Genomic DNA, 54,087 nt, shown 5'->3' with positions numbered 1-54,087 from the left:
GCGGCGCAACGTCGCGATGATATCGGGTCCGAGCGCTTGCGTGTTCTGCCAGGTGAGGGTGTCAGGCCGATGCGTCGCCACATATTTGGTCGCGGGGTTGAAGGCATCCGCGATCGGATCTTTCTGATACGGCCAGTAGGCGGCGAAGATGTCGTAGGTTCTGCGGCCGAGCAGCAGGGCGAAAGGCTTGGAGAACAGTTCATCCATCGCCGCGGCCCCCGCCTCGTCAACGTAATGGAAGGTCCAGCCGCCGAACTTGAAGCCGCCGGCCGGATCCTCTTCCGGGCCGCCGGGTGCCTGCATGACGCCGTCAAGGCTGACGAATGTCGCAGAGATGATCTTTCTCATTCCAATGCTCCCGTTCTTCGATCCACGCCGTCGTGGCCGGACTTCAGCCCAAGGACGGGCGACGAGCCACCGGTCCGACAGGACATATGAAATTTTGGCAAACCACCATCATTTGCGAGGCCCGGGGTGGAGATCTTCCGACGAGAACCAGACATCGCCCGATATGGCGGTGGCGGTGTCGTCCGGTGCCCTGTCCTGGACCAGCCAGATCGAGCGGCTGCGCGCGGCCTGCTCGCGCGTCGGGATCCTCGACGCTGAGTCTGCGAGCGAGGCGCCGACACAGGGAATGAACCACGATCGCATGAACGGATCGCAGGCGAAGCCTTTTTGCGTGCGGATCACCATCACCGCCAGTGGGACGCGCTCGGCCGGGCGCCAGGGGAAGATCATGCGGCCGCCAGGTCGCAGCGCCTTCAGCCACCCTGCTGGTGGCGCTGCGACGCCAGCATTGACATAGATGATGTCGGATGGCGGCAGGGGCGTCGTCACCGCATCGCCATGGACGACCGTTGCATTGCCATATGCTTCGAGATTTTTGCGCGCCAGATCGGCCAGTTTTTCGTCGAGTTCGAAGCCGGTGACGGTGCCGCCTGGTAAAACCAGCCTGGCCAGCACGGCGGTGTAGTAGCCGGTGCCGGCGCCGATATGAGTGACGGCCTCACCAGGTTTAGGCGCAAGCTTTCCGATCCACATGGCGTGCAGGAAGGGCTCGCCATTGTTGATGCCCTTGTCGTCGTCGAGCGTCACCAGCACGTTCTGATAGATATGAGCCGGGTCGGCGCTCGGCGTCGTGACCTTGCCGTTGCCGGCGATGACCGTCCACGGCCCGGGACCAAGAAACGCTTCGCGTGGCACCTCGGCGAAAGCCGCTTCCAGGCGTGGGTCGGGCGAGCCGGCATTGGCGACCAGCAGCCGCGCGTAGAATTTCCTGATGTCTTCGATCCGGGCCATGCTGCGGGACAACATAGCGCGGATTGCCAATTTGTCGCGAGGCTACCCTCTGCGCAGAGGGTAGTCGATTTCCCGGCGAGGCGGAGCTTAGCCGATCCCGAACAGGGTGTCGTAGAGCAGCTTGAAGTTGAGCCCCAGGATGACTGCGGCGACCACCCAGGCAAGGGCGGCGACGCCGCGCGGAATGGCGAGATTGCCCATCTTCTTCTTGTCGGAGACGAATTGCACCAGCGGGACGACTGCGAAGGGCAACTGCATCGACAGGATCACCTGGCTGAATACCAGCAACTGGCCGGTGCCCTTTTCGCCATAGAGCGCGGTGACGACCACCACCGGGATGATGGCGAGGCCGCGCGTCAGCAGTCGGCGTGCCCAGTTGGGGATGCGCAGGCGCAGAAAGCCTTCCATGATGATCTGGCCAGCAAGCGTCGCCGTCACCGTGGAGTTGAGGCCGGAAGCCAGCAGCGCCACCGCGAACAGGATCGAGGCGATGCCGAGGCCGAGCAGCGGCGACAGCAGCTCGAAGGCTTGGCCGATCTCGGCAACGTCTTGATGGCCGGTGTTATGGAAGGCGACCGCCGACACGATGAGGATCGAGGCGTTGACGAACAGCGCCAGCATCAGGGCGATGGTCGAGTCCGTCGTTGCCCATTTGATGGCATCGCGCTTGCCCTTGTCGGTGCGCTCATAGGCACGGGTCTGCACGATCGAGGAGTGCAGATAGAGATTGTGCGGCATGACGGTGGCGCCGATGATGCCGATGGCGATGTAGAGCATCGCCGGATTGGTGACGATTTCCGACGACGGCACGAACATGGCATGCAGGATCGAGCCGGCCGGCGGGGCGGCGACGAAGATCTGGATGGCGAAGCAGCTGAAGATGATGATCAAAAGCGCGATGACGAAGGCTTCGAGATAGCGGAAGCCCTTGTTCATCAACAGCAGCACGAGGAAGGCATCGAGCGCCGTCAGCATGGCGCCGCCGATCAGCGGAATGCCGAACAGAAGTTGCAGCGCGATCGCCGTGCCGATGACTTCGGCCAGATCGCAGGCGATGATGGCCAGTTCGCAGGCGATCCACAGCACGAAATTGACTGGACGGGGATAGTAGGCGCGGCAGGCCTGGGCGAGGTCGCGGCCGGTGGCGATGCCGAGCCGTGCCGCCAGCGCCTGCAAAAGGATCGCCATCAGGTTGGACAGCATGATGATGAACAGCAGCGTGTAGCCGAACTGCGCGCCGCCGGCGAGATCCGTCGCCCAGTTGCCCGGGTCCATATAGCCGACCGAGACCATGTAGCCGGGACCCATGAAGGCGAACAGGCGACGGAACCAGACGCCCGAGTTCGGCACGGCGATGGAGGAATTGACTTCGCGCAGGCTGGGCTGCTCGTCCTCGTCGGGCCTGGCGAACCGCCATGAGGAACGGGAGGCTGTGGCTTCGGCTTCAGACATGAAGGAGGGCTTTCCGCGGGACTGGACGATGTTGCCTCAAGCTATGCCATGGCTCAACATTATGCAATATGCTATATTTCATTGTCGTTGCTTTTAGGCGGCTGGCGGTCATCGGGTGAAACGGCAATCGGAAGCGCTGGTTGCACCTGTGGCGGAATGCAAATAAACGGCCTGAAGAATCAGAGCCCGTGCTATGAAAGCGTGGACGGGTGATAGCCTCGGGAGGAGCGCGTATTGGCGCCGAAGAACAGACCAGTCCCGCGTGAGCCGCTGCTCGACGCCGAAATTCATTCGGAGGGATTCCGGCAGCAGCGCGAAGCGCGCCGCAGCGCGCTGGTCGAGGATTATGTTGAGCTGATCGCCGATCTGATCGAGGACGGCAACGAGGCGCGCCAGGTCGACATCGCCGCACGCCTTGGCGTCGCCCAGCCGACGGTGGCCAAGATGCTGACCAGGCTGTGCGCCGACGGGCTGGTGTCGCGAAAGCCCTATCGCGGCGTTTTCCTGACCGATGCCGGCCGCAAGGTCGCCGAGGAGAGCCGCATCCGCCACCAGACGGTGGAAGCCTTTTTGCGCTCGCTCGGTGTCAGCACCGAGACGGCGCGCATCGACGCCGAGGGCATCGAGCACCATGTCAGCGCCGAGACGCTGGAAGCCTTCCGCAAGGCCATGACAGCAGTGCGCTGAGCTTCCGCCTGGATTTCCCCAGCCACCGGAACCCTCGCACGCTGAGCACGTTGGGTCTGACATCCGCGCAAGGCGAGCGGCAAGGGAGGAAGCGATGGGCGTTGAACAGGCACCGACCGCAAAGGGCAAGCAGGCTGCCGAGGGACTGAAACAGGCGGCGGCCAGGGATGAGCGCAAGACCGAAGCGGAGACCGGCCATCCGTTGAAAAAGGGCGCGGCTCGTTTCGAGGAACGTTCGAAGAGCTCCGACGGCAAGAGCGCCGGCGCCAAGCAGGAAGATTAGACGTCTGTCAGGTTGACGTCAGCTGTTCTGGGCGAACGCCGTCTGCCGGAACGTGGTGGCGGCGCTTTCAACAAACCGTTCCCTCACTCGCGGACGTCCTGCACCCAGCTGCGCGGGTGGCCGTCGACGCGGAACTGGAAGATGAAATAGGGCGGAATGCAGGTGCCTTTGCCAGCTTTCGCTTCCGCCAGATCGTCATAGCCTGCGGTGCAGATGTAGTCCTCGCGGCAGGGATGCGCCTTGTCGCAGGCTCGTAGGCCGGCGGTCTTGGTAAATTCCTTCGTGCAGAATTTGTGGTCCTTGCCCGACGCGATGCAGTCGTTGAAGCCGGTCTTGGCCAGACGCCCGCACGTTGCTTCGTCGGGAAGCTTGTCGCAGCTTGCCTTGCGCAGCATGCCACCGGGAAAGCCGCCGGTCTTCTGCTGCGGATTGTCGTAGCGCTGGCGCGCGGCGCCATAGCCGGCGAGTTTGACCAGCGGCTTCTTGTCCTTCGCGGAGTCGATGGCGCAGGCCTTGGCGGTGGCCGGCGACAGGCGGCAATACTGGTCGCTGCCCCAGCTCGACATCTTGATCTCGCCGAACTCGACGGGGTCGCCGACCACCGTGCCTGCTTCGCTGACGCAGGTGCCGAAGCCTGGATGGAAGGCGCTTTCGTGGACACCGGCGCAGCGCAGGCCCGCACCGCAGCTCCAGTCCTTGAAACTTGCATCCTCGCCGCGATAGCAGATCGAGCCCCAGCCATTGTAGAGGTCGGTGCCCTTCAGCGCCTCGGCATATCTGGCGTCCGGACGGGCGGCGAAGCTGCGCGTAAAGTCTAGCTGACTGCCGGCGGCGAACTGCTCGACGATGGCGCGGCGGCGCGGCAGGTCGGCGAAGAACACGGCCGAGCCCGGCACGAAGACGGCGTTGCGGCGCGGCTCGCTCACCGGATCTGCGCCGGTGTAGTGGAAACCGGCAATGCCACGCGTCTGATGGCAGCCGGTGCAGCTCATCTCGTTGAGCCGCAAGTTGAAGCCGGCCACCGACTTGATGGTCGAGAGTGTGTTGCCCCTGGCGACATAGTTCTTCAGCGCCTTGTCGATGTCCGCGTCGTCGACCAGCCCGTAGACGATGTTGTTCTGCGACCGGCTGAGACCGCCGGGGGCGACGGAGACGGCGCTCCTGGCCAGGAACTTTTCGTCGATCACCAGCCGGCCATGGTCGAGGTCGTAGATGTTGCGGTCGGTGAGCAGCCATTTGGCGAAGGACGGCTTGTCGGCCAGCACAATGGCGCGGTCGATCTGGTTTTCCATCTTCGCTTCATAGAAGCTGGACGCAGCCGGATCCCATTTGAAGATCTTCAGGAGATATTCGGCATGGCCGCCGAAATCGCGCCGCGTCGAGGCCGACAGCCTGAGCACCTGCATGTTGAGTTCGAGCCGCATGATCTGCGACGAATTCAGCATGGTGCCTGACAGCGGCCCTTCGTCGGAGCGCAGCCAGGCGGCAAGCTGGTCGGGTGGCAGGTCTTTTTTTCCAGCTGCCAGCCAGCGCTGGGCAACATCGGCGCAGGACACGTCAGTGGCGCTTGGCAGGTCCTTCGAGGCGCGCGCTTGTGCCTGCCTGGGTTTGGCGTTGAACACCAGGCTCATGGTCAGCGGCAGGCGCGAGGAAATGCGCTGGCCCGCCTTTCCCTTCACAGGCTTTTCCGCGACCGAATAGTGGAAACGGTAGATCAGCCGGATTTCGCCGCATTCGGTGTGGCCGAGATAGCCGCGGTCCATGCGGTTGACGACGCCGGTCAGGTCCAGCGTCGAGCCGTCGTCATCGATGTATTTCGGATTGAATTTCTGGCTGGTGTCCTTCGACTTCGCCATGGCAGCAACATAGGGGTCGGGGCTGGTCTTCGGCTCGTCGGCTATCTGCCGCTTGACTGTGTCGCGCACCGTGGCCAGCGCCGGCACCGAAAACAGGCCGCGATTGTCGACCTCGCGGGTGAGGCCGAGTGCCGGGCCCAGCAGGCGGCTGATCGACAGGCCACCACGCTCCAGCGCCTGCAAGGTGGCGGGATCGGTGACGGCAACGCTGGAATCGAGCGTGGCGGCACGGGCGGACCCGATGCCGAAACAAGTCAATGCCGTCAGCAACAGCAGGAATTGGCCGATCGTCCGCAAGCGCCCCTCGCTTCCCAGAGAAACGGACATTAACGGTCTTCGATAGTCTCGGCCATGGGGACGATTGCAACGCCGAGCCGCTCGCCGCAACGAGCTTGGCCGCAAGGCGACCCGTATGGCCAAAAAGGCCATCGAAAAATGCTGTGACTTGGCGCAACCATTGGGATAATTGTTTGTTGCCCCGGAACAACGGGGAAGTTGCTGCACGAGGAGTTGCCATGCTCTGGAAGGGCCGTCGTCAGAGTGACAATATCGAGGACGACCGCAGCGACAGCGGCGGTGGCGGACTCGGCGGCGGCGGTGGCCAGTTCCGCATTCCGATCGGCGGCCGCACCGGTGGCGGCGGCAGCATCTTCCTCGTCATCCTGGTGGTGCTGGCCGGATGGTATTTCGGCTTCGATCCGTCGACGATCCTGGGTGGCGGCGACGGCGGCCTGCTGCCGGGCGGCGGCGGCCAGATCACCGACAACAGCGGACAGGACAACGGTGCCACACCGGCCAATGACGAGATGAAGCAGTTCGTGGCCACCGTGCTGGCCGAGACCGAGGACACCTGGTCCGGCATCTTCAAATCTCAGGGCCTAACCTACGAGGATCCGAAACTGGTGCTGTTTTCCGGCCAGGTCCGCTCGGCCTGCGGCTTCGCTTCCGCGGCGGCCGGACCGTTCTATTGTCCCGGCGACCACAAGGTCTATCTCGACATGACCTTCTTCCAGCAGCTCGACCAGCAGTTCGGCGCCTCGGGCGAATTCGCCCGCGCCTATGTGATTGCGCATGAGGTCGGCCACCACGTGCAGAACCTGACCGGCATCATGTCCAAGTTCAACCAGATGCGGCAAAGCATGGGCGAGGTCGAAGCCAACCAGATGTCGGTGCGAATCGAGCTTCAGGCCGACTGCTTTGCCGGCGTGTGGGCGCATTACACCGGGCAGAAAGGCATATTGGAGCAGGGCGACATCGAGAGCGCTCTGAACGCCGCCAAGCAGATCGGCGACGACACGCTGCAGAAGAAGACGCAAGGCTATGTTGTGCCGGAAAGCTTCAACCACGGCACCTCGCAGCAGCGGCAGACCTGGCTGGCGCGTGGTTACAAGAGCGGCAAGCTGTCGGAGTGCAACACGCTGAGTGGGCCGATCTGACAGACCGTTTTCGAGCTTCACCTGCCGGCGATGCTGCCGTCAGGGGGTGTCAGGATGAATAGAATCAGCCTGTTCCCACATTGTTCCTTGCGGCGGGCTCGCCTATAAGTGCGTCCGCCTGCGCCTGAGGGCGAGCAGAGGAGCTTGATCCTGCATGATCGACCCTAAAACCGCCAGACGGGGCCTTGCGCTCGTCTTCACCACGCTGCTGCTCGACATTATCGGCTTCGGCATGATCATGCCGGTGCTGCCGGCCTATCTCAGGGAATTGACCGGGGTCAGCATCAGCGGCGCGGCGATCGAAGGCGGCTGGCTGTTCTTCGTCTATGCGGCGATGCAGTTCGTCTTCGCGCCGATCATGGGCGGCTTGAGCGACCGGTTCGGGCGGCGGCCGATCCTGCTCGCATCGGTGCTGACCTTCTCCATCGACAATCTGATCTGCGCGGTCGCCTGGTCCTACCCGATGCTGTTCATCGGGCGTGTGCTGGCCGGCATTTCAGGCGCCAGCTATTCGACGACTTCAGCCTTCATCGCCGATATTTCGAATAATGAGAACCGGGCAAAGAATTTCGGCTTGCTCGGTATCGCGTTTGGCGTCGGCTTCGTCATCGGGCCGGTTCTCGGCGGGCTGCTCGGTACGTTCGGGCCGCGCGTGCCGTTCTATTTCGCCGCCGGGCTCGCCTTCGTGAATTTCCTCATTGCGTTGTTTTTCCTCCCGGAAACGCTCGATGACAAGCATCGCCGCCGCTTCGAGTGGAAACGCGCCAACCCGGTCGGCACGCTGCTCCAGATGCGCCAATATCAAGGCATCGGCTGGATCGGGCTTGTCTTCTTCCTGATGACGCTCGGGCACATGATGTATCCGGCGGTCTGGTCGTTCGTCTCCAGCTATCGCTATGGCTGGAGCGAGCAGCAGATCGGCTTCTCGCTCGGCGCCTTCGGCCTGTGCGGTGCGATCGTCATGGCGACGGTGCTGCCGCGCGTGATCCCGAGGCTTGGCGAGTGGAAGACGGCGGTCATCGGCCTGACATTCACGGCAGCCAGCGCCTTCGGCTATGCCTTCGCGTCGCAAGGCTGGATGATCTATGCGGTGATCGTCGTCGGCTGTCTGGAAGCGCTGGCCGATCCACCGCTGAGGAGCCTCGCCGCCGCCAAAGTGCCGCCATCGGCGCAAGGCGAATTGCAGGGGGCGATGACCTCGATCTTCTCGATCACCTCGATCATCACGCCGCTGCTCTATACGGCGATCTCAGCGCCGCCCGCCCGGATGCCGATCAGGTCGCACGGCTGATCGGCACCGCCGTCGATCTCGGCCTGACCAGCTTCGATCATGCCGACATCTATGGGAACTACGAGGTGGAAGCGGCCTTCGGTGCGGGATTGGCGCGCTGGGAAGGCAAGCGCGACAGCATCGAGCTGATCTCGAAATGCGATATCATGCTGAAGTCGCCAAACCGGCCGGACAACCGGCTGAAGCACTACGATACCGGTGGCGGCCATATTGTTGCGTCGGTGGAGCGGTCGCTTGCCAATCTCGGCACCGACTATATCGACCTGTTGCTGCTGCACCGGCCCGACCCGCTGACGGATGCCGACGAGACGGCGGCAGCTCTTGCCAAGCTGGTCACATCTGGCAAGGTGAGGGCGGTCGGCGTCTCCAACTTCACGCCGTCGCAGTTCGATCTGCTGGCCTCACGGTTGCCGTTCGCCCTCGCCACCAACCAGATCGAAATGTCGGTGCTGAAAACGGCCGCATTGACCGACGGCAGCCTGGACCACGCGCAGCGCCTTGCCTATGCGCCGATGATCTGGTCGCCGCTCGGGGGCGGCTCGCTGTTCACCGGCAAGGAGGGGCGCGAGGCGCGGGTGCGGGCAGCGCTTGCTGCGGTGGCCGCCGAGATCGGAGCCGGCGATCTGGCTGCCGTCGCGATCGCCTGGCTATTGCGCCATCCGGCCCGATTGGTGCCGGTGCTGGGTTCGATGAAGCCGGAACGGCTGGCCGCCATGGTCAAGGCGTTGGAGATCAGCCTCGACCGCCAGCAATGGTTCGCCATCCTGGAAGCCAGCGAAGGCCGGCCGGTGGCGTAGGACGAGATACTAGAGTCTTTGTTTGACGCAATTCCCGGACGGAAAACCGTTTCACACTTTTCCCGGGATTGCTCTAGGTTTCGATCCATTCGCCGGGGATATCCAGCGTCTTTGCCAGCATGGCACTGGTCTGCGGCGATGGTTTGCGACGATTGGATTCGAGGTCGGACAGGAAACCCTGGCTGACACCAATAGCAGTCGCCAAATCGGCTTGGGTCAGGTTGCGCCAATTGCGCAGCGCCTTGAGCCGGCTCGAGCCCCGCAGGATATCCATGGTCACGGCAGCGGGCAGGGGCTTTTCCGTTTTGAGCTCGGCCTTCCGTTCATCGTAGATCGCCACATCCGCAGCATCCATGGCTTCTTCAGCGGCATGCAGCAATGCCTCGTAGTCGGCCCTCGGGATGACGACCAGTTCTTCGCCGGTTGAGGTCTTGATGATTTGCGGGGCGTTCATGATGATGTCCTGTCCTATGGCCTGCTATAGGTCGTCGTTTCACGCTTGCGATGTAGATCGCGAGAATCGTGGTGCGGTCTTCGTCGAATATGACGCGGTAGCGGCCGATACGCAGTCTATAACCGTTCCGGCCGGCAAGACGCTTTACATCTCCACGACCGCTGACGGCGTAAGTGATCAAACCTTCGGAAACCTGCTCGCGGACATCCGCCTGCAGGTTATCGAGATCGCGAGCCGCCGATACTGAAAGGATGATCGTCTTCACAACAAATAATATCGCACATTTATCGCTTTGCGTTAAGCGATATTATAGCTAACAGCCGATCCTCAAAGGATCAGGCCCGTTCGGCCAGCAATTCCTCGCCGCGCTTTTCGCGGATCAAATTGACGAAGCGGCGGAACAGGTAGTGCGAATCCTGCGGGCCGGGGGAGGCTTCGGGGTGATGCTGGACCGAGAACACCGGCCGGCCGGTCAGCGTGATGCCGCAGTTCGAACCATCGAACAGCGAGACGTGGGTTTCCTCGACGCCCGATGGCAGCGAGTCGGCATCGACGGCAAAGCCGTGGTTCATCGAGACGATCTCGACCTTGCCGGTGGTGTGGTCCTTGACCGGATGGTTGGCGCCGTGATGGCCCTGGTGCATCTTGGCGGTCTTGCCGCCCAGCGCCAGTGCCAGCATCTGGTGGCCGAGGCAGATGCCGAACACCGGGATGTCGGTCTTCAACAGATCCCGGATGACCGGCACGGCATAGTCACCGGTGGCTTCCGGGTCGCCGGGGCCATTGGAGAGAAAAATGCCGTCCGGCTGCATGGCAAGGATTTGTTCGGCGCCGGTCTTGGCCGGCACCACCGTGACCTTGGCGCCGAGGCCGGCGAGCAGGCGCAAGATGTTGCGTTTGACGCCATAATCGATGGCGACGACGTGCATTGTCGGTTCGGTCTGCTCGCCAAAGCCTTCGTTCCACACCCAGGGCGTCTCGCGCCAGACCGAGGACTGGCCCGACGTGACTTCCTTGGCGAGGTCAAGCCCGATCAGCCCCGACCATGCGGCGGCGCGGCGCTTCAGATCGTCGAGGTCGAACACGCCATCGGGCGCATGCGCGATGACGGCGTTGGGCATGCCCCTTTCACGGATCAGCGCGGTCAGCGCGCGGGTGTCGATGCCCGACAGGGCGACGATGCCGCGCTTCTTCAGCCATTGGTCGAGACCAGCGCCGGCGCGGTAGTTGGACGGGTCGGTGACATCGGCCTTGAACACGGCGCCAACGGCGCCGGCGCGGGCGGCCGGATTGAGATCCTCGATGTCCTCGTCATTGGTGCCGATGTTGCCGATATGCGGGAAGGTGAAGGTGACGATCTGGCCGGCATAGGAAGGGTCAGTGAGGATTTCCTGGTAGCCGGTCAGCGCCGTGTTGAAGCAGACTTCGGCGACGGCGGAGCCGGTGGCGCCGAGGCCGCGACCTTCGATGACGGTGCCGTCGGCCAGCACCAGAAGGGCGGTCGGCTTTTCAGTGGTCCAGGCGGGCGTCGAGGCGGCGGTCATCTCGGCCATGGCGGCACTCCTATCGGGCTGCCCGCTGCAACCGGCCCGGCGGGCCATCTGCGCGGCAAACGGCGCGAAGCGGCGATTTTCGCGGCCTCCACGCAGTCAAATTTCCGTTCATGCAAGGCCCAGTACATAGGGGAAGGGGGCAGAGCGGTCAATGATCATGCGAAATGCCGCCATGTTTTATTTCGCCTAGCAAAATCAGTGGCTTGCCCCGGCATATCAGGGTTTGCCTTGGCTCGCCCCCGGCGCTATTGTCCGCGCCGATCGAAGGAGAATGCATCATGCGCGGCAAAATCGCCGAATCCCTGAAGAGCGCGATGAAGGCGCAGGACAAGCACCGGCTGCCGACATTGCGGCTGATCCAAGCCGCCATTCACGATCGCGACATCGCCAATCGCGGTTCGGGGAAGGAGCCGGCCAGCGACGAGGAGATCCTGCAGATCCTGGCCAAGATGGTGAAGCAGCGCGAGGAATCCGCCAAAGCGTTCGACGACGGCAAACGGCCGGAGCTCGCCGCGCAGGAGCGCGGCGAGATGGAGATCATCCGCACCTTCCTGCCGACACAATTGGACGATGCGGCGGTAACAGCGGCGGCGCGTGAGGCGATCGCGGCGACGGGTGCGGCCAGCCAGAAGGACATGGGCAAGGTGATTGCCGCACTGAAGCAGAAATATGCCGGCCAGATGGATTTCGGCAAGGCGAGCGGCATCGTCAAGGGTCTGCTGCAGTAGGGTGCTGCTCATCTCGTCGCTTGGGTGGCCGACCGCCCGCTCCCGGAACCCAGATTCGTCCGGAATCGAAGTCCAGGAGTGGAACTCGGATACCGCCGAGATGTTTATCCGTCATGCAACTGGAGAGATGTCATGACTGAGAACGAAACCCGCTATGAAACCGGTGCGACGAAATATCCGGCAAAGACCGATGCCGACGCTTCCGATGAATTCTCCCAGGATGCGGCCGCCAACAAGAAGCCCGCCGGCGGCATCGGGCTCACCCGCCGGGTGGGCGAAGTGGAAGACCGAACCCGCCAGTCGGACGGACAAAACCCGCCAAGGCAAGGCACGCCGAGCGCCGCAACCGAAAAGACGTCCGGGGCCGGCCCCGCTATCGCGGAGCGTTCAAAGGACGCCAAGGCTCCGAAGAGCGGCCGCCAGCCTGGAGCGTATGTCAAGAAGTGATCGCTGGACGGGACCCGAGAGGTCCACTTGCGCCTTTCGCGACTGGTTGGTCGGTATCTGTCCGGGCCTCCTCGGCTACAATGCACGGCGCAATGCCGGCGCTTCCTGCTGGATATGATCCCACAGCCGGTTGGCGATCGGCCCATGCGGCCGGTCGCGGCGCCGCGCCACCACCAGTTCGTCGGTGCGGCCCGGCAGATGGCGGCCGGCAATGGATTGCAGGCGCCCGTCATGCAGTTCTTCCTCGATCAGGAAGCGGGGCAGGTGGCCCCAGCCAAGGCCCTGCAGGATTATCTCCTTCTTCATGCCCTGGTCGGCGACGAGGCATTGCGGCGCGCCTTCGATCAGCGAATAGTTTTGTTGTGGCGAATGGCGGGCGCTGTCGCGCATGACGCATTGGGTGAGTGCCTGCATCTGGTCCAGGGTGATCGGCTGCTCGATACGCTCGGGCAGAAAGCCCGGCGCCACCACGGGAATGAAGGACACCTTGCACAGATCGACCCATTCCACCCGCGCATCGCCCTTGTCGACCCAGTGCAGGATCAGATCGGCTTCGTCGTCGAAGAGACGCTCCCATGGGCCGCCGACCGCTTCGAAATGCAGATGCAGGCGCGTGCCGGGGCACTGTGCGAAGAACCGCCCGAGCATGCCCAGCACATGCGGGCGCGGGCACAGGTCGCCTATCACCACGTGGATCTCACTTTCTTCACCCATCGCCAACTGGGCGGCATGGACGCGCAAACCGTCCAGCTCGCGCAGCAGCGATAGCGCTCGGCGGTGGAACGACAGCCCTGCCTCGGTTGCACGCACGCGATAGCCGCTGCGGTCCAGGAGGCAAAGGTCGAGCTGTCGCTCCAGCTTGGCGACGGCAGCGAACACCGCCGGATGCGAGCGATGCAGCACGGCCGCCGCAGGCTGAAAGCCTCCGGTGCGAATCACCGCATCGAAGCATTGAAGGTCGTGGAGGGTAAATTCGGCCATGTCGGTTTTTATTACAGAGATTGTCCTGTCTTTGTAATATCAACAAAATTGTCCCTCGGCTACGTTTGGCCTCATTCAAAACGTTCCAGAAGGAATCTTCATCATGAATGAGCTGAATTTCGTCATAACGGGAGACGGCACGCGCATCGCCTACCGCTTCGACGGCGAGGCAAGCAAGCCGGTGCTGGTGCTATCGAATTCCATCGGCACCACGCTGCACATGTGGGACAGGCAGGTTGGCGAGTTGTCGAAGCATTTCCGTATCCTGCGCTACGATTTTCGCGGCCATGGCGGATCGAGCGTTCCTGTCGGCGCCTACTCGCTCGACCGGCTTGGCCGCGACGTCATCGAACTGCTCGACGCGCTCGACCTGCAACGCGTACATTTCCTTGGCCTGTCGCTTGGCGGGTTCGTCGCGCAGTGGCTCGGCATCCACGCGCCCGAGCGGATCGACCGGCTGATCCTGAGCAACACCTCGTCTCATCTCTCGCCGGCAAGCTATTTCGACGAGCGGATTGCCGCGGTGCGGCAGGCACCGGACATGTCGGAAACCGCCGAGACGTTCCTGAGCAACTGGTTCCCCGCGTCGATGGTTGCCGCCAACGAGCCCGTGGTCGAAGAGTTTCGCACCATGCTGCTGGCTATCGACCGGCAAGGCCTGGCGGGCCTGTTCGCGGCGGTTCGCGACGCCGATCTTCGCCGTACCGTAGCACTGATACCGCGACCGACGCTGGTGATCGCCGGTCGGCACGACACGGTGACAGCAGCCAGCCACGGCGAGATGATTGCCGCGGCGGTGCCCGGCGCGAAGCTGGTCGTGCTGCCCGCGGTCCATCTGTCGAACATTGAGTATCCGGCAGAGTTCATCCAGGCTGTGGTCGATTTCCTGCGCTGAGCTGGAGCGCGACGGAAAGGCGTCCGGCGCCAGTCCGGTGGTCGCCGAACGTTCGAAGGAGGCCATGGTTCAGAAGAGGGGCGGCGGCCTCGGTCAACGTGAGCGCCTAAGCCGAACCGAGCCCATCTGGCGAAAAGCGTCTTCAACGCTTTTCGGAACGATCCCGTCACCTTGCCATTATCAGCACGAGGGCAGGCTCGGACCCGACCTTAGAGGTGGCCGGTGACTTTCGAGCGCCAACACGAACACGCCGGAGGAAGCGATGACTGGACGCAAAACCCACGATCAACAAATTCGCATCATTGAAGAGCGGGAAAACACAAAGAACGCCGGCAAGGATTTCGATTCAGAGGCGGATCTGAAACGATCAGCGGCGGAACGCGAAGCGCTGCGCAAGGGATCGGACATGAGAACCGACACACCGGACCTCGTCGATCCGGACGACCGCAACATCCTTCGCGGCAAAAATCAGGAAAGCGTCCATCACAAAAACCGTCCTGACGACTAGATGAGCACCGATCCTGGAACATTTGTCATAGATTGGAGGCAGCCCATGGCACGCGGGAGCAAGAAACACATCGGAGCAGGTTCGCAGGGAAAGGGTTCTGGCACAGGCGCCATGACCGTAACGCCAAAGGACAAGCTCGAAGAAAACAAGGTTCTGTCCAATCGCGACAAGGCACAGCATTCCAAAGAACGCGGTTTGGACTCCAGGCAGGTCGCGACAGAGCAGCATCAGGATCATGCCGCCAACCGTTTACGGGACTGACGCCCTGCTGGACGCCAGCCTCGGCGCGCCGCTCGGAGGCCGTCAGAGTCGTTGCCGTCGCTATTTGACGCCGAGGCTCTCGGGCCAGAGCGCCTGGATTTCCTTCGGCAGCGCATCGCGCACCTTGGCCGACTGGCCCAGATCAATATGCCGTGCAAGAACTCGGAACACCGAGCGTGCCGCCTCCTCGGGATCGACGGGGCGGATCGATTTCAATTCCTCGCCGATGTGCTGCGAGAAGTTTTCAAGGGAGCGCGTTTTGTCCGGCTCGGCTGCGGGCCGGTAGTGGTCGTAATAGGCGCCGCGCACCAGGATCGGCAGTTCCGCCCCAAGTTTGGCCGCAAGCCCGATCTGCAGCCTGTCCCTTACGGTCCGTAAGACCGCGCCCAATATGTGCCATGCAATCCGCCGATCCGGACCATGATCGTCCATGATCTCGTCGAGCCAAATGTTGGTCGTCTGCAGCGTCCTGTCAAAAACATCCAAACCGGTAGCGCTCATCATCGCCTCCTCATCAAATTCATGTCTGGTTTCGAATCGATGCTTGGGGACAATCGTTTCGCTATCTGTCTACAAAATTGGCTCGGTCTGTGATCCGGCTCTGCTCCGGGATCACGGAACCGCTCTTGGTTGCGCTGGAACCCCTTCCGAAGCAGTTCGTTCCTTGGGTGGGCGGCTTTGAGGAGTTGATTGGGTGGGGGGAGCGCGTCCCGCAACAGGTTTTTTGCGATGCCTGCAAGGAAGACAAAAACCGATGAAGGCGAGAACCGGCAGCAACTCCTGCAGATGATGACCACGGAGCATTTGGTGCTGGGGACCGCCAGGGCGGCGACGATTCAGGAGGCGAATCAGCGCGCAAATTTGTTCCTGACTTCGGTATCCAGCGCCACGATCGCCCTTGCCTTCGTCGCCCAGGTGACAAGGATGGGGCTTCCTTTCATGCTGTTCAGCCTGATCCTGTTGCCATGCCTCTACTTCATCGGGCTGGTGACATTCGTCAGGGCTGTACAGGTGGCCATCGAAGACATGGTCCACGCCCGCGGCATGGCACGCATCAGGCACTACTACACCGAGCTTACTCCCTCGATGGCGCGCTATCTGGTTCACTCCACTCATGACAACCAAACGGCTCTGCTGGCCGATGTCGGCCTCAAGCCAAGGCCCTGGCAAGCGTTCGCCGGAACCGCAGGAATGGTGAATGTCGTCAACGGTGCCATCGCCGGTGTCTTTGCCGGCGTGATGCTCAAGGTTGTCATTGGCTCGACAGTCAGTCTTGCCGTGACTGTTGGCATTCTAGCCTTTGCGGTGAGCAATTGGTGCCTCTGGCAACATCACACGCGCAGTTGGGCAAGCGCGGAGCACAAGCTGAAGGTGCTGTTTCCGAACCTGCCGGACAGCGACGGCGAGGCGCGGATCGGATAACCCGTTCGAGAGGGACTGCAGAAGCACCAACTCGCTAGGCGGAAACCTCAAGCACGATCTTGCCACGCACATGCTCATTTTCCAGCCGTTCTTTCGCTTTGGCGACCTCTCCAAGAGGGTAGGTGGCTAGCACGAAGGGGGTGACCTTGCCGGCGTCGATGAGGCGGCCGATCTCGGCAAGGTGCGCCGCATTCGGCTCGGCCAGATAGGAGACGCCACGCGCCCGACGCAAGTTTGCCTTTTCCTGCGACGGTTGGGAAAGAGTGGAAACGAGCGTCCCGCCTGGCTTGAGCACATCCCAGGAACGGTCCTGCGTGTCGCCCGCGATAAGGTCGAACACCAGGTCGACCGCATTGACGACCTCTTCGAAACGCTGATTCTTGTAGTCGACCGTCTGATCGGCGCCAAGCTCACGCACGAAAACGACGTCCTCGGCGGAAACGGTTGTCGCGACGAACGCGCCCGCGGCCTTGGCCAGTTGGATCGCCAGATGACCGACGCCGCCGGCGCCGCCATGGATGAGAACCCGTTGCCCGGATTTGAGGCCGCCATGGTCGAAAAGGCCCTGCCATGCAGTGATGCCGGCAAGCGGCACCGCCGCGGCTTCGACATGGCTTAGACGATCCGGTTTCGCAGCCGCCTCCGTCGCCTTGACCACGACATATTCGGCATTGCCGCCCCGGTCATGACCAAGCATCGCAAATAACGGGTCGCCCTTCTTCAACGTATGCGCCCGCGTACCGCATATTTCCACCGTGCCGGACACGTCGCGCCCGAGCGTGATCGGCAGGGTTTCGCTCACCGACCCTTCGCGGGTCTTGTAGTCGATCGGATTGACGCTTGCGGCGCGGACCCTGAGCACAACCTCGTCGTCAAGCGGCTGAGGCGAGGGGACTTGATCGATCGAAAGGACCTCAGGTCCGCCAAAAGCGTGGATGCGGACTGCTTTCATGTCGGCATACCTCCTATTGTTTGGCTGTCGGCGACGGTGTCTGCATGTCGTCAGCGGCTGTGCAGCCCAGGTTGCGGAGGCAGCCACACCGGCTTCCCAGCCGGGCAACGCCGCCGCAAGGACGGCATCCTGCTAGGCCGTAGACTGCGTCGGCGGGTTCTGATTCATATGGCGGCAAGGCTGCAACCAGACTTGCTGGCCTTCTAACTGGGTAGCAGGCCGTTGGTTCCAACCACCACAATCGGCTGAACGTGGTGCCGGAAATTCTTTCCTCGGCCAGAGCATTCAGCCAGTCTTGATCCATCCGGCCTTATGCACACAGCTGTTTCGAGTTGCGACATCGAGGAGGAGAGGCGGGGCACCGGAGCTACCGGTGCGCTGGCCTGGAGATCGGATTGAAATCATTGATGGTGGGTCGCAGGGCTGCCGATCAATGCGGTTCGCACGCCGAACATAAAGCGGCGCGGCGGTGCGATGCGGACTTCAAGACGCTTCGCAGATCGGCAGCGGCTGCGGCGGCGGTGCCGGGTGATCCTTCCTGTATTGGGCGATGATCGGCTCGAGGGTCTTTCGCGGCCAGAATTTAGGTGTGCCGATTTCCTTCAGGCAGGACGCGTTCCAGTAGGCGCCCGGCTGTGAATGGTTGGCTGCGACCGCGGCGATGTCGCGCGATTCCGGGTAGATATAGAGCGTCGTCGGATTGTCCTTGACCATCGGGATAATCTGCTGCGCATCCGCCGGCGACCAGCTGGTGCAGCCATTGCTGCGGCCGCCGGCATAGTCGACCAGTTTGCCGAACGGCACGAAGCCGTCATGGTCGGCATGCGAACTTTTCGGGTTTTTGCGCAGGCATAGGCCGTGCAGCACCTGGGCGGCATGGCCGCCGATCACCCGCTGCCTGGCGTTCGCGGCCTCGCCTTCGCCGTCGAACTGGATGAAGGTGCGCTGGAAAACCGCGTCCTGTTTCGCAGCGGTGCGGTAATAGCCCTTGAACGAGGTTTTTGCCTCGCGGGTGATATAGCCGCCGCCGGCCGTCAACGACGAATCCATCGCATTGCCGAAATTCTTCGCGCACCGCTTGCTGTTCGAAAAATCGACAACGCCTTTCAAATTCCGGCCGCTGCCATGACCCGACGAAATCGCGCGAAACGACTGGCTGGCTTCGCAGATGACGTAATAGCGGCGCCCCAGAACGCCATCGCCCAGATCGCTGGGGCGCGTCGCATCCATGGCGAAGTAGCAGGGGTTCTTGACTGCACCTTGCGCGACCTTCTTCCGGTAAAGCGCGCGGGCTCGTTCGAGGACAATTTGTGAGATCTGGCCGTCGCTGTTGCCGATGTGAGCCTGCAGCCAGGCCGGAACGTCAGATGGTGCGGCAAAGGATCGAGCCGACATCGTCAAGGCAATGGCGGCGACGAGGAGGCTGAGGATCGGGACGATACCCAGAGGGACGAATCTCAACCGCACCGGATCAACTCCTGCCAAAGCCGTTTCCTTGCGGTGTTGCCGCCGGGAATCGATCATAAAGGGTCTCGCATTATCAGGCGAAACACATCTTGTTTAGCGCACCCTTTGTTAACGCGTGCCCTCCGCAAGTCCGCACGAAGAGCCATGAAGGAGATCGACGCGCGCAAATGCTCCTACGCCGGGATGCTGGCTCGAGGCTTGCAGCGGGCTCCCCGCATCTTTGAATGTCTGCGATTTTCGATACGCAGGGATTGAGCTATCATCTGATTCTGGCGCAGCCCACGCCTCCTCCCTCCGCCGGGAAAGCATCGTTCATGCAGGGCACTCTCATCACCGAACCGACTGTTCGAGCGCCAGGCATAAGGAGGGATTGCGGAAACTGCTCGCACCAGGAGGTTTTGCAATGAAGCTGTCCGCGCCCGTTTACCATCTGAAGCGTCAAGCCAAGCTGTTGTCCCGCGAGGCCAAAATTCCGCTCCACGAAGCGCTTGATCGTGTTGCAGCACAGGAAGGCTTCGCCAGCTGGAGTCTGCTTGCAGCCAAGGCAGCCGAGGCGGCGCCTGCCGGCATACTGTTTGCGCAACTTGCGCCCGGCGATCTTGTTCTGGTGGGTGCACGACCCGGCCACGGCAAGACGCTGATGTGCCTCGAACTCGCGGTCGAAGCCATGAAATCAGGCCATCGCGGTGTGTTCTTCACGCTGGAGTATACGCAGCGGGATGTGCTGGGCCGGTTTCGCGCCATCGGGGCGGACCCTGCACGGTTCAACGACCGGTTCGTGTTCGACAATTCCGACGCCATCAGCGCCGACTACATCGTCAGAACGCTGGCGGCGGCGGCGCGCGGTACGCTGGTGGTCATAGACTATCTGCAACTGCTCGATCAGAAGCGGGAAAACCCGGACCTGATGGCGCAAGTCCGCACGCTGAAGGCCTTTGCCCGCGACAGGGGATTGATCCTCGTTTTCATCTCGCAGATCGATCGCTCATACGATCCGGCGAGGAAGCCGGTTCCCGATATCAGCGACGTGCGGTTACCAAACCCTCTGGACCTGTCGCTGTTCGACAAGACCTGCTTCCTGAACAAGGGCGAAATCCGGTTCCACGCGGCAGGCTGACGATCCGGTCAGCCAGCCTTCATTGGGCCGCTGCCGGTAGATTCAGAGGCTGTGCAACCGATGCCGAACTGTGCTGCGCGCGCAATGCTTCGGCCGCCTGGCGAACCACTTCGGATATAAGCAGCAGCTGTTTGGCGATCGGGCTTGTCTTGCGCCAGATCATGCCGATCGTCCGCGATGGTTGGGGATTGGCGAAGTGGGCGATAGAGACTGCCGCGGAGCGCGTCTCCACCGGCACGGCCATTTCGGGGATCAAGGTGACGCCGACGCCGGCGCCGACCATCTGCACCAGGGTCGACAGCGAGCTGCCGTCCAGCAACTCGCGCGGCCGTGCCGAATGCATGTTGCAGAACGACAGCGCCTGATCGCGAAAACAATGGCCCTCCTCGAGCAGGAGCAGCCGCATCTCGCGCAGCATTTCGCGGTTGGGCACCGGCTTTCCCTCATCCTCGCCGGGCCGGACCAGCACGAAGTTCTCGGCAAACAGCACGATTTCCGTCAGCGAGGGTTCCGACACCGGCAAGGCAACGATGGCCGCATCGAGCCGGCCGTCGGCCAGTTCCTGGATCAGCTTCTGCGTCTGCGTTTCGCGCACGTGGATATCGAGCCCGTCATGCATGCGGGCGAGGTTGCCGATGATGGCAGGCAGAAGATAGGGTGCGATCGTCGGGATCACGCCGATGCGCAACCGTCCCACCAGCCGGTCGCGCGAGGCGCGGGCCAGATCCGTCAGCTCGTCCACCGAGCGCAGGATGTCGCGGACGCGCAAGGCGAATTCCTCGCCGAAATTGGTCAGCCGGACCTGGCGTGGGCCTCTTTGGAAAAGCGCCGTGCCAAGCGTTTCCTCCAACTCCCGGATCTGCACCGAGATGGCGGGCTGCGAGATGGCGCAGGCATCCGCCGCGCGTCCGAAATGGTTGTGCCGCGCCAGTGCCTCGAAATAACGCAACTGCTTCAGCGTCAGGTTTGTCATAATGTCATCTTATCGCTGTAATCAGGAAATCCAACTTAAATTAATCAGACGGCTTTGCTATACGAGTCGCAACGAAGATGAGGAGCAGCCGGGACCGCCTGGTGAGGCGCATGCCCGCAGCAACAGGACATCCAACATATTCGGTCGCGTATCGGGCATATGGTCATCGCGCCAGCCATGAAACGGACCGCCTCCAGGGACATTTCTATGTCCCTGTCACCCAGCAGTTGAACAGCTCAACACAGCCACGATCGGAGAAGAACATGGACGCACAGACCGATGATCCCAGCGCCGGCAAATGCCCCGTTGCACACGGATCCTCCAGCAGGAGCAACCGTGACTGGTGGCCCAACCAACTCGATCTTGGCGTTCTCCATCAGCAATCGAACCTTTCGGATCCGATGGGCGAAGAGTTCGACTATGCCGAGGAATTCAAGTCGCTCGATCTCGATGCGGTGATCAAGGACCTGCACCAGGTGATGACGGATTCGCAGGATTGGTGGCCGGCCGACTTCGGCCATTACGGGCCGCTGTTCATCCGCATGGCCTGGCACAGTGCCGGCACCTACCGCATCGGCGATGGCCGTGGTGGCGCCGGGGCAGGCCAGCAGCGTTTCGCACCGCTCAACAGCTGGCCGGACAATGCCAATCTCGACAAGGCGCGCCGGCTGCTGTGGCCGGTCAAGCAGAAATATGGCCGCAAGATTTCCTGGGCCGACCTTCTGATCCTCACCGGCAACGTCGCGCTGGAATCGATGGGTTTCAAGACCTTCGGCTTCGCCGGCGGCCGCGCTGACGTCTGGGAGCCCGAGCAGGACGTCGACTGGGGTTCGGAAACCAAGTGGCTCGACGACAAGCGCTATTCCGGCGACCGTGAACTTCGCGGCCATCTCGGCGCCGTGCAGATGGGGCTGATCTACGTCAATCCGGAAGGGCCGAACGGCACGCCGGATCCGCTGGCCTCGGCCCGCGACATTCGCGAGACCTTCGCCCGCATGGCCATGAATGACGAGGAGACCGTGGCGCTGATCGCCGGTGGTCACACCTTCGGCAAGACGCACGGTGCCGGCGATGCGTCGTTGGTTGGCGCGGAGCCAGAGGGCTCGATCATCGAGGCGCAAGGCCTCGGCTGGTCGAGCAAGCATGCTTCCGGCATTGCCGGCGACGCCATCACCTCGGGCCTCGAAGTGACCTGGACCACGACGCCGACCAAGTGGAGCAATAATTTCTTCGACAATCTGTTCGGCTTCGACTGGGAACTGACCAAGAGCCCGGCCGGCGCCCATCAGTGGACGCCAAGGGGTGGCGCCGGGGCCGGCACCGTTCCGGATGCGCACGATCCGTCAAAGCGCCGCGCGCCGGCGATGCTGACCACCGATCTCGCGCTGCGGGTAGATCCTGCCTACGAAAAGGTGTCGCGGCGCTTCCACGAGCATCCGGAGCAATTCGCCGACGCCTTCGCCCGCGCCTGGTACAAGCTGACCCATCGCGACATGGGTCCGGTCGCCCGCTATCTCGGCCCGCTCGTGCCGAAGGAAGAGCTGATCTGGCAGGATCCGATCCCGGCCATCGACCACGAGCTGGTCAGCGAGCAGGACATCGCCTCGCTGAAGGCGAAGATCCTGGCATCGGGCCTTTCAGTCTCCGAATTGGTCTCGACTGCGTGGGCCTCGGCCTCGACGTTCCGCAATTCCGACAAGCGCGGTGGCGCCAACGGGGCACGTATCCGACTGGCGCCGCAGAAGGATTGGGACGTCAACCAGCCGGCGGAACTGTCGAAGGTGCTTGCCAAGCTCGAAGCCATTCAGAAGGAGTTCAACGCGGGCAGCAAGAAAGTCTCTCTTGCCGACCTGATTGTGCTTGGCGGCGTTGCCGCGGTCGAGAAAGCCGCGAAGGACGGAGGCCATGAGGTGAAGGTGCCGTTCACGCCAGGCCGCATGGACGCCTCGCAGGAGCAAACGGACGTGCATTCCTTTGCCGCGCTCGAGCCAAAGGTCGACGGCTTCCGCAATTACGTCAGGGGCAAGCAGCCGATGTCGGTCGAGGCCATGCTGGTCGACCGGGCGCAGTTGCTGGCGTTGACCGCGCCGGAATTGACGGTGCTGGTCGGCGGTCTGCGCGTGCTCGGCGCCAATACCGGCGGATCGAAGCACGGCGTGTTCACCGACAGGCCGGGCACTTTGACCAACGACTTCTTCGTCAATCTGCTCAGCATGAACACGGTCTGGGATCCGGCCGCCGGCTCTGTTCCGGGTTCGGAAGAGGTGTACGAGGCGCGCGACCGCAAGACCAAGGCGGTCAGGTGGACCGGCACCCGTGCCGATCTGATCTTCGGCTCGCACGCCCAGTTGCGTGCGCTTGCCGAGGTCTATGGCTCCGCGGATGCAAGCCAGAAATTCGCCAGGGATTTCGTGGCGGCATGGACAAAGGTGATGAACGCCGACCGCTTCGACATCGCCTGACTTCGCATAAGGGTACTCCCGCGCGCCTGCGCCGGAGCTCCAGTCCTCCCAAGGACATAAGATCGGGGCCGCGTTTCCAGCGATGGAAACGCGGCCTTGTCGTAAGAGGCTGCTCCTTGGTGGACCGTGCCTTGCCGGGCAATGCTGCTATTTATCGGCGTAGCGTCTCCGCCGATGCACCATGATCGAAATCGTCAAACCCGCGCTTGAACATCTGCCATCCTACAAGGTGGCGCTCGAGCGCGGCTGGTCACCGGACAATGTGCGGCTGATGGAAGCGACGCGCGAGCAGCTCGCGGCCATCGAAAAGGATCCCGTGGCCTTTCTTGCCGACCTCGACAATCCCCAGGCCAAGGGCGGCCCGATCAGCTTGCCCGACGGCAAAAAAGTGCCGCGCCTGCCGGGCTTCCGCCGCTGGATCTGGGATGGCGAGGCGTCGGGCTCGATCGGCTTTCGCTGGCAGAAGGGCACGGCGGGACTGCCGCCGCATGTGCTCGGCCATATCGGCTATTCGGTGGTGCCGTGGAAGCGGCGGCGCGGCTACGCCACCGAGGCGCTGCGGCTGATGCTGGACGAGGCGAGGGCGGTCGGCCTGGCTCACGTCGAGATCACCGCCAAGCCGGGCAATCCGGCCTCGCACAAGGTGATCCTGGCCAATGGCGGCAAGCTCGTCGAACGCTTCTTCGAGGACGCCGCCTATGGCGGGGCGGAAAGCTTGCGGTTCCGGATCGAGCTGTAGGATGTGTCTCAACCATGCTCATCGGCGCACAGCGCATGATCCGACAGCGCGCGGATGACGTAGCAGTCGCCGACCGTCTGGCCATTGCAGCACGTGGCGATGCGTTCGAGCTCGGCCTCGAGTCGCTTCAACTGGGCAATCTTTTCCCGCACCGAGATCAGTTGCTCCTCGGCGATCTTGTCGGCGTGGCCGCAGGGCTGCTCGGGGTGGCCGCTCAAGTCGATCAGGGAGCGGATGTCGTCGACGGCGAAGCCGAGGTCGCGGGCGTGGCGGATGAAGGCCAACCGCTCCAGCTCCTGCCTGGAATAGCGGCGCTGGTTGCCTTCCGAACGCTCGGGCGCGGCGACAAGGCCCATCTGCTCATAATAGCGGATTGTCGGCACCTTGACCCCGGTGCGACGCGAGAGATCACCGATCGAAAACATGAAATTTTCCCTTGAAGCTCTAGTGACTAGAGCAATTATAGTGCCTGACATCAGCATTCAAGACCCATGCGGCGACGCCGCGCGGGCAAGACAGGCAGGTAATGTGATGACGACGCCGCTCAAGCAGGAAACGATCGGGCAGACACGGTTCAAGATCGGCGGCATGGACTGCGCCTCTTGCGCGGCCAAGATCGATACGGCGGTGCGTCGTCTCGACGGCGTCGCCGATGTCTCGGTTTCGGTGACCGGCGCCAGCATGACGGTCAGCCACAGCGGTTGGCTCAACGACGACAAGGTGCTGCGGCAGGTGGCGCGGCTGGGCTACGGCATCGTCAAGGCGGAAGGCGGGGCCGATGGGCGTGCTTCAGTGGCCAAGGATCATGATCATGCTGATCATGATCACAGCGATGCGGCGCCGGGGCAGGCGTGGTGGCGCTCCCGCCGTGCCGTGCTGACGCTGGCCTGCGCGGCAGCGCTTCTCGCCGCCTACGGCATCGGCCATCTTCTTCCTGCGGCCGAGCGCTGGGTCTTCCTTGCCGCCCTGCTGGTCGGCCTAGTGCCGATCGCACGGCGAGCGCTGATGGCGGCATTGGCCGGCACGCCGTTCTCGATCGAGATGCTGATGACCATCGCGGCGATAGGCGCCGTGATGATCGGGGCTACGGAAGAAGCCGCCGCCGTGGTGGTGCTGTTCCTGATCGGTGAACTTCTGGAAGGTGTCGCAGCCGGCCGGGCGCGGGCGAGCATCCAGGGACTTGCCGATCTGGTGCCGAAGACGGCCTTGGTCGAACGCGCGAGCGGCACATCGGAAGTTCCTGCCGAACAGCTCGGCGTCGGCGACATCATCCTGGTGCGGCCGGGCGACCGCATTCCGGCCGATGGCGAGATCATCGAGGGGTCGAGCGAAATCGACGAGGCGCCGGTGACCGGCGAGAGCACGCCCAAGCGCAAGGGCACTGGAGAGCCCGTCTTCGCCGGTACCGTCAGCACCGACGGCGTGCTCAGGGTTCGCGTGACGGCTGCCGCGTCTGACAACACCATCGCCCGAATCGTGCGGCTTGTGGAGGAGGCGCAGGAAGCCAAGGCTCCGACTGAACGCTTCATCGACCGCTTCTCAAGATACTACACCCCGGCGGTGCTGGCGGTCGGCGCGCTGGTTGCCCTGTTGCCGCCGCTGCTCATTGGCGGCGACTGGAACGAATGGATCTACAAGGGCCTGGCGATCCTGCTGATCGGCTGCCCCTGCGCGCTGGTCATCTCGACGCCGGCGGCAATCGCCGCGGGCCTTGCGGCCGGGGCGCGGCGTGGCCTGTTGATGAAAGGTGGTGCGGTGCTGGAAGGGTTTCGCCGGATCACGGCGGTGGCCTTCGACAAGACCGGCACGCTGACAGCGGGCAGGCCCGTGGTGACCGACATCATGGCCTATGGCCGCAATGAACGCACCGTGCTGGCGCTGGCGGCAGCGCTCGAGCAGGGTTCCAGCCATCCGCTGGCCATGGCGATCCTCGACAGGGCCAAGGCTGATGGTGCGCCGGTGCCGCCGGCTCTGGCGGCGAAGGCGATCTCGGGCAAAGGTGTCGAGGGCAGCGTCGGTGGCGTCGCCGTCTTCCTCGGCTCCGGTCCGGCGGCGGGCGAACGCGCCGACATGACGCAAGTGCAGCGCCTTGCCGTCGACAGCCTCAACGGGCAGGGCAAGACCGTCTCGGTGCTGGTCGCCGACGGCGTGGTGGCAGGGCTGATCGCCATGCGTGACGAGCCGCGACCGGATGCGGCGGTCGGCATTGCGGCGCTGAAGGCCGAAGGCATCCGCACGATCATGCTGACCGGCGACAATCGCCGCACGGCGCAAGCCATTGCCGCTTCGCTCGGCATCGAGGCGCGGGCGGAGCTGTTGCCTCAGGACAAGCAGCGCATCATCGGCGAATTGCAGCGCGAAGGGCTGAAGGTCGCCAAGGTCGGCGATGGCATCAACGACGCACCGGCGCTCGCCGCCGCCGACATCGGTATCGCCATGGGCGGCGGCACCGATGTAGCGCTGGAGACCTCGGATGCGGCAATCCTGCATGGCCGCATCACGGACGTCGTGCGGATGGTGAGGCTGTCGCGGGCGGTGATGGCCAATATCAGCCAAAACATCAGTGTGGCGCTCGGGCTGAAAGCGGTGTTCCTGGTCACCACCATTCTAGGCATCACCGGCCTGTGGCCGGCGATCCTGGCCGACACCGGCGCCACCGTGCTGGTCACCGCCAACGCCATGCGCCTGCTGCGCTGGCGCGGGTGAAGTGTTTTGGTTGATCCGATCTTTTCGGAAAACCGGCGGCCACTTTTCCGGATCGTGGTCTATTCCGCCGGAGCCGTCAGCGGCGGCGTGGCGTTGCTGCGCCCTTCCCAGACATAAGATGCCAGTGCGACCGCGACGGCGACCAGCATGGCGATGGCGCCCAGCAGCGGCAGGCTACGGTAGCCATAGCCGCTGTTCAGCATCGCGGCGCCCAACGACGCGGCCAGCGCGATGCCGACATTGAAGCCGGACGGAATGAGCGACGAGGCGAGGTTCGAGGCGTCCGCCGTCCAGGCCAGGATGCGGGTCTGGATCGGTGTGCCGATGGCGAAGTTGAGGCCGCCCCAGACGACGATCGCCACAACCATCGGCAGGGGATAGGGGCTGACGGCGTAGATGACGGCCAGCGTCATCGCCTGCAGGGCCAGCATGGTGATCAATGACGGCATCAGCTTCCAGTCGGAGAGCTTGCCGCCGAGGAAGACTCCCAGGGTGGCACCGACGCCGTTGAGCAGCAGCACCCACGGCACCAGGTTCTCGTCGAGCCCGGTGACCTCCAGCAGTGTCGGGGTGATGTAGGTGAACAGGCCGAACTGGCCGATCATCAGCATCAACATCAGGATCAGCGAGGTCCAGACCTGCTGGCGGGCCAGCACACGGACCTCGCGGGCAAAACCGGCGGGCCTGACCGACGATCCGGTGGTGCGCGGCAACAGGGCTGCCATGGCAAGCGTTGCCGCCACGCCGAGCGCGCACATCACCCAGAAGGTGGCACGCCAGCCCCAGATGTTGCCGATCGCGGTGCCGGCCGGCACGCCGATGACGTTGGAGACGGTGAGGCCGGACAGGATGACGGCGACAGCCATGCCGCGCTGGTCCTCGCGCACGAGACCGACGGCGACGACCATGGCGACGCCGAAATAGGCGCCATGCGCGACCGCCACGGCAATGCGCAACAGTAGCATCGAGGTGAAGTCGGGCGCCAGCGCGCAAGCCGCCTGGCCGATGGTGAAGGCGATGGCGAGGCCGAGCAGCAGGCTTTTGCGTGACAGCGACTTGGTGGCGAGCGCCAGCAGCGGGCCGCCGATGGCGATGCCGCCGGCATAGCCGGAGACGAGGTAGCCGGCCGAGGGGACCGAAACGCCAAGACCTTGCGCCACCTGCGGCAGCACGCCGGCAATCACGAATTCGGTGGTGCCGAAGGCAAAAGCGGCAATGAACAGGGCTATAAGCGGAAGCGACATGGCAAGGCCTTAGCTGGAACGGCCTCAAACCACGGATGGGCTTTGCGGGCAATGAAGAAATTTTTGTCGCGAGTTTAGGTTTTCTTCAGTGAGCGAGGCGGTGAAGCGCCAATCTCCCTCCTTGTGGGGGAGATTGGCTGCTTCTCAGCTCGCCTTCAACCGCGACCCAGTGAGCAGACCGCGCTCTTCGAGCACCGGATAAGCCATCGAGGCCAGCAGCGAATTGATCTGCTTCAGGTCGCGGATGGTATCGAGATGAATCGAACTGGTCTCGACGCTTTTGGCGGTGCCGTCGCGCAGCCGCACGAAATGGCTGGCGCTGGTTTCCTTCTCGCGGTCACGCAGCTGGTCCTTTTCCAGCACCAACTGGCGGGCAGTCTCGGGATCGCGCGACACCAGCACATTGAAGGCAAGCCGCGCATTGGCCAGCACCGAGCCATGGAAGGCGCACAGCTCGGCCCAGCCCTCGTCGGTGAATTCCAACCCGCGCTCGAATTTCTTCTTCACATGCACCAGCATGTTGCGCACGATGATGTCGCCGACCTGCTCGAGCTTGACGCAGGCGCCGATCAGTTCCTGGCAGCGCAGCGCTTCGTCCTCGGTCAGCGGGTTCCTGGTCAACTTGGCGAGGTAGAGCTTGATCGCGGCGTGCTTGCGGTCGACGCGGTCGTCGAGTGCGGCCAGCGCCTTGATCTTGTCGGCATCGGCACTTTCATAGAGTTCGATGATGCGCTTGAGCATGATCTCGATCGTCTCGCAGACCCGCACCACCTCGCGGGTGGCATTGGCCAGCGCCTGGCTCGGCACGTCGAGCGCGCTTTCGTTGAGCGCGGACAGTTCGACGACGTCAAGCGAGGCGGCCGGCACCGGCTTGGTGCCAAGTGCGACGATCTTCTCCGAAGCGCGGTAGACGAACCCTGCCAGCGGCAGGCCGGCGAGCAGGATCAGCACGTTGAACAGGATGTGGGCATTGACGATCTGGTCCGCCGCCGTCGAACCGAGAAAGGCGAAGTGCGGCCTGAAGATCATGACCAGGATCAGCATGACAAGCGAGCCAAGCCCGCGCATCAGGAGGTTGCCGATCGGCACGACGCGCACTTCGGGGCTCGACGAGCGGGTCAGCATCGGCGCGATGATCGAGGAGCCGAGGTTGACGCCAAGGATGAGAACGACGCCGAGTTCGGGCGTGATCAGGCCGCGGCCTGCCAGCGTCGCCATCAACAGCACCGCCGCGATGCTCGATTGGAACAGCCAGGTGATCAGCGCCGCCAGCAGATAGGCGGTGATGGAATCGGTCGAGAAGTAGTTGATGATGACCGGCATGAGCTGGCTGTTGCGCAGCGGCTCAGACGCCTGGCCGATCATCTCCAGCGACAGGATCAAAAGGCCGATGCCGACCAGAATGCGGCCGGTCTGGCGCCAGTCGCGCCGCTCGGTGGCCATGAACATGACCGTGCCGGTGATCAGGCACAGCGGCACCAGCAAGGTGAGGTCGAAGGTCAGCAGCTTGACCACCAGCGCAGAGCCGATCTCGGCGCCGCGCACTGCCAATTGGCCCGCGGCGCCCGAGACGATGCCAGAGCCGGCGAAGGAGCCGACCAGCAGCGTGACGGCTGTGGAACTCTGCAGGGCGATGGCAAGGCCGGTGCCGGCCAGCACCGCCATGATCGGATTGCGCATGGTGGCGCGCAGGCGGTGGCGCAGCACGTCGCCATAGGCGCGTTCAACGCCGGTCTTCACCATGCGGGTGGCAAACAGCATCAGCGCCACGGCGCCGGCCAGATGCAGAAGGACGACGGACCCGCTCATTTCGCCCCCCGCATGCAAACAGGATGCGCGTCCTGTTTGGCGTGGCGATCAGAAGGGAAAACGAGGGTACGAATCATGTTCATGGCGGTGACTTATAATAACTCGAATATTTTAGCCGGATAATAAAATCTTGTCGATTTCAAGGGCCGTTGCAGCGCGACGGGCGGTGTCGGAAAATGGACGGACGCGCAAATGGTTGCATTGCGGGGCGGGCTCGAAGCAACGGATAGGCAGAGTTAGCAGCGCGACCGGCTCCTGCCTTTGCGATTATGTTCAGCTCTATTGGGTAAATAAAGGAAATCATTACACAATTGTAATGCAGGCGTTCAGCTTCGGTTCATCGGTGGCCCGCTATTCCTCTGGCATCGACAACCAAGGAGACTTCTTTTGAAACGCATTGTCCTTTCCGCACTCGCTTTCTCGATGCTGGCCGCTACGTCGCTCACCGGCCAAGCCGCACCGCTGAATGCACCGAACGCTCCGCAGTCGAATTACAGCCAGGTCGACTGGCAAAAGCCCACCAACAGGGATGTCAAGAAGCGCTTCATCCAGAAGCGCGTCATCCATAAGAAGGTCATCGTGAAGCGCAACAACTGGCGCAACGGCCATAAATATTCAGGCTGGAGACAGCACCAGCCGATCCGCGACTACGGCCGCTACGGCCTGCATCGTCCCGGCCGCGGCCAGGAATGGATCCGCGTCGGCAACGACTATGTGTTGGTCGGTGTGCTCTCCGGCGTCATTTTCGGCGTGCTTGCCGCGCATTAAGCGGTCCCCAGGCGGATATTGGAAAGAGGCGGCCCGCAACGGCCGCCTCTTTTGCCTGTGGAAACCGGGTATGGCCCGCATTAAGGGTCGTCGGATTTCATGGGTATGATTATATAATCGGGAAACGAGTTCCCCGATGCGCTTTCCACCCGCCTTCCTCGACGAGATACGCGACCGCGTGCCGATTTCATCGGTTATCGGCCAGCGCGTTGCGTGGGACAGGAAGAAAACCAACGCGCCGCGCGGCGACTATTGGGCCTGTTGTCCGTTCCACGGCGAGAAGAGCCCCTCCTTCCACTGCGAGGACAAAAAGGGCCGCTACCATTGTTTCGGTTGCTCGGTCTCGGGCGATCATTTCAAGTTCCTCACCGAACTCGACGGGATGAGCTTTCCCGAGGCGGTTGAGAAGATCGCCGACATGGCCGGTGTGCCGATGCCGGTTCGCGATGCGCAGGAGGAGCGGCGCGAAAAGGAACGCGCCAGCCTGACCGACGTCATGGAGATGGCGACCGCCTTCTTCCAGGAACGGCTACAGGGGCCGGAAGGCGCCAAAGCCCGCGCCTATCTCAGAGACCGCGGGCTGACGCCGGCGACGCAGCAATCGTTCCGGCTCGGTTTTGCGCCCGACAGCCGCAATGCGCTGAAGGAGCATCTCGCCGCCAAGGGCGTGCCCAAGGCCGACATCGAGGCTTGTGGACTGGTGCGCCACGGCGACGACATCCCGGTTTCCTATGACTGGTTCCGCGACCGCATCATGTTCCCGATTCCGGATTCCCGGGGCAAGATCATCGCGTTCGGCGGCCGTGCGCTGCAGCCGGACGCGCTGGCCAAATACATGAACTCGCCTGACACCGAACTCTTCCACAAGGGCAATGTGCTCTATAATTTCGCCCGCGCCCGCAAGGCCTTGGCCAAGGGCGGCACGGTCATCGCCGTCGAAGGCTATATGGACGTCATCGCACTGGCGCAGGCCGGCTTCGAGAACGTCGTGGCGCCGCTCGGCACCGCGCTTACCGAGAACCAGCTCGAACTGCTCTGGCGCATGGCGCCGGAGCCGATGCTGTGCTTCGACGGCGACAAGGCCGGGCTGAAGGCAGCGTGGCGGGCCGCCGACATGGCGCTGCCGTCTGTGCAGGCCGGGCGCTCGGCGCGCTTCGCGCTGCTGCCGGAAGGCAAGGATCCCGATGATCTGGTCAAGGCCGAAGGACCGGATGCGTTTCGTCGCGTTCTGGCCGAGGCGCGGCCGCTGGTCGACCTTTTATGGATGCGTGAGACGGCGGGCGGAGTCTTCGATACGCCGGAGCGGCGGGCCGAGCTCGAGAAGACGCTGCGCGAACTGACCAGCCGCATCCGCGACGAAAGCCTGCGCTACCACTACCAGCAGGAGATGCGAGAGCGTGTGCTGAGCTTCTTCGGCTCGCAGCGCGGCACCAGGCAAAGTCGGCAAGACTGGAAACAGGGCCAAGGCAAGACGGCCGCGCCCGGCGGGCAGTTCGCCAAGGCCGGCAGCGGCCGCATGGCGATCACCGAAAGCCTCGGCCAGTCGGCTTTGGTCAAACGCGGCGGCGAAGGGATGTCGGTGCGCGAGGCGACGATCATCGTCGCATTGGTCAACCATCCGGCGCTGATCGACGAGAATTTCGCTCATATCGAGTTCCTCGATCTCGCCAACTCCGATCTGAGGCGGCTGCATGGAGCGATTCTCGACGCGATGGCGCACGACATGGCCAATGACCGGCAGGCGGTGATTGCGACGATCGAACGCGCCGGCTGCGCCGAGATCTGGGAGCGGGCCGTCGGGCTGATCCGGCGGATGCGGCAATGGCCGGCGCTGGAGACCGCCGCCCTTGAAGATGCCCGCGATGCTTTCAGCCAGGCGCTGCACTTGCAGCGCAGCGCGCGCACCTTACATAAGGAACTGAAACAGGCGGAAGCGGCGCTCGCCACCGATCCCACAGATGAAAACTACCAGCACCTGATCGAAATTCAGGCGCAATTCCAGGATGTGCAGGCCACGGAAGCGCTGATCGAAGGGTTTGGCGTCTCCTCGGGCAGGGCTGGGCGAGCTTAGTTGGAAGCGAGTGAATTGAGAAAGCGTCGTTGCGCGTCCAAATGGCGCGTAACGGGCTAAGTCGGGTAATTGATTCGCTTTTTTCATGCGAATCATGCGAGAGGCGCTTGACCTTCTGGCAGATTGGCGGAATCAGGACGATTCGAAACGTTAACCCGAACCCGCGTCACGGGAAAACAAGCGATGTGAGGTACTGGTCACTGGACAGGCAGCCCGCCTGCCACAGATATCAGGGTTAATCTGGACTTAATGCATGTCGCCCAAAAGGGGAAACCCGATTTGGGCAACGACATACACCAAACGAAACGAGTTGATGCAGTTACTGGCCCGGTGAAGCGCGTTTCATAAGCGAGCGCATCCGATTTGACTGGTCCGACAGCTTACGCGGCTTTGAAGTTCGGCCGCTAGGAGAAGATAAAGACTATGGCGACAAAGGAAAAGGAAGAGGTCGAAACCGAACGCGAAGGCGCCACCGATGGCCCTCTGCTCGACCTTTCCGATGATGCTGTCAAGAAGATGATCAAGGCCGCTAAGAAGCGCGGCTATGTCACCATGGACGAGCTGAATTCGGTGCTGCCCTCAGAGGAAGTGACCTCCGAGCAGATCGAGGACACGATGGCGATGCTGTCCGACATGGGCATCAACGTGGTCGAGGACGACGAGCAGGGCGAGGAGCCCGAGGCCGCCGACACCGCGGCCGATGCCGAGGAAGACGCCAACGAGCTGGCTGAGCAGACCGGCACCGCGGTCGCCGCCACCACCACCAAGAAAGAACCGACAGATCGCACCGACGATCCGGTGCGCATGTATCTGCGCGAGATGGGCTCGGTCGAGCTGTTGTCGCGCGAGGGCGAAATTGCCATTGCCAAGCGCATCGAGGCCGGCCGTGAGACGATGATCGCGGGTCTGTGCGAAAGCCCGCTGACCTTCCAGGCCATCATCATCTGGCGCGACGAACTCAACGAATCCAAGATCCTGCTGCGCGAGATCATCGATCTCGAAGCCACCTATGCCGGCCCCGAGGCCAAGCAGGCGCCGGTGGTTGAGCGCGTCGAGGAAGCCAAGGTCGAGGACAAGCCGCGCCGTTCGCGCGACGACGAAGACGACATCACCAATGTCGGCGCCGATACGCGTGGGCTGACGGATGACGACGACGAAGACGAGGACGAAGCCAGCCTGTCGCTGGCCGCGATGGAAGCGGAACTCCGCCCGCAGGTGATGGAGACGCTCGACGTTATCGCCGACACCTACAAAAAGCTGCGCAAGCTGCAGGACCAGCAGGTCGAGAACCGTCTGGCCGCCTCCGGCACGCTGTCGCCCAGCCAGGACCGCCGGCTGAAGGAGCTCAAGGACCAGCTGATCAAGGCGGTGAAGTCGCTGTCGCTCAACACGGCGCGCATCGAGGCGCTGGTCGAGCAGCTCTACGACATCAACAAGCGCCTGGTGCAGAACGAAGGCAAGCTGCTCAGGCTGGCCGAAAGCTATGGCGTGCGCCGCGAAGAGTTCCTGAAGGAATATCAGGGTTCCGAGCTCGACCCGAACTGGACGCGCTCGATCGGCAATCTGACATCGCGCGGCTGGAAGGAATTCACCAAGAACGAGAAGGATGCGATCAAGGACCTGCGCGCCGAGATCCAGAACCTCGCCACCGAAACGGCGATCTCGATCCTGGAATTCCGCAAGATCGTCAACCAGGTGCAGAAGGGCGAGCGCGAAGCGGCGATCGCCAAGAAGGAAATGGTCGAGGCCAACCTGCGCCTCGTCATCTCCATCGCCAAGAAGTACACCAATCGCGGCCTGCAGTTCCTCGACCTGATCCAGGAAGGCAATATCGGCCTGATGAAGGCGGTCGATAAGTTCGAATACCGCCGCGGCTACAAGTTCTCGACCTACGCGACATGGTGGATCCGGCAGGCGATCACGCGTTCGATCGCCGATCAGGCGCGTACCATCCGCATTCCGGTGCATATGATCGAGACGATCAACAAGATCGTGCGCACCTCGCGCCAGATGCTGCACGAGATCGGCCGCGAGCCGACGCCGGAGGAACTGGCCGAAAAGCTTGCCATGCCGCTCGAAAAGGTGCGCAAGGTCTTGAAGATCGCCAAGGAGCCGATCTCGCTCGAAACGCCGGTCGGCGACGAGGAGGATTCGCATCTGGGCGATTTCATCGAGGACAAGATGGCGATCCTGCCGATCGACGCGGCGATCCAGGCCAATCTGCGCGAGACCACCACGCGCGTGCTGGCCTCGCTAACGCCGCGCGAGGAGCGTGTGCTCAGAATGCGCTTCGGTATCGGCATGAACACCGACCACACGCTGGAAGAAGTCGGCCAGCAGTTCTCTGTTACCCGCGAGCGCATTCGTCAGATCGAAGCCAAGGCGCTGCGCAAGCTCAAGCACCCGAGCAGGTCGCGCAAGCTGCGCAGCTTCCTGGATAGCTGAGACTTACCGATGCAAAGAGTTCAAGGGCGCCGATGGCGCCCTTTTTTGTTGTGGGACGCACTCTTGCGGGCGAGGCCCTTCGGGAGGATAATTTCGGTGTCGGATGCATTTTCTGGGCGACAACCCGGATGCCCGCCCCGGCGAAGCCGCCGTGCTCCGTGGCCCCGGAGGGAGGTGTGCCATGACAAGCTACATCGTGCTGATGAACTGGACGGAGCAAGGTGCCAGGAACGTACGCGAGTCACCGAAGCGGCTCGACGCCGCCAGGAGGCAACTGGGAGACATGGGCGGATCGTTCAAGGGGTTCTACCTGACCATGGGCGAATACGATATGGTGGCTGTGGTCGAAGCCCCCGACGACGCGGTGCTGGCGCGCTTCTCGCTGATGCTGGCGGCAGCGGGCAATGTCAGGACGCGGACGCTGAAGGCCTTTCCCGAATTAGCCTACCGCGAGATCATCACCTCGCTCGGGTGAAGGAATCGGCAGGGTTTCTCGAAGTCGCTGGTTGGTGCCGGCCTGGTGGCGCTTTGCCGCAAGACGGGGCGCTTCGCCGTGATAGAATGCGGCCGGGGAGATCGCGATGAAGAAGGTTTCGATATTGGTCGCCAGCTTTGCCGCTTTGTCGTCGCTGCCGTTTTCCGCCGGCGCCGGCGCGCAAAAACCGGTCGGCATGGCCAATCCGGCGCCCGTCCATTGTGGCGAGATCGGCGGGCGCCTGGTGATCAGGAAGGACAAGGCCGGTAATGAATATGGATTCTGCGGCTTGCCCAATGGGCGCCTTTGCGAGGAGTGGGCGCTGTTTCGCGACAACAAGTGCGTCGGGCCGAAGGCTGCCATGCGCCGCAAGTGACACACCTGCCATCATAGGGTGAGATCATGTCCGAACCGCATTCCCATTCGCATCTGTGGCCCGGCGTGCCACTCGCGCTTGGCTCGGCCGCCCTGTTCGGGGCGACGCCGCCGCTCAGCAAGCTGCTGCTCAATGGCGTCAATCCCTTCATGCTGGCCGGGCTGCTCTATCTCGGTGCCGGTCTCGGGCTGGCTCTGTACCGCCTGCTTCGGGGCAGGCAGGCCGCGGCCGGGGAGGCGCAACTGACCGCTGGGGATATTCCCTGGCTGGCGCTGGCGATCGGCATGGGCGGCATCATCGCGCCGGTGCTGCTGATGTTCGGCTTGACCCTCAACACGGCGTCCAGTTCGGCGCTGCTGCTCAACCTGGAAGGGCTGGCGACGATGGCGATCGCCTGGCTCGTCTATCGCGAGAATGTCGACCGGCGCCTGCTTTTCGGCGCGTTCGCCATTCTGGCGGGCGCCGTTCTTCTGTCGTGGCAAGGTGAGGGCGTAGCCTTCAACCGTGGCGCCCTGCTGGTGGCAGGAGCTTGTCTGGCCTGGGGGATCGACAACAATTTCACGCGCAGGATCTCCGCCACCGATCCGGTGGTGATCGCCATGCTCAAAGGGCTGGTGGCGGGTGTCGTCAATGTCGGGCTGGCGCTTGCCGGCGGGGCCTTGTTTCCCCGGGCGTCGGTCATTGCAGCGACCGCGGCAGTCGGTTTCTTCGGCATTGGGGTCAGCCTGGTGATGTTCATCGTGGCGCTGCGTCATCTGGGTACCGCCCGGACAGGGGCCTATTACTCGCTCGCTCCCTTCATCGGCGCGCTGCTGGCAATCGCCATCCTGGGTGACGCCGTCACGCTCAAGCTTGCGGCCGCCGGACTTCTGATGGGTGTTGGCCTGTGGCTGCATCTGTCGGAGCGCCATGAGCATGAGCACGACCATGAGGAACTGGAGCATGAGCACAGCCATGTGCATGACGAACACCACCAGCACCATCATGACGGGCCGGTAAGCGAGCCGCATTCTCATTGGCACCGGCATGCCCCAATGCGACACCGGCATCCGCATTATCCCGACCTGCACCACAGGCATGGCCACGGATAAATGCTGACCGTCTGGTACAACACGCGCTGCCCGGTCTGCGATGCCGGCATAAGCAGGCAGAAGCGGCGGCTGATCGAAGCGGTCAAGGCCGGGCGGATCGAGTTCCGAGACATCAATTTTGAACCGGCAGCGCTTGCCGGGCATGGCGCGTCGCTTGAGGATATCCGCCGCCGGCTGCACGCCACCGACGCGGCGGGCAGGCTGCTGGTCGGCGCCGACGTTGCCATCGCCGTGTGGAAGGTCACGCCGGGCGAGGGCTGGCTGGCGATGGTGTTCGGCAATCCGGTTGTCTTGCCGCTGACACGCTTTGCCTATGATCGTTTCGCCGACCTTCTCTATGCCTGGAACCGGCGCAAGGGTCGCTGGTAGCGCTTCGTGATTAATGACCAGAAGCGCAAAGGTCCGGAGGACATCTCCGGACCTTTTTTCGTGCGAGTTATCGGCTGGCCGGCTCGCAGAGCGCGCCGACGATGCGGCGTACCACCGGCAGCACCAGCAGCAGCGTCGGAAACGCCACCAGCCAGGACAGCCCCCAGGCGGTCAGCCAGATGGACGGCAGCTCGGGGTGGAAGCCAAGGCTTTTCAACGTCGAGATGAACGAGACGATGAAGGTCATCAACAGCGACAGCACCAGCGGGCTAAGAACAGCGGCATAGCGCGCAGGAAGCTTCCTGCGCTGATGTCTTGCAGTCATTTTGAGAGTTTCCCTGAAGTGTCCGGTCCGTCGCATTGGCATCCATTCGCCGGTGACCGGCTGAATTGCCCGGAAGGACCGGGGTTGGATGCGTTGCTTGACGTCAGACGCTTACGGAGCAGCCGAGGCGCTCGCGGGCCTTCTAGCGGTACGTTCCGGTGAAAGCAAGCCTCTGGCGCCGCATTCAGATACATCGTAAGATATATCTTGACTCTCTCGATTGGCTCGCATAATTAAGATATATCGTAAGATACAGCTCAAGGAGCAATCAATGCACAAACATTTTGGGAACAATCATTTCGGCGAGCGCATGTTCATGCACATGGCCGGCAAATTCGGCGGCAAATTTGGTGGCAGAGGGGGCGGCGGTTTTGGCCCGTTCGGGCATGGCGGTCGCGGTGGCGGGCGGGGCGGCCCGGGCGACATGTTCCGCGCCGGGCGCATGCTGGCCGACGGCGACCTCAAGCTGATCACGCTGTCGCTGCTGGCCGAGGCCCCGCGCCACGGCTACGACATCATCAAGGCCTTGGAAGAGCGCACCAGCGGCATCTACAGCCCGAGCCCGGGCGTGGTCTACCCGACGCTGACCTTCCTGGAAGAGGCCGGCTATGCCGCCTCCGCCGCCGACGGCAACAAGAAGGTGTTTTCGATCACCGAAGCTGGCCAGGCGCATCTCGCCGATAACCGCGAGATGATCGACGGCGTGCTCGACCATCTCGAGCGCTTCGGCCGCAAAATGGCGAAGGCGCGCGACTGGTTCGGCTGGAACGACGAGAGCGATGAGGGCGGGCGTCGTGGCGGCCGGGGTAGCGGCGGGGATCGTTCGGAAGCGCGCGACGAATTCCGCGCAGTCCGCCACCGGTTGCGCGCGGCTCTGGGCGACTTCGTCGACGCCCCGGCCGACAAGCAGGCCGAGGCGATCGCCATCCTCGAAGCCGCCGCCGAGGCTCTGGAAGCGCTGTCGCACAAGTAAGCTCGTCCAGCCGACCGGACGCAGCCCTTGCCCGCTGGGCCAAGGACCGATAGTGAAATTCATCCCGCGTCACTCTACATGGTGCGGGATGAATGCTGTTGGAGGAAGCCCGATGTCTTTTCTGAAGCGTCTTTTCGGCGGTGGCGCCAGCGGAGCCGAAACGGCTGGGCCAACGAGCGCAGCGCCGGCCAAGCAGGTCGAGCACAAGGGCTTCCTGATCAGCGCCATGCCCTACAAGGCGGATGGCCAATACCAGACCTGCGGCGTCGTCTCCAAGGAGATCGACGGTGTGGTGAAGGAACACAAATTCATCCGTGCCGACCGTTTCGCCGGGCTCGACGACGCCGTCGACATCTCGATCAAGAAGGGCATCCAATTGGTCGACGAGCAGGGCGACCGGATTTTTGGGTAGATCACCGCCAGCAGGTCACTGCCTAACCATGCAGGCCTTTGCGCCACGATGGACCTCTCGGTCCGGGTTGACGTACGACCGCCGGCGGATCAACTCGTCCTGGCGGGATCGATCGTCATCAGGCGGGTCCTGGCCTCGATCAGATGCCTTCTCGCGGCCCTTATCCGGCCGCACAATGCCAAGTTAAGAGCGACGCCGCCTTCCTCGTCCAGCAAGTCATTCGCGCGCTTCAGAGAGCGCTCGGCTCTCCTTATACGCAGTCTGGCGTTGGCCGCTTCGATGCTGTGAATGTCAATCATTGTGCCGCGTCCTTTGCGGTTCCGGTCCCTTCATGGACTAAACCGCCGCGGATCCTATTGGTTCCGGCGCTGAGACTATGGCTGCGGTTTCGGCTATTTCGTTGTGGTGTTGAATTCACGGTTTGCCGCATAATCGATAACGAAGGTGCCCTCGGGAGCGCGAACGCCCTGCCTCACATTTGAGATGGTCACCGTCGTGGTAAGTCCCTTCTCGTCGGTGAGGCTCCATCTGCGCAGATCGAGCGATTTTCTGTCGAACACCATGGAGATGTTCGAATTGCCGAAAGCCGATCTGTCGGCCAGCTTGACGGTAATCTGAGCGCCGTCTTCTCTGATGCTTTTGACGCGACTGCCGGAGAAGTCGACCTTGTTGTCGAGCAGCAGCTTAAGCGGCGTCTTCGAGAGAGCATAAAGCCGCGATGTCTTCAGTCTTGTGTTGTAAACCATCAGGGATTTGCCATCCGCGATCACGCTGACCCCAGATTGGCCTGCATAGTTGAACCGGATCTTGCCTGGGCGTTGGAGAAAAAACCTGCCGTGTTTTCTTTCCGCTTTCGGGCCTGATTGCACGAAATCCCCTGACATGGATTTCACCGATGAGAAGTGATCGGCAATCGTCTTTGCTTCAACCGGCGCGGCCGGAGCCCCGGCATTCACCGCGGCAACGCCGATAACGGCACACAAGAAACCCAGCAGCTTTTTGATCCGATAGGCCATTCGATTAACCCCCAGCAGACGCGTGATCGAAGGAGATCACGCGTTGAGATCAGTAGCCGTTCGGGCACCGCGCGACGTAAACCCGGCCGTACCGATCGCGATATCTGCACTGGCCGGCTTCGCTGGCGTGGCCGATGACGGCCCCTGCTATCGCACCAACCGCACCGCCAACAACCGCCCCTTCCACAGGGTCTCCGGCCACCGCGGCGCCTACGGCCGCGCCACCCAAGCCGCCGACGGCGGCGCCTTGTTCGGTACGGGAGCACGCCGAGAGCGGAATGAGCAGGCTCAAAATGAGCAGCGTATTTTTCATTGGTTCTCTCCTGGGGCTACTATTAGCCAAAGCTTAAATGCTCAAGAGAGCTTTTCGATCCATCGACCGTTGCCTGCCATTCAAGCCTGGCCGTGGCGGAGCCACGCGCCTTCGGCTCAAATGCCTGCGATCGCCAAAAGCCAGGCCAGGATGTCGAGCAGCAGAAACAGCAGCGCAATCTGCAGCGCCACCCGCAGCCGCTGGATAATTCGCCAGTTGCCGGCCATGTCCGCCTTGATGCGAAGGGCAAGCGCGCGGCGCATGGCCGACATCGTCGTCGGCCTGTCGCCGTCGACATATTGATCAAGCAGCTCTTCCGGATCGAAGCGGAATGTATATTGGTGGTAGGGCCAAAGCATGAAGACGATCAACCCGCCGATGCCGAACAGCAGGGCCACCGCGGTCCAGTCCCAGAGCCCAAGCCCATTGGAAAGGGCCGCACCGCCGAGCAATGAGTTTGCGAATGCGGTGGCAAAGACAAGGCTGCCGGCGCGGGTGCTCATGTTCTCCACAAGGGTCTGCTGTTGCGTGAGACCTCTCACCGCCTCCTGATAAATGAATGCAAGACGCGGATCGTCGTCGGCAACAGCGCTTGCGGCAATTCTGTTGCTTTCGCTTCCACTCGGATGTTCCGCCATCAGGGTGTCCTCTCTGGCGTGGACTGGATGCGCGAGCTCAGTCGAGATCCCACGGTGCAAATGTTGTCCGTGGACTGCCCCGCGCAAGGGGGGGAACGGATGAAACAGGGGACAGGATCCGTGGCGAACCGAACGGGCCAGGCTGATTGCGCGCCTGGCCAGCAAGGTTTGGGAAATCGACCCGGGCTAAGCCGGCTGCAACTCCCTGCGCGGCAGTGGCGGGAACGCGATGGCGATGCCGACCGCGCCGAGCCCGATAAGAGCCGAGCCGATGAACAGCCAGGAATAGTTGGCGTAGGCGTCGAACACCATGCCGCCGGCAAGCGGTCCCAGCGCCATGCCGAGGCTGGACAGCATGGTGGCGGCGCCGAACACGGTGCCGAGGATGCGCTGGCCGAAATATTCGCGCGCCAGCACCGCATAGAGCGGCATGACACCGCCATAGGTGGCACCGAAGATAACGGCCAGCATGTAGAACTGCTCAAGCTGGCTGATCGACAGATAGGCGGCAATGACGATCGCCTGGATCGCCAGGCCCGCGATCAGCACCGGCTTGACGCCCAGCCTGTCGGCCAGCACGCCGTAGAAGAGCCGGCCGCCGAGGCCTGCCAGGCCTTCGACACTGTAGATCGAGACCGCTGCCATGGGGGCGACGCCGCACAGCATGGCATAGCTGACCATGTGGAAGATCGGCCCGGAATGCGCCGCGCAGCAGGCAAAGAAGGTCAGCCCCAGCACGATGAATTGCGGCGAGCGCAGCGCCTGGCCGACCGTCAGGCCGGCACCTTCGGCAACCGGCGCGGAGCCGGTGTCGACTAAGACGGGCTTCGGCGGCTGGCGCACCAGCAGCACCGCCGGCAACAGCAGCACCCAGGCGGTAATGCCGATGTCGAACATGGCGGTGCGCCAATCATAGGCGGAGATCAACCAGCGGGCGAAGGGTGAGATCGTCATCGGCGCCACGCCCATGCCGGCCGAGACCAACGAGACGGCAAGGCTGCGGTTGGTGTCGAACCAGCCTGTGGTCAGCGCGATCATCGGCGCGAAAAAGGCGCTTGCCGCGAGACCGACCAGCACGCCATAGGTGACCTGGAAGCTCAGCAGCGAACCGGCGCGGCTGGCCAGCACCAGCGCCAGCCCGAGCAGCACCGCGCCGATCATCACGACGATGCGGGCGCCAAAACGGTCCGATATCGCGCCCCAGGCGAAGCCACCAAGGCCCATCACCAGGAAGTTGAGCGTCATGGCGCTGGAAATGCCGGCGCGCGACCAGTTGGTGTCGATCGCCATCGGCTCGAGGAAGATCGCCAGCGAAAACATCGTCCCGATGGCGACACAGGACATCAGCGCGCCAGCGGCGACGATGACCCAACGATAGGAAAGGCTCATTCAAATCTCCCATGCCTAAGGGCAGCGCTGCGCGCTGCTTGCACCCGAAGGACGCCGGCACCGGGTTCGATCCTACAATCCGGTTGCATTTTTTATCCAGTTTGACGTGACGCCGTTTTCAGTAGCTCAGATCGGCAGTTCCGACGTGTATTTGATCGTCTGGCTGGGGACGTCGGTCTTGACGTTCTGCACGCCCTTGATGCGGCTCAGATGCTCCGACTGGAAGCGGCGGTAATCGTCGATGCCGGCCGCCACCACACGCACCATGGCGTCGCAATCGCCGAGCATCAGGTAGCACTCCATCACCTGCGGCAGCTTGGCGACTTCGGTGGCGAAATGCTCGATCGTGTCCTCGTCCTGCGTTTTCAACCAGATGCGGGTGAAGAAGGTCAGGCCCTTGCCGATGCTGGCGGGGTTGAGCACGGCGACGTAGCGGTCGATGACACCGGCCTCCTCCAGCAGCTTCACGCGACGCAGGCAAGGCGATGGCGACAGCCCGACCTCATTGGCCAGATCGTTGTTGGCCATGCGGCCGTCGCGCTGCAGCGCCCGCAGGATCCGCTTGTCGATCTCATCAAGTTTCATGGCTCTGGATTCCATCTATTTATGGCTTTGTAGCGCCAAATGCCAAATTCTGATGAAACACAACAATCTTCGCAACCAAATTGTGAGCCGGTGCCGCTATGTTTGCGGCCGACATCACAAGAGTCCAGAAGCAACCCGGGAGCGGCGGCCGCGAGGCGCGCCAGGGGAGACGCATGAGCATTTCACAGGCAGTCGAGGCGGCGGGCAATGGTTCGGGCGAGTTCCGCCGTGGCGTGGCGTCCTGCGCGCCGGTGCTGTTCGGCACCATCCCCTATGCGCTGGTGCTTGGCGCCCAGGCCACGCAGAAAGGCTTAAGCACGGTCGAACTGTCTGCCATGACAGGGCTGAACTTCGCCGGCGGCTCGGAATTCGCGGCGATCCAGTTGTGGACGTCGCCGCCGCACGTCGTGCTCATCGTCGCCATCACCTTCCTGGTCAACAGCCGTCACCTGCTGATGGGTGCGGCACTGGCGCCGTTCTTGCGCCACCTGCCACGACGCAAGGTGTTTCCGGCGCTTTTCTTTATGTGCGATGAAAGCTGGGCGCTGGGCCTGGCCGATGCCAAGCAGCGCACCGCTGCCGGCATCACGCCGGCCTTCAGCCCGCGCTACTATATGGGCGCGGCGCTGGCGATGTATCTCACCTGGGTGGTCTTCACCACGTTGGGCGCTTTGCTCGGTCCGATGCTCGGCGACGTCGGGGCCTATGGTTTCGACATGGCGTTCCCGGCTGTCTTCCTGGTGCTGATGCGCGGCATGTGGACGGACATCGCGGCGGCGCGGCCCTGGCTGGTCAGCCTGATCGTTGCAGCACTGGTCTATCTCTTCGTCCCCGGTGCCTGGTATGTCGCCGCGGGCGCCATGTCGGGTCTGGTCGCGGCCTGGCTGATGGCGGGTGATGCATGATCGACGCAATGACCTTTTTCACCATCGTGCTGATGGCCGGCGTCACTTATCTGACGCGCATCGGCGGCTATGTCGTGCTGCGCAACCGCACACTCAGCACGCGTGCAACGGCGGTCATGGAAGCCGCGCCTGGTTGCGTGCTGATCTCTGTCATCGCACCGGCCTTCGTGTCGAAGTCCCCGGCGGATATTCTGGCGCTGGCTGTTACTCTGGTAGCCGCCACGCGGCTTTCCATGCTGCCGACCGTGCTGATCGGAGTCAGCGCCGCTGGTCTGCTGAGGCACCTCATCGGCTAGAACGAAAAAGGCAGGCGCGCACGCCTGCCTTTCGAAGCGGACAAATTTTGGCTCTTTACGCGGCAGCCGCGACACCCTGGCTGGCGGCCACCACGGCATCGACCTTGGCGGTCGCCTTGGCGAGCGCTGCGGTCACCGCGTCAGGACCCATGCCGACGCCTTCGATGCGGATGACATCGACGTCGGTCATGCCGAGGAAGCCGAGCACGCCGCGCAGGTAGGGAATGGCGTGATCGAACTGCACGGCCGCACCTTCGGAGTAGATGCCGCCCGAAGCCAGCACGATATAGACCTTCTTGCCGGTGACGAGACCCTTGGGGCCGTTCTCGCCATAGGCAAAGCTCTTGCCGGAACGAGAGATGTGATCGACCCAGGACTTCAGTGTCGAGGAGATGTTGAAGTTGATGAAGCCTGTGGCCAGGATCACCGTGTCGGCGGCAAACAGCTCGTCGAGCACCACATCGGAGACGCCGACGACTTCAGCCTGGCGCGCAGTGCGGGCTTCCGCCGGCACGTAGATGCCGCTGGCGTAGTCGGCATCGATATGCGGCAGCGGGTTGGCGACGAGGTCGCGCACGACGAGCGTGTTCGACGGATCGGCGGCGACGAGCTTTTCAGCGAATTCGGTAGCGATGCGGGTCGAATGCGAGGCGGCGCCCCGCGGGCTTGAGGTGACAAGAAGAATGGACATTTTGGGCTCTCCAGCGGTTGGAATGATTTGTCCCACCAGATATGGGGCTTTCGATCCATTCAATAAACTGGTATATTTTCTATACGATCCATCTATAAGTTAGATATAGTGATGCAGCCCAACCCGACGCTCGATCAACTTCAGATCTTTGTGACAGTCGCCGAAGCCGGCAGCTTCTCGGCCGCCGGCCGCAAGCTCAACCGGGCACAGTCCGTGATCAGCTACGGCATCGCCAATCTCGAGGCGCAGCTGGGGCTGAAACTGTTCGAGCGCGAGGGCACGCGCGAGCCGCAATTGACCGAGATCGGCCGGGCGATGCTGGAGGATGCGCGCCGCATGATCGGCGTGCTGCAGCGCATCCGCTCGCGCGTCGACGGCCACCACCAGGGGCTCGAGGCCGAAGTCGCGCTGTCGGTCGATGCGGCGCTGCCGTCGCCGGTGCTGGTGCGGGTGTTGAAGGCATTCGAGGTGCAGTTTCCGACCGTGATGCTGCGCCTGCATATCGGCACGCTCGGCCTGATCCCCGATCATGTCGTCAGCGGGCAGGCCGACCTTGGCATTGGCGGCCTGCTGGGCGATGTCGATGTGCATCTCGCGCGCATCGGCTTCATGTCGATCGTGCTGGCCGCCGCGCCCAGCCATCCGCTGGCCCTGCTGCCGAAGCCGGTGGCGATCGAGGATGCGCGCGAACACACGCAGCTTGTCGTCACCGACCAGTCGGAGCGTACCAAGGGGCGCGACTTCGGAGTCTTCGCCTACCGTACCTGGCGGCTGACGGATGTGCGCACCAAGCATATGCTGATGCGCGAGGGGCTGGGCTGGGGCGGGCTGCCGCGCTGGCTGATAGCAGACGACCTGGCGAGTGGCCGGCTGGTCGAAATCGACCTCGAATCCTTCAGGGAGGTGAGTTCGCCGCTGTTTGCCATGCACCGCAACGATCGCAGCCCTAAGCCAGCGGCCGCCTGGCTGATCGACCAGTTCAAGCGCCAACTCGGCTGCTTCAACGAGTTCGAACCGGGCGAGGTGCCTGAGGAAGAGACAGGCCATCGATCAGTGCTATGAGCACCGCGCGGTAGTCCTGAACTGACGCACCGGCCTCGATGGCCAGGGCGGCACGATCGAAGGCGGAGCCGAGCAGTGCGGTCAGCGCGTCGGCCGGCAATCTCGTCATCGTTTGCGCCCGCATCGCCGCGACCAGCCCTTCGCGCAGCGAGCGGTTGCCATGGCGGTTGTCGATCGCGTCCATGGCGGCGCGGCCAAGCACGGCCGGGCCGTCGAGCAGCAGCAGGCGCGTGCGGCCTGGCGTGCGCATGGCGGTGAGATAGGCGTCGGAACCGGCAATCAGTGCGTCGCGGGCATTGAGTGATGGCGCCGAGGCGCGCTCGATCTCCTCGGCGACCGCTGCCGCCTCCTGGTCGACCACGGCGGCAAACAGCGCCTGCTTGTCGGCGAAGTGATGGTAAAGCGCGCCGCGCGTGACGCCGGCGGCAGCGGCGATCTCCGGCGTGCCGGTCTCGGCATAGGATTTTTCCGTAAACAGCTTTCGCGCCGCGGCAATCAGGTCGGCGCGCGTCGCCTCGGTACGGTCACGGTTGGAACGACGCGCGGAATCGCGTTGCATACATGCAGCCTGTATGTTAATTCAATTTACATGCAGACTGTATGTTAATTGACGGGAGAAGGAAAGATGAAGACGACGAGCTATTACCCGGTGCTGATGACCGGCGACGTCGCCGGCACGACGGCGTTCTATGTCGAGCATTTCGGCTTCCAGCCGCTGTTTGAAAGCGACTGGTATGTGCATCTGCAATCGGTGGACAACAAACGCGTCAATCTCGGCATCGTCCAGGGCGACCACGAGACCATCCCGAAGGAGGGGCGGGGCCGCACATCGGGCCTGCTGATCAATTTCGAGGTTCGCGACCCGGACGCGGTCTATGAGCGGATCCTTGCCGCCGGCCTGCCGATCCTCCGATCCTTGCGCGACGAGCCCTTCGGCCAGCGCCATTTCATCACCAAAGACCCCAATGGCGTGCTGATCGACGTCATCAAGCCGATTCCGCCGAGCGAGGCGTTTCTAGCACAGTACGCCGAGGGGGCTGGGGAACGGTGACCGTCCTCAGCCCGCCCTTGCCACCGGCGTCACCGTCACCTGGCTGACGCCGGTGCGGCGCACCACGGTGCATTGTGTCTCGCGGCCGATGCGCTCGGCGTCGAGCACGCGCACCAGGTCGTCGACGCCGGTGACCGGGCGGCCGTCTATTGCGGCGATGATGTCGCCCTCCTTCAAGCCGGCCTTGGCCGCCGGGCCGTCCTTCTCGACGCTGCGCAGGCGAACCGCCGTGCTGGTCGAGACTTGCGACAACAGGGCAGCGCGTCGCGGCAGATTGACGGTGTCGGCCGAGACGCCGATGAAGGCGCGGCGCACGCGGCCGAAGCGGATGATCTCCGAAATGACGAAATTGGCGGTGTTGGAGGCAACCGCGAAGGCGATGCCTTGCGCGCCATGGATCATGGCGGTGTTGACGCCGATGACCTCGCCGGCCGACGACACCAGCGGTCCGCCGGAATTGCCGGGATTGAGCGCTGCGTCGGTCTGGATAACGTCGTCGATCAGTCGGCCGGTGGAGGCGCGCATCGAGCGGCCGAGCGCAGAGACGACGCCCGAGGTGACGGTCCATTCGAAGCCCAGAGGATTGCCGATTGCAATGGCGATCTGGCCGCGCCGCAGCCGCTTGGAATCGCCCAACGGTGCGATATCGGCAAAGCTGCCGTCGGCGCGCACCAGCGCGATGTCGGTGTCGGGATCGCGGCCAAGCACGCGGCCTTCGCGAGAAGCACCGTCCGGCATCGACACGCGCACCGTCCTGGCGTCGCCGACGACGTGGAAATTGGTGACGACCAGCCCGTCCGGCGCGATGACGAAGCCGGAGCCATGGCCGCCCTGACCGCCAACGCGCTCGATGCGGCAGACGGCCGGACCGATGCGGTCGACGGCGTCGGCAACCGTCGTCGAATAGGCGTCGAGCAGCGTATCATCGGTTTGGAATTTGGCGACGGCGAGGGCCATGGGAGGGCTCCGTGTGTTCAGGCTTGATCGTGACTATATGTGCGGAGCGGCTGGAACCGCAGCGACCTGACCAGATGGCCAGTCAAACCGGCAACTAGCCGTCAGGCGAGTACCCGCGGACGCGCTGTCGAGCGATATCTGGGGCATGGATGAACCCAGGAGACCATTATGAGCGATTTCAATCTGAGCGCGTTTTCGCAAGCCGTCGCCGATCTCGCCGCCAAGGCCGCGCCGGCAACGGCTGGCTTCGCCACGCATCATCACCGCACGGCAAGCGCCTTCCACTGGCGCGACGGCTATTTCGTCACCGCTGAAGAGGCTGTCGAGGCCGGCGAGGAGATCGAACTGGTGTTGGCTTCGGGGGAAACGGTGAAGGCCGAGCTGGTTGGCCGCGACCCTTCTACCGGTGTTGCCCTGCTGAAGCCGGCGGAGGCCGTCAGCGCCGCGCCGTTGGCCAAGGCCGATGCGGTGCGGCCGGGCAACATCGCCATTGCCATCGGCAGCAGTGACGGTTCCGCTTTGGCTGTTTCAGGCTCGGTGGGCGAAGTCGGCCCGGCCTGGCGCTCGATGCGCGGCGGCACCATCGACCGGCGCATCAATCTTGCCGTCGGCGCCGGCGGCCGTTTCGAGGGCGGCCCGGTTCTCGACGCCAAGGGTGCGCTGATCGGCATGCTGTTGTTCGGACCGCGCCACCGGGCGCTGGTCATGCCTTACGAGACGATCGAGCGGGCGGTCGCGACCTTGCGCGAAAAGGGCCATGTCGCGCGCGGCTATCTCGGCGCCGGCCTGCATCCGGTACGCGACCGCGACGCGCACGGCGCGATGGTGATGAGTCTCGATGACGATGGTCCCGCGAAGGCCGCCGGTCTCTCTCTTGGCGATATCATCGTGGCGTGGAACGGTGAGGCGGTGCACGGCCCGCGGGACCTGATCCGCAGGCTCGGACCCGACAGTGCCGGCGCTTCGGTGACGCTCGGTGTCGTGCGCGGCGGCGAACAGCGCGATGTCGCGCTGACAATCGGCGAAAAGCCGCTGAGCTGAGAGGATCCATGGACACGCTCACCGGCGACCGGATCATGCATGACGGTGCCGTCTCGCGGCGGCTGGTGGTGCTGATTGCGCTTGGCGATGCGTCACGCGCCGAGCGCCTGGCGGCATCGCTGGCCGCGAGCGATGACCTGCTGCCGGTCGTGGCTGGCGGTGGAAGAGCCGACGTCGCCATCGTTGACGACAGCATTGGTGATGGCGTGCCGGCCCTCATTCCACGGGTGCTGCTGACCGGACGCGCTGGCGGCGAGTGGCCCGCCGGTGAGGTGCTGGCCGTGATGTCCGCTGGCGCGGACGATTTGTTGATCGCCGCGGCGGCGCGGCTGGCCGCGGCCGGCTATCGCGTCTCGGGCGAGCGCGGAAGCGGACGCCATGAGGATTTCCGTGCCGGCGATGGCGAGCCGTTCGAGGAGGAAGCCTCCGACGAGCATGCCGCCCGGCCTTCGCTGTCGCCGCGTGAGGCGGAAGTGTTGGCGCTGCTGGCCGAGGGCGCTCCAAACAAGGTGATCGCGCGGCGGCTCAACATTTCGGTGCACACCGCGAAGTTTCATGTCGCCGCAATCCTGATCAAGCTCGGTGCCGCCAACCGCACCGATGCGATTGCCATTGCGATGCGCCAAGGGCTGGTGCTGGTCTGATCCCGATCACACCGCCGCCTCGATATCGGTGAGGTGGAAATCATCACCCTTGAACAGGAGCGGCATGGCCTCGAGCCGCGCCGTGGCGTAGGCGATGCAGTCACCGAAGTTCAGCGCCGCCGGGTGCCGACCCTTGCCGTAGCGCAGGAAGGCTTGGCGGGCGACAGCTGCATGATCGGCGGTGAAGGCGACGGTCTCGATCGAGGCGGTGTGTAGGAAGCTGTCGAGGCGATCCAGGATTTCATCTTGCTTGCCGCCGGCAAGAACCATCGTCGTTTCAAGAAAAGTTGGCGCGGCCAGCAGGCGTCTCTTGGCCTGCGTGATCGCCAGCACGAAACGTTCGTGACCTGGCTCGGCGCGCAGAATGGCGACCAGGGCCGAGGAATCGATGATCATTTCGTCGGGATTCCGAACTCGTCGTATCCAAGGATTTCGTCGTCGGTCATCGCATTTTCGCGTTTGGGGATTTTTCCGGCGCTGTCGGAGATCGCCATCAACCGCTGAAACAGGTCGCTGGCTTCGTCGCGCGGCACCAGCCGCTCGCGTGCAACCTCGCGCTCGAGACTTTGGCGGATGGCCTCCGTCACCGAGACGCGCCGGCGGCGGGCAAGTTCGCGCGCCAGTTGCTCGACTTCCAGATTCTTGATCGATAGCGCCATTCTATATCATACCTATCCATATAGAATATATACCTAGGCGGTCGATAAATCCAGTAGGTTTGTAGTGCTGGCCAACGATAGCCTCCGCAACGTCACCGTGGCCTCCCGCAGCAAGCTCTTGATGTCCGAGGCCGTCACAGGCAAGGATCGCGCAGCGAGACAATGCAGGCGGAGGGAAAATGTCGCTCAAGGGAAAGACGCTGTTCATCTCCGGCGGGTCGCGCGGCATCGGGCTGGCGATCGCGCTGCGCGCCGCGCGTGACGGCGCCAATGTGACGATCGCGGCCAAGACCGCCGAACCGCATCCGAAGCTGCCGGGCACGATCTATACGGCGGCTGAAGAGATCGAACAGGCCGGCGGCAATGCGCTGCCTGTGCTGTGCGACATCCGTGAGGAGGCACAGGTGGCCGAGGCGGTCGCCAGGACCGTGGAGAAATTCGGCGGTATCGACATCTGCGTCAACAATGCCAGCGCCATCCAACTCACCGGCACGCTCGAGACCGACATGAAGCGCTATGATCTGATGCATCAGATCAACACGCGCGGTACCTTCCTGGTCTCGAAAATGTGCATTCCTCACCTGAAGTTGGCGCAAAATGCTCACATCCTGAATCTGGCGCCGCCGCTCGACATGAAGGCCAAGTGGTTCAGGAACCACGTCGCCTACACGATGGCCAAGTTCGGCATGTCGATGTGCACGCTGGGCATGAGTGCGGAGTTCGCCAAGGACAGCATCGCCGTCAATTCACTGTGGCCGATTTCGACCATCGACACGGCGGCGGTGCGCAATCTGCTCGGGGGCGCGAAGGTGGCGGCGATGAGCCGTTTGCCCGACATCATGGCCGACGCCGCGCATGCCATCTTCATGCGCCCCGCGCGCGAGACAACAGGTAATTTCTACATCGACGAGGAGGTGCTGCGCGCCGAGGGCGTCAGCGATTTTTCAGCCTATGCGCCAGGTGCGACCGGGCCTCTGGCCGGCGATTTCTTTGTCCCTGATGAGGTGTTTGCCCGCACGGACAGCAAGATCAAGAGCATCTACTAGATCCGCGTTATTGTGAGCGTCGAGCTAAGCCATCCGCCGTGGCTGAGCCACGGCAAAGCCTCGCGCAAACAAAGCGATAGGGCGCCAACCCTGCCGGGATGATTCAAGGTCCGGCAGGCGCTTGCTTACGCCTCATCCTTCTTGCCTTTGCTGAGGCCCATCAGCCGGTCGATATAGGCGAGCATGAGGGCCGAGACGACGAAGGCGAGGTGGATGATGGTCAGCCACATCAACTGGTCGGTCGTGTAGGTCGACGAGTTCAAAAACACCTGCAAAAGGTGGATGGACGAGATGGCGACGATGGTCGAGGCAACCTTGACCTTCAGCGAACCGACATCGATGGTGCCCAGCCAGTGCACGCCACCCTCCTGATCGTCGAAGCGGCTGACGAAGTTCTCGTAGCCCGAGATGATGACCATCACCACCAGCGAAGCGACCAGCGCGGCATCGATCAGGCCGAGCATCTTGAGGATAGTGTCGGTGTCTCCGAGCGTGAACGCCAGGGTAATGAACTCATAGAGCTTCTTGCCGAAGGACAGCGCATAGACGGCCAGTGCAAGGGCCAAGCCTATATAGAAAACGACGAGCAGCCAGCGCGACGCGAGAATGATCGATTCGATGGCGAGTTCGAGACGCTTCATAGGGTGATTCCGGCTGGTTATCTCTCGGACAATGGCCGTATTCCGCCAGGTCGCCACCGTTTGCAAGACAAAAAGCCCCGCCGGAGGGTCCGGCGGGGCTCAACGCGTCCCGCTGGAGTCGGGACGGGGCAGGGAACGCCCAGCGCGAATCTGGGGTGGCTGCGCCCGCGATTCAATGAGCCGTGTCTAATCCCCGAACAATTCTTGTTGAACCCGGCGCGTCGATCCACCCCCGGCAGTGCCGGGGATGGATGCTTCTCGTGCCGATTCCGCAAACCAGGTCATGGTTTTGAAATCATGACCTAATTGTTGCTGGCGACCGGCGCCACCAGCGAGGTGATGCGGCGGATGCCGACGCGCCGGTTCTCGCGGTTCGGCGCAGACGTATTGACCTTCAGATACTCCTCGCCATAGCCCTGTGTCGTCAGGTTCTCCGGCGGGATGCCGAAGGCGTTGGTCAGCGCCTCCGCCACCGATTCCGCGCGGCGATCTGACAGGGCGAGGTTGGCTTCAGGCGAGCCGACGGCGTCGGTGTGACCTTCGATCAGGAAGGTCTCGGCCGGGTTCTTCTTCAACAGCTTCTCCATTGCGGTGGCGACGCCCTCGAGCTTCTGCACCTCGGTGTCCGAGATAGAGGCCGAGCCGAATTCGAAGTTGAGCGTGTCGAGATCGACGCGCCGTGCGATGTCGCGCACGCGGGCCGAACGTTTGACCTCGTCGATCGAGTAGAGGCGCTGGACCTTCTCCACCGGTGGCTGTTCGAGGAAGGTGTAGTAGTCGTCCGGATCTTCGACATCCTCGGAGTCCAGAATGTACTCCTCGCGCGGGATTGTCAGCCGCATCGGCGGCAGATCATCGCCGGGATCGCGCCAGTCGCTGTCGTCCTCATAGTGCCGCTCATCGACATAGCTCAGCACATATTCGCGTCCATCCGGCGCAATGCGCGAACGCTGGATGACGTCGCCATAGCGGTTGCGAATGGTGACGATCTGGACACCGTTGTCACGCTCGACGATTTCCCGGGTGCGATTGCCCGAGAGATCCTCATAATAGACGTTCCTGGCGCCGCGGGTCATGCGCGGGGCGTCATTGCTCTCGACGAACGTCTGGTTGTTGAACTGCAGGATGACGCGGTCGCCGAGTTCCCTGACGACGTCGACGCCTTTCGGACGCCGGCGGTCGCGGACGTTCTCATGGGGTGCACGCTCTACGCGTGTGCCCTTTTCCTCGGTCACCGGCGCGATCTTCTCGGGCTTGATCTCCTGCTGTGCGGCCCTGTCGTCGGTGGGGGGCGGGCCTTGGTCGATGGGAGCAGCCACCGGCTTGCGGCCCTGATCGCCACCTTGCTGGGCATTTTGCCCGCCATTCTGCTGCTCGCCATCCTGGGGGACGATCTTGTCGCCCTGCTTGCGGCCGCCTCTGCGCTCGGCGTCCTTCTGGCTGTCCAGGATGGGAGCGGCGTTTGGATCGGCCGGTGCTTCGCCTTGCACCGGGTTTTCGCCCTGTACCGGTGCTGCCGTCTGACCATTGGCCGGTTGTTCGCCGGTGGCTGGCTGCTCGGCTGTGGCCGGCTGCTCGCCAACAGGTTTCCTGACACGCTTCTTCGTCGTGTCCTGGGGCTGCTCGCCCTGGGCCGCGGGCTGTTCGCCGGCAGGGGCCGTCGCCTCTCCAGCGGGAGCCTCCTTCGGTGCCGGGGCGACTTCAGGTTGGGCCTGCTGGTCCTGCCTGTTCTTCTTGCGCGGCTTGGCCTGCTCGCCGGGCTGATTGTCGTTGGCCGGTTCCGCCTGGCCGGCCGGCGCCTGCTCGGTTTGCTGCTGCTGGTCGCGCTTCTTCCTGCGCGGCTGCTGTTCCTCGGCTGGAGCGGCCTGTTCGGCCGGCGCCTGCTCGGTCTGCTGCTGCTGGTCGCGCTTCTTCCTGCGCGGCTGCTGTTCCTCGGCGGGTGCTGCCTGTTCGGCCGGCGCCTGCTCGGTCTGCTGCTGCTGGTCGCGCTTCTTCCTGCGCGGCTGCTGTTCCTCGGCGGGTGCTGCCT

At 63.2% G+C, this 54,087-nt stretch carries 60 protein-coding genes (1 of these 60 only partly in view); 32 read left to right on the top strand and 28 right to left on the bottom strand.

Translation table 11 applies throughout. The annotated features are described in order from the left end of the window. From NKH95_RS24345 to NKH95_RS24335, 3 genes are all read right to left on the bottom strand, one after another. Positions 1-348: the 5' portion of a dihydrofolate reductase family protein gene (locus NKH95_RS24345; protein WP_352775848.1), read on the bottom strand. The gene continues 303 nt to the left of window position 1, outside the view; only the first 348 of its 651 coding nucleotides appear in the window; it begins with the start codon at positions 346-348; the stop codon falls past the left edge of the window. 108 nt (positions 349-456) lie between these two features. Beyond that, positions 457-1,299 carry a protein-L-isoaspartate O-methyltransferase family protein gene (locus tag NKH95_RS24340; protein ID WP_023809695.1) on the bottom strand — a complete coding sequence of 281 codons (843 nt, stop codon included), beginning with the start codon at positions 1,297-1,299 and terminating at the stop codon, positions 457-459. A gap of 87 nt (positions 1,300-1,386) precedes the next feature. Further along, entirely contained in the window at positions 1,387-2,751 is a 1,365-nt protein-coding gene (locus tag NKH95_RS24335; RefSeq protein ID WP_352556103.1) for an Nramp family divalent metal transporter, read from the bottom strand. A 234-nt stretch (positions 2,752-2,985) separates the two neighbouring features. On the opposite strand from NKH95_RS24335, the gene mntR reads away from it, so the two are divergent. Both mntR and NKH95_RS24325 read left to right on the top strand, forming a co-directional pair. Further along, positions 2,986-3,438 (top strand): manganese-binding transcriptional regulator MntR, encoded by a 453-nt coding sequence (mntR, locus tag NKH95_RS24330; RefSeq protein ID WP_352775845.1) that lies wholly within the window; start codon positions 2,986-2,988, stop codon positions 3,436-3,438. Positions 3,439-3,532: 94 nt separating this feature from the next. Then, entirely contained in the window at positions 3,533-3,721 is a 189-nt protein-coding gene (locus NKH95_RS24325) for a hypothetical protein (RefSeq protein WP_352440442.1), read from the top strand. Positions 3,722-3,804: 83 nt separating this feature from the next. On the opposite strand, the gene NKH95_RS24320 is transcribed toward NKH95_RS24325, so the two are convergent. Continuing rightward, positions 3,805-5,904: a hypothetical protein gene (locus NKH95_RS24320; RefSeq protein WP_352775841.1), complete on the bottom strand. Its 2,100-nt coding sequence runs from the start codon at positions 5,902-5,904 to the stop codon at positions 3,805-3,807. A gap of 188 nt (positions 5,905-6,092) precedes the next feature. On the opposite strand from NKH95_RS24320, the gene ypfJ reads away from it, so the two are divergent. The 3 genes from ypfJ to NKH95_RS24305 all read left to right on the top strand — a co-directional run bounded on the left by ypfJ (position 6,093) and on the right by NKH95_RS24305 (position 9,101). Next, a complete protein-coding gene (gene ypfJ, locus NKH95_RS24315) occupies positions 6,093-7,013 on the top strand; it encodes a KPN_02809 family neutral zinc metallopeptidase (protein ID WP_023809690.1) in 921 nt (306 codons plus the stop codon). Between the two features lie 154 nt (positions 7,014-7,167). Next, positions 7,168-8,304, top strand: a complete 1,137-nt coding sequence (locus NKH95_RS24310) for a TCR/Tet family MFS transporter (RefSeq protein WP_352775838.1) — start codon at positions 7,168-7,170, stop codon at positions 8,302-8,304. Beyond that, positions 8,193-9,101, top strand: coding sequence for an aldo/keto reductase (locus tag NKH95_RS24305; RefSeq protein ID WP_502895327.1), 909 nt, complete (start codon positions 8,193-8,195; stop codon positions 9,099-9,101). The genes NKH95_RS24310 and NKH95_RS24305 overlap by 112 nt, the downstream gene beginning before the upstream one ends. Positions 9,102-9,174: 73 nt before the next feature. Here NKH95_RS24305 and NKH95_RS24300 read toward each other — a convergent pair whose 3' ends face one another. Then, complete coding sequence (locus tag NKH95_RS24300; RefSeq protein WP_023809687.1) at positions 9,175-9,555, bottom strand: helix-turn-helix domain-containing protein; 381 nt, start codon at positions 9,553-9,555, stop codon at positions 9,175-9,177. Here NKH95_RS24300 and NKH95_RS24295 point away from each other — a divergent pair. After that, positions 9,554-9,802 (top strand): hypothetical protein, encoded by a 249-nt coding sequence (locus NKH95_RS24295; RefSeq protein ID WP_352793003.1) that lies wholly within the window; start codon positions 9,554-9,556, stop codon positions 9,800-9,802. The two genes, NKH95_RS24300 and NKH95_RS24295, sit on opposite strands and share 2 nt — an antisense overlap. 88 nt (positions 9,803-9,890) lie before the next feature. On the opposite strand, the gene carA is transcribed toward NKH95_RS24295, so the two are convergent. Further along, positions 9,891-11,108, bottom strand: a complete 1,218-nt coding sequence (carA, locus tag NKH95_RS24290; protein ID WP_031212679.1) for a glutamine-hydrolyzing carbamoyl-phosphate synthase small subunit — start codon at positions 11,106-11,108, stop codon at positions 9,891-9,893. A gap of 278 nt (positions 11,109-11,386) precedes the next feature. Here carA and NKH95_RS24285 point away from each other — a divergent pair, with 278 nt between their 5' ends. Then, on the top strand, positions 11,387-11,836 hold the full coding sequence (locus tag NKH95_RS24285) for a GatB/YqeY domain-containing protein (RefSeq protein WP_013530126.1): 450 nt from the start codon (positions 11,387-11,389) through the stop codon (positions 11,834-11,836). A gap of 132 nt (positions 11,837-11,968) precedes the next feature. Next, positions 11,969-12,283: a hypothetical protein gene (locus tag NKH95_RS24280; RefSeq protein WP_352555724.1), complete on the top strand. Its 315-nt coding sequence runs from the start codon at positions 11,969-11,971 to the stop codon at positions 12,281-12,283. A 75-nt stretch (positions 12,284-12,358) separates the two neighbouring features. Here NKH95_RS24280 and NKH95_RS24275 read toward each other — a convergent pair whose 3' ends face one another. Then, positions 12,359-13,264: a LysR family transcriptional regulator gene (locus NKH95_RS24275; protein ID WP_352793004.1), complete on the bottom strand. Its 906-nt coding sequence runs from the start codon at positions 13,262-13,264 to the stop codon at positions 12,359-12,361. Between the two features lie 103 nt (positions 13,265-13,367). Here NKH95_RS24275 and pcaD point away from each other — a divergent pair, with 103 nt between their 5' ends. The 3 genes from pcaD (at position 13,368) to NKH95_RS24260 (ending at position 14,928) form a co-directional block, all read left to right on the top strand. After that, positions 13,368-14,159, top strand: a complete 792-nt coding sequence (gene pcaD / locus NKH95_RS24270) for a 3-oxoadipate enol-lactonase (protein ID WP_128305498.1) — start codon at positions 13,368-13,370, stop codon at positions 14,157-14,159. A 262-nt stretch (positions 14,160-14,421) separates the two neighbouring features. Further along, on the top strand, positions 14,422-14,667 hold the full coding sequence (locus NKH95_RS24265) for a hypothetical protein (protein WP_023809680.1): 246 nt from the start codon (positions 14,422-14,424) through the stop codon (positions 14,665-14,667). 45 nt (positions 14,668-14,712) lie between these two features. Beyond that, positions 14,713-14,928, top strand: a complete 216-nt coding sequence (locus tag NKH95_RS24260; RefSeq protein WP_013530133.1) for a hypothetical protein — start codon at positions 14,713-14,715, stop codon at positions 14,926-14,928. A 60-nt stretch (positions 14,929-14,988) separates the two neighbouring features. On the opposite strand, the gene NKH95_RS24255 is transcribed toward NKH95_RS24260, so the two are convergent. Then, entirely contained in the window at positions 14,989-15,429 is a 441-nt protein-coding gene (locus NKH95_RS24255) for a DUF2267 domain-containing protein (protein ID WP_128305497.1), read from the bottom strand. 285 nt (positions 15,430-15,714) lie between these two features. Between NKH95_RS24255 and NKH95_RS24250 the strand changes: the two genes are divergently transcribed. Next, positions 15,715-16,350, top strand: coding sequence for a hypothetical protein (locus tag NKH95_RS24250; RefSeq protein ID WP_352893449.1), 636 nt, complete (start codon positions 15,715-15,717; stop codon positions 16,348-16,350). A gap of 34 nt (positions 16,351-16,384) precedes the next feature. Here the strand turns inward: NKH95_RS24250 and NKH95_RS24245 are convergent, their stop codons facing one another. Both NKH95_RS24245 and NKH95_RS24240 read right to left on the bottom strand, forming a co-directional pair. Continuing rightward, positions 16,385-17,302 (bottom strand): NADP-dependent oxidoreductase, encoded by a 918-nt coding sequence (locus NKH95_RS24245; RefSeq protein ID WP_352893447.1) that lies wholly within the window; start codon positions 17,300-17,302, stop codon positions 16,385-16,387. A 483-nt stretch (positions 17,303-17,785) separates the two neighbouring features. Beyond that, entirely contained in the window at positions 17,786-18,769 is a 984-nt protein-coding gene (locus NKH95_RS24240; RefSeq protein ID WP_128305494.1) for a hypothetical protein, read from the bottom strand. A 403-nt stretch (positions 18,770-19,172) separates the two neighbouring features. Between NKH95_RS24240 and NKH95_RS24235 the strand changes: the two genes are divergently transcribed. Then, on the top strand, positions 19,173-19,886 hold the full coding sequence (locus NKH95_RS24235; RefSeq protein WP_023809677.1) for a DNA helicase: 714 nt from the start codon (positions 19,173-19,175) through the stop codon (positions 19,884-19,886). 19 nt (positions 19,887-19,905) lie between these two features. Here NKH95_RS24235 and NKH95_RS24230 read toward each other — a convergent pair whose 3' ends face one another. Continuing rightward, positions 19,906-20,859 carry a hydrogen peroxide-inducible genes activator gene (locus NKH95_RS24230; protein WP_023809676.1) on the bottom strand — a complete coding sequence of 318 codons (954 nt, stop codon included), beginning with the start codon at positions 20,857-20,859 and terminating at the stop codon, positions 19,906-19,908. A 263-nt stretch (positions 20,860-21,122) separates the two neighbouring features. Here NKH95_RS24230 and katG point away from each other — a divergent pair, with 263 nt between their 5' ends. Further along, positions 21,123-23,321 (top strand): catalase/peroxidase HPI, encoded by a 2,199-nt coding sequence (gene katG / locus NKH95_RS24225; protein ID WP_023809675.1) that lies wholly within the window; start codon positions 21,123-21,125, stop codon positions 23,319-23,321. Between the two features lie 181 nt (positions 23,322-23,502). Next, the gene (locus tag NKH95_RS24220; RefSeq protein ID WP_128305492.1) at positions 23,503-24,060 is read left to right on the top strand and encodes a GNAT family N-acetyltransferase; all 558 of its coding nucleotides are present in this window, start codon (positions 23,503-23,505) and stop codon (positions 24,058-24,060) included. An 8-nt stretch (positions 24,061-24,068) separates the two neighbouring features. Here the strand turns inward: NKH95_RS24220 and NKH95_RS24215 are convergent, their stop codons facing one another. Beyond that, positions 24,069-24,485, bottom strand: a complete 417-nt coding sequence (locus NKH95_RS24215; protein ID WP_023809674.1) for a MerR family transcriptional regulator — start codon at positions 24,483-24,485, stop codon at positions 24,069-24,071. Between the two features lie 106 nt (positions 24,486-24,591). On the opposite strand from NKH95_RS24215, the gene NKH95_RS24210 reads away from it, so the two are divergent. Continuing rightward, entirely contained in the window at positions 24,592-26,766 is a 2,175-nt protein-coding gene (locus tag NKH95_RS24210) for a heavy metal translocating P-type ATPase (protein ID WP_352893443.1), read from the top strand. A 59-nt stretch (positions 26,767-26,825) separates the two neighbouring features. On the opposite strand, the gene NKH95_RS24205 is transcribed toward NKH95_RS24210, so the two are convergent. Both NKH95_RS24205 and NKH95_RS24200 read right to left on the bottom strand, forming a co-directional pair. Next, positions 26,826-28,010 carry an MFS transporter gene (locus NKH95_RS24205; protein WP_352893441.1) on the bottom strand — a complete coding sequence of 395 codons (1,185 nt, stop codon included), beginning with the start codon at positions 28,008-28,010 and terminating at the stop codon, positions 26,826-26,828. 144 nt (positions 28,011-28,154) lie between these two features. Beyond that, positions 28,155-29,819 carry a Na/Pi cotransporter family protein gene (locus NKH95_RS24200; RefSeq protein ID WP_023809671.1) on the bottom strand — a complete coding sequence of 555 codons (1,665 nt, stop codon included), beginning with the start codon at positions 29,817-29,819 and terminating at the stop codon, positions 28,155-28,157. 387 nt (positions 29,820-30,206) lie between these two features. On the opposite strand from NKH95_RS24200, the gene NKH95_RS24195 reads away from it, so the two are divergent. The 7 genes from NKH95_RS24195 to NKH95_RS24165 all read left to right on the top strand — a co-directional run bounded on the left by NKH95_RS24195 (position 30,207) and on the right by NKH95_RS24165 (position 37,414). After that, positions 30,207-30,587, top strand: coding sequence for an RcnB family protein (locus tag NKH95_RS24195; protein ID WP_352613114.1), 381 nt, complete (start codon positions 30,207-30,209; stop codon positions 30,585-30,587). Between the two features lie 136 nt (positions 30,588-30,723). After that, complete coding sequence (gene dnaG / locus NKH95_RS24190; RefSeq protein ID WP_352440454.1) at positions 30,724-32,658, top strand: DNA primase; 1,935 nt, start codon at positions 30,724-30,726, stop codon at positions 32,656-32,658. A 423-nt stretch (positions 32,659-33,081) separates the two neighbouring features. Further along, positions 33,082-35,103 (top strand): RNA polymerase sigma factor RpoD, encoded by a 2,022-nt coding sequence (gene rpoD, locus NKH95_RS24185; protein WP_352893439.1) that lies wholly within the window; start codon positions 33,082-33,084, stop codon positions 35,101-35,103. A gap of 181 nt (positions 35,104-35,284) precedes the next feature. Continuing rightward, on the top strand, positions 35,285-35,578 hold the full coding sequence (locus tag NKH95_RS24180; RefSeq protein ID WP_352555748.1) for a GYD domain-containing protein: 294 nt from the start codon (positions 35,285-35,287) through the stop codon (positions 35,576-35,578). A 106-nt stretch (positions 35,579-35,684) separates the two neighbouring features. After that, positions 35,685-35,954 carry a putative hemolysin gene (locus tag NKH95_RS24175; protein WP_352893436.1) on the top strand — a complete coding sequence of 90 codons (270 nt, stop codon included), beginning with the start codon at positions 35,685-35,687 and terminating at the stop codon, positions 35,952-35,954. 26 nt (positions 35,955-35,980) lie between these two features. Further along, complete coding sequence (locus tag NKH95_RS24170; protein ID WP_352760384.1) at positions 35,981-37,045, top strand: DMT family transporter; 1,065 nt, start codon at positions 35,981-35,983, stop codon at positions 37,043-37,045. Further along, positions 37,046-37,414: a thiol-disulfide oxidoreductase DCC family protein gene (locus NKH95_RS24165; protein ID WP_352440457.1), complete on the top strand. Its 369-nt coding sequence runs from the start codon at positions 37,046-37,048 to the stop codon at positions 37,412-37,414. It abuts the gene before it with no gap. A 67-nt stretch (positions 37,415-37,481) separates the two neighbouring features. Here the strand turns inward: NKH95_RS24165 and NKH95_RS24160 are convergent, their stop codons facing one another. Continuing rightward, positions 37,482-37,739 carry a DUF2798 domain-containing protein gene (locus NKH95_RS24160; protein ID WP_023809663.1) on the bottom strand — a complete coding sequence of 86 codons (258 nt, stop codon included), beginning with the start codon at positions 37,737-37,739 and terminating at the stop codon, positions 37,482-37,484. A 271-nt stretch (positions 37,740-38,010) separates the two neighbouring features. Here NKH95_RS24160 and NKH95_RS24155 point away from each other — a divergent pair, with 271 nt between their 5' ends. Together NKH95_RS24155 and NKH95_RS24150 are read left to right on the top strand one after the other, a co-directional pair. Beyond that, positions 38,011-38,712: a PadR family transcriptional regulator gene (locus tag NKH95_RS24155; protein WP_352799414.1), complete on the top strand. Its 702-nt coding sequence runs from the start codon at positions 38,011-38,013 to the stop codon at positions 38,710-38,712. 112 nt (positions 38,713-38,824) lie between these two features. Next, positions 38,825-39,124, top strand: coding sequence for an HlyU family transcriptional regulator (locus NKH95_RS24150; protein WP_127297413.1), 300 nt, complete (start codon positions 38,825-38,827; stop codon positions 39,122-39,124). 89 nt (positions 39,125-39,213) lie between these two features. On the opposite strand, the gene NKH95_RS24145 is transcribed toward NKH95_RS24150, so the two are convergent. The 6 genes from NKH95_RS24145 to NKH95_RS24120 form a co-directional block, all read right to left on the bottom strand. Continuing rightward, a complete protein-coding gene (locus NKH95_RS24145; RefSeq protein WP_352893434.1) occupies positions 39,214-39,423 on the bottom strand; it encodes a hypothetical protein in 210 nt (69 codons plus the stop codon). Positions 39,424-39,516: 93 nt separating this feature from the next. Further along, positions 39,517-40,140, bottom strand: a complete 624-nt coding sequence (locus NKH95_RS24140; RefSeq protein ID WP_352799416.1) for an outer-membrane lipoprotein carrier protein LolA — start codon at positions 40,138-40,140, stop codon at positions 39,517-39,519. A gap of 49 nt (positions 40,141-40,189) precedes the next feature. Continuing rightward, on the bottom strand, positions 40,190-40,453 hold the full coding sequence (locus NKH95_RS24135) for a YMGG-like glycine zipper-containing protein (protein ID WP_352893432.1): 264 nt from the start codon (positions 40,451-40,453) through the stop codon (positions 40,190-40,192). A 116-nt stretch (positions 40,454-40,569) separates the two neighbouring features. Beyond that, positions 40,570-41,256 (bottom strand): hypothetical protein, encoded by a 687-nt coding sequence (locus NKH95_RS24130; RefSeq protein ID WP_352613118.1) that lies wholly within the window; start codon positions 41,254-41,256, stop codon positions 40,570-40,572. 21 nt (positions 41,257-41,277) lie between these two features. Further along, the gene (locus NKH95_RS24125) at positions 41,278-42,480 is read right to left on the bottom strand and encodes an MFS transporter (RefSeq protein WP_352893429.1); all 1,203 of its coding nucleotides are present in this window, start codon (positions 42,478-42,480) and stop codon (positions 41,278-41,280) included. A gap of 126 nt (positions 42,481-42,606) precedes the next feature. Beyond that, positions 42,607-43,065: an Lrp/AsnC family transcriptional regulator gene (locus NKH95_RS24120; RefSeq protein WP_013530158.1), complete on the bottom strand. Its 459-nt coding sequence runs from the start codon at positions 43,063-43,065 to the stop codon at positions 42,607-42,609. A gap of 173 nt (positions 43,066-43,238) precedes the next feature. On the opposite strand from NKH95_RS24120, the gene NKH95_RS24115 reads away from it, so the two are divergent. Both NKH95_RS24115 and NKH95_RS24110 read left to right on the top strand, forming a co-directional pair. Beyond that, positions 43,239-43,970 carry an AzlC family ABC transporter permease gene (locus NKH95_RS24115; protein ID WP_352893427.1) on the top strand — a complete coding sequence of 244 codons (732 nt, stop codon included), beginning with the start codon at positions 43,239-43,241 and terminating at the stop codon, positions 43,968-43,970. Continuing rightward, positions 43,967-44,266, top strand: a complete 300-nt coding sequence (locus NKH95_RS24110; RefSeq protein ID WP_352613122.1) for an AzlD family protein — start codon at positions 43,967-43,969, stop codon at positions 44,264-44,266. The genes NKH95_RS24115 and NKH95_RS24110 overlap by 4 nt, the downstream gene beginning before the upstream one ends. A gap of 55 nt (positions 44,267-44,321) precedes the next feature. Here the strand turns inward: NKH95_RS24110 and NKH95_RS24105 are convergent, their stop codons facing one another. After that, positions 44,322-44,957, bottom strand: a complete 636-nt coding sequence (locus NKH95_RS24105; RefSeq protein WP_023809654.1) for an FMN-dependent NADH-azoreductase — start codon at positions 44,955-44,957, stop codon at positions 44,322-44,324. Between the two features lie 111 nt (positions 44,958-45,068). Between NKH95_RS24105 and NKH95_RS24100 the strand changes: the two genes are divergently transcribed. Then, positions 45,069-46,019 (top strand): LysR family transcriptional regulator, encoded by a 951-nt coding sequence (locus NKH95_RS24100; RefSeq protein ID WP_023809653.1) that lies wholly within the window; start codon positions 45,069-45,071, stop codon positions 46,017-46,019. Here the strand turns inward: NKH95_RS24100 and NKH95_RS24095 are convergent. Continuing rightward, complete coding sequence (locus tag NKH95_RS24095; protein WP_352440464.1) at positions 45,958-46,578, bottom strand: TetR/AcrR family transcriptional regulator; 621 nt, start codon at positions 46,576-46,578, stop codon at positions 45,958-45,960. The genes NKH95_RS24100 and NKH95_RS24095 overlap by 62 nt on opposite strands. Positions 46,579-46,644: 66 nt before the next feature. Between NKH95_RS24095 and NKH95_RS24090 the strand changes: the two genes are divergently transcribed. After that, positions 46,645-47,070: a VOC family protein gene (locus tag NKH95_RS24090; RefSeq protein WP_352677269.1), complete on the top strand. Its 426-nt coding sequence runs from the start codon at positions 46,645-46,647 to the stop codon at positions 47,068-47,070. Positions 47,071-47,076: 6 nt separating this feature from the next. On the opposite strand, the gene NKH95_RS24085 is transcribed toward NKH95_RS24090, so the two are convergent. Continuing rightward, on the bottom strand, positions 47,077-48,027 hold the full coding sequence (locus tag NKH95_RS24085) for a S1C family serine protease (protein ID WP_023809650.1): 951 nt from the start codon (positions 48,025-48,027) through the stop codon (positions 47,077-47,079). A gap of 168 nt (positions 48,028-48,195) precedes the next feature. Here NKH95_RS24085 and NKH95_RS24080 point away from each other — a divergent pair, with 168 nt between their 5' ends. Then, positions 48,196-49,068, top strand: coding sequence for a S1C family serine protease (locus tag NKH95_RS24080; protein WP_352440466.1), 873 nt, complete (start codon positions 48,196-48,198; stop codon positions 49,066-49,068). Positions 49,069-49,076: 8 nt separating this feature from the next. After that, positions 49,077-49,712 (top strand): helix-turn-helix transcriptional regulator, encoded by a 636-nt coding sequence (locus tag NKH95_RS24075; protein WP_352440467.1) that lies wholly within the window; start codon positions 49,077-49,079, stop codon positions 49,710-49,712. Between the two features lie 6 nt (positions 49,713-49,718). Here the strand turns inward: NKH95_RS24075 and NKH95_RS24070 are convergent, their stop codons facing one another. Both NKH95_RS24070 and NKH95_RS24065 read right to left on the bottom strand, forming a co-directional pair. Further along, positions 49,719-50,108 (bottom strand): type II toxin-antitoxin system VapC family toxin, encoded by a 390-nt coding sequence (locus NKH95_RS24070; RefSeq protein WP_352555774.1) that lies wholly within the window; start codon positions 50,106-50,108, stop codon positions 49,719-49,721. Beyond that, positions 50,105-50,371 carry a type II toxin-antitoxin system VapB family antitoxin gene (locus NKH95_RS24065; protein ID WP_023809646.1) on the bottom strand — a complete coding sequence of 89 codons (267 nt, stop codon included), beginning with the start codon at positions 50,369-50,371 and terminating at the stop codon, positions 50,105-50,107. The genes NKH95_RS24070 and NKH95_RS24065 overlap by 4 nt, the downstream gene beginning before the upstream one ends. Positions 50,372-50,550: 179 nt before the next feature. Between NKH95_RS24065 and NKH95_RS24060 the strand changes: the two genes are divergently transcribed. Continuing rightward, complete coding sequence (locus tag NKH95_RS24060; protein ID WP_352893424.1) at positions 50,551-51,417, top strand: SDR family oxidoreductase; 867 nt, start codon at positions 50,551-50,553, stop codon at positions 51,415-51,417. Positions 51,418-51,542: 125 nt separating this feature from the next. On the opposite strand, the gene NKH95_RS24055 is transcribed toward NKH95_RS24060, so the two are convergent. After that, positions 51,543-52,058 (bottom strand): TIGR00645 family protein, encoded by a 516-nt coding sequence (locus NKH95_RS24055; RefSeq protein WP_023809644.1) that lies wholly within the window; start codon positions 52,056-52,058, stop codon positions 51,543-51,545. 302 nt (positions 52,059-52,360) lie between these two features. Continuing rightward, positions 52,361-54,087: OmpA family protein (locus NKH95_RS24050; protein WP_352893423.1), on the bottom strand; the 1,727-nt coding region annotated here is incomplete at its 5' end.

It is taken from the genome of Mesorhizobium sp. M0848 (genome assembly GCF_040319805.1).
GTDB lineage: Bacteria > Pseudomonadota > Alphaproteobacteria > Rhizobiales > Rhizobiaceae > Mesorhizobium.
This window is presented reverse-complemented; position numbering and strand designations above follow the sequence as displayed.

Excerpts from the sequence above, each read along its gene's own strand:
- NKH95_RS24340 (WP_023809695.1), bottom strand. The coding sequence starts at position 1,299 with ATGGCCCGGATCGAAGACATCAGGAAATTCTACGCGCGGCTGCTGGTC.
- NKH95_RS24335 (WP_352556103.1), bottom strand. The coding sequence starts at position 2,751 with ATGTCTGAAGCCGAAGCCACAGCCTCCCGTTCCTCATGGCGGTTCGCC.
- NKH95_RS24325 (WP_352440442.1), top strand. The coding sequence starts at position 3,533 with ATGGGCGTTGAACAGGCACCGACCGCAAAGGGCAAGCAGGCTGCCGAG.
- NKH95_RS24320 (WP_352775841.1), bottom strand. The coding sequence starts at position 5,904 with ATGTCCGTTTCTCTGGGAAGCGAGGGGCGCTTGCGGACGATCGGCCAA.
- ypfJ (WP_023809690.1), top strand. The coding sequence starts at position 6,093 with ATGCTCTGGAAGGGCCGTCGTCAGAGTGACAATATCGAGGACGACCGC.
- NKH95_RS24310 (WP_352775838.1), top strand. The coding sequence starts at position 7,168 with ATGATCGACCCTAAAACCGCCAGACGGGGCCTTGCGCTCGTCTTCACC.
- NKH95_RS24295 (WP_352793003.1), top strand. The coding sequence starts at position 9,554 with ATGATGATGTCCTGTCCTATGGCCTGCTATAGGTCGTCGTTTCACGCT.
- NKH95_RS24300 (WP_023809687.1), bottom strand. The coding sequence starts at position 9,555 with ATGAACGCCCCGCAAATCATCAAGACCTCAACCGGCGAAGAACTGGTC.
- carA (WP_031212679.1), bottom strand. The coding sequence starts at position 11,108 with ATGGCCGAGATGACCGCCGCCTCGACGCCCGCCTGGACCACTGAAAAG.
- NKH95_RS24285 (WP_013530126.1), top strand. The coding sequence starts at position 11,387 with ATGCGCGGCAAAATCGCCGAATCCCTGAAGAGCGCGATGAAGGCGCAG.
- NKH95_RS24280 (WP_352555724.1), top strand. The coding sequence starts at position 11,969 with ATGACTGAGAACGAAACCCGCTATGAAACCGGTGCGACGAAATATCCG.
- NKH95_RS24275 (WP_352793004.1), bottom strand. The coding sequence starts at position 13,264 with ATGGCCGAATTTACCCTCCACGACCTTCAATGCTTCGATGCGGTGATT.
- pcaD (WP_128305498.1), top strand. The coding sequence starts at position 13,368 with ATGAATGAGCTGAATTTCGTCATAACGGGAGACGGCACGCGCATCGCC.
- NKH95_RS24265 (WP_023809680.1), top strand. The coding sequence starts at position 14,422 with ATGACTGGACGCAAAACCCACGATCAACAAATTCGCATCATTGAAGAG.
- NKH95_RS24260 (WP_013530133.1), top strand. The coding sequence starts at position 14,713 with ATGGCACGCGGGAGCAAGAAACACATCGGAGCAGGTTCGCAGGGAAAG.
- NKH95_RS24255 (WP_128305497.1), bottom strand. The coding sequence starts at position 15,429 with ATGAGCGCTACCGGTTTGGATGTTTTTGACAGGACGCTGCAGACGACC.
- NKH95_RS24250 (WP_352893449.1), top strand. The coding sequence starts at position 15,715 with ATGATGACCACGGAGCATTTGGTGCTGGGGACCGCCAGGGCGGCGACG.
- NKH95_RS24245 (WP_352893447.1), bottom strand. The coding sequence starts at position 17,302 with ATGAAAGCAGTCCGCATCCACGCTTTTGGCGGACCTGAGGTCCTTTCG.
- NKH95_RS24235 (WP_023809677.1), top strand. The coding sequence starts at position 19,173 with ATGAAGCTGTCCGCGCCCGTTTACCATCTGAAGCGTCAAGCCAAGCTG.
- NKH95_RS24230 (WP_023809676.1), bottom strand. The coding sequence starts at position 20,859 with ATGACAAACCTGACGCTGAAGCAGTTGCGTTATTTCGAGGCACTGGCG.
- katG (WP_023809675.1), top strand. The coding sequence starts at position 21,123 with ATGGACGCACAGACCGATGATCCCAGCGCCGGCAAATGCCCCGTTGCA.
- NKH95_RS24220 (WP_128305492.1), top strand. The coding sequence starts at position 23,503 with ATGATCGAAATCGTCAAACCCGCGCTTGAACATCTGCCATCCTACAAG.
- NKH95_RS24215 (WP_023809674.1), bottom strand. The coding sequence starts at position 24,485 with ATGTTTTCGATCGGTGATCTCTCGCGTCGCACCGGGGTCAAGGTGCCG.
- NKH95_RS24210 (WP_352893443.1), top strand. The coding sequence starts at position 24,592 with ATGACGACGCCGCTCAAGCAGGAAACGATCGGGCAGACACGGTTCAAG.
- NKH95_RS24205 (WP_352893441.1), bottom strand. The coding sequence starts at position 28,010 with ATGTCGCTTCCGCTTATAGCCCTGTTCATTGCCGCTTTTGCCTTCGGC.
- NKH95_RS24200 (WP_023809671.1), bottom strand. The coding sequence starts at position 29,819 with ATGAGCGGGTCCGTCGTCCTTCTGCATCTGGCCGGCGCCGTGGCGCTG.
- dnaG (WP_352440454.1), top strand. The coding sequence starts at position 30,724 with ATGCGCTTTCCACCCGCCTTCCTCGACGAGATACGCGACCGCGTGCCG.
- rpoD (WP_352893439.1), top strand. The coding sequence starts at position 33,082 with ATGGCGACAAAGGAAAAGGAAGAGGTCGAAACCGAACGCGAAGGCGCC.
- NKH95_RS24180 (WP_352555748.1), top strand. The coding sequence starts at position 35,285 with ATGACAAGCTACATCGTGCTGATGAACTGGACGGAGCAAGGTGCCAGG.
- NKH95_RS24175 (WP_352893436.1), top strand. The coding sequence starts at position 35,685 with ATGAAGAAGGTTTCGATATTGGTCGCCAGCTTTGCCGCTTTGTCGTCG.
- NKH95_RS24170 (WP_352760384.1), top strand. The coding sequence starts at position 35,981 with ATGTCCGAACCGCATTCCCATTCGCATCTGTGGCCCGGCGTGCCACTC.
- NKH95_RS24165 (WP_352440457.1), top strand. The coding sequence starts at position 37,046 with ATGCTGACCGTCTGGTACAACACGCGCTGCCCGGTCTGCGATGCCGGC.
- NKH95_RS24160 (WP_023809663.1), bottom strand. The coding sequence starts at position 37,739 with ATGACTGCAAGACATCAGCGCAGGAAGCTTCCTGCGCGCTATGCCGCT.
- NKH95_RS24155 (WP_352799414.1), top strand. The coding sequence starts at position 38,011 with ATGCACAAACATTTTGGGAACAATCATTTCGGCGAGCGCATGTTCATG.
- NKH95_RS24150 (WP_127297413.1), top strand. The coding sequence starts at position 38,825 with ATGTCTTTTCTGAAGCGTCTTTTCGGCGGTGGCGCCAGCGGAGCCGAA.
- NKH95_RS24145 (WP_352893434.1), bottom strand. The coding sequence starts at position 39,423 with ATGATTGACATTCACAGCATCGAAGCGGCCAACGCCAGACTGCGTATA.
- NKH95_RS24140 (WP_352799416.1), bottom strand. The coding sequence starts at position 40,140 with ATGGCCTATCGGATCAAAAAGCTGCTGGGTTTCTTGTGTGCCGTTATC.
- NKH95_RS24135 (WP_352893432.1), bottom strand. The coding sequence starts at position 40,453 with ATGAAAAATACGCTGCTCATTTTGAGCCTGCTCATTCCGCTCTCGGCG.
- NKH95_RS24125 (WP_352893429.1), bottom strand. The coding sequence starts at position 42,480 with ATGAGCCTTTCCTATCGTTGGGTCATCGTCGCCGCTGGCGCGCTGATG.
- NKH95_RS24120 (WP_013530158.1), bottom strand. The coding sequence starts at position 43,065 with ATGAAACTTGATGAGATCGACAAGCGGATCCTGCGGGCGCTGCAGCGC.
- NKH95_RS24115 (WP_352893427.1), top strand. The coding sequence starts at position 43,239 with ATGAGCATTTCACAGGCAGTCGAGGCGGCGGGCAATGGTTCGGGCGAG.
- NKH95_RS24110 (WP_352613122.1), top strand. The coding sequence starts at position 43,967 with ATGATCGACGCAATGACCTTTTTCACCATCGTGCTGATGGCCGGCGTC.
- NKH95_RS24105 (WP_023809654.1), bottom strand. The coding sequence starts at position 44,957 with ATGTCCATTCTTCTTGTCACCTCAAGCCCGCGGGGCGCCGCCTCGCAT.
- NKH95_RS24100 (WP_023809653.1), top strand. The coding sequence starts at position 45,069 with ATGCAGCCCAACCCGACGCTCGATCAACTTCAGATCTTTGTGACAGTC.
- NKH95_RS24095 (WP_352440464.1), bottom strand. The coding sequence starts at position 46,578 with ATGCAACGCGATTCCGCGCGTCGTTCCAACCGTGACCGTACCGAGGCG.
- NKH95_RS24090 (WP_352677269.1), top strand. The coding sequence starts at position 46,645 with ATGAAGACGACGAGCTATTACCCGGTGCTGATGACCGGCGACGTCGCC.
- NKH95_RS24085 (WP_023809650.1), bottom strand. The coding sequence starts at position 48,027 with ATGGCCCTCGCCGTCGCCAAATTCCAAACCGATGATACGCTGCTCGAC.
- NKH95_RS24080 (WP_352440466.1), top strand. The coding sequence starts at position 48,196 with ATGAGCGATTTCAATCTGAGCGCGTTTTCGCAAGCCGTCGCCGATCTC.
- NKH95_RS24075 (WP_352440467.1), top strand. The coding sequence starts at position 49,077 with ATGGACACGCTCACCGGCGACCGGATCATGCATGACGGTGCCGTCTCG.
- NKH95_RS24070 (WP_352555774.1), bottom strand. The coding sequence starts at position 50,108 with ATGATCATCGATTCCTCGGCCCTGGTCGCCATTCTGCGCGCCGAGCCA.
- NKH95_RS24065 (WP_023809646.1), bottom strand. The coding sequence starts at position 50,371 with ATGGCGCTATCGATCAAGAATCTGGAAGTCGAGCAACTGGCGCGCGAA.
- NKH95_RS24060 (WP_352893424.1), top strand. The coding sequence starts at position 50,551 with ATGTCGCTCAAGGGAAAGACGCTGTTCATCTCCGGCGGGTCGCGCGGC.
- NKH95_RS24055 (WP_023809644.1), bottom strand. The coding sequence starts at position 52,058 with ATGAAGCGTCTCGAACTCGCCATCGAATCGATCATTCTCGCGTCGCGC.